The organism is Pseudomonas sp., from assembly GCF_048269965.1.
In the GTDB taxonomy this organism is placed as follows: Bacteria; Pseudomonadota; Gammaproteobacteria; order Pseudomonadales; family Pseudomonadaceae; genus Aquipseudomonas.
The window spans coordinates 281,591-321,976 of the sequence record NZ_JBLWTV010000004.1 but is presented as its reverse complement, the minus strand read 5'-3'; the positions used below and the strand labels follow the sequence as shown (position 1 = coordinate 321,976).

General features: G+C 64.3%; 32 protein-coding genes (1 of these 32 running past the window's edge). 18 read left to right on the top strand and 14 right to left on the bottom strand.

All coding sequences use genetic code 11. The features are described from left to right. From ACN0X6_RS07440 to tssA, 13 genes are all read right to left on the bottom strand, one after another. On the bottom strand, nt 1–3,728 hold a 3,728-nt coding region (locus ACN0X6_RS07440), incomplete at its 3' end, for a DUF6531 domain-containing protein (protein ID WP_417702946.1). 6 nt (nt 3,729–3,734) lie between these two features. Then, nucleotides 3,735–4,163, bottom strand: a complete 429-nt coding sequence (locus ACN0X6_RS07435) for a DcrB-related protein (protein WP_192984134.1) — start codon at nt 4,161–4,163, stop codon at nt 3,735–3,737. Continuing rightward, entirely contained in the window at nt 4,163–6,103 is a 1,941-nt protein-coding gene (locus ACN0X6_RS07430; RefSeq protein WP_417702945.1) for a type VI secretion system Vgr family protein, read from the bottom strand. Before ACN0X6_RS07430 ends, ACN0X6_RS07435 begins: the two co-directional genes overlap by 1 nt. Before the next feature lie 58 nt (nt 6,104–6,161). Then, a complete protein-coding gene (tssH, locus tag ACN0X6_RS07425) occupies nt 6,162–8,834 on the bottom strand; it encodes a type VI secretion system ATPase TssH (RefSeq protein ID WP_417702944.1) in 2,673 nt (890 codons plus the stop codon). Then, nucleotides 8,827–9,879 (bottom strand): type VI secretion system baseplate subunit TssG, encoded by a 1,053-nt coding sequence (gene tssG, locus ACN0X6_RS07420; protein WP_417702943.1) that lies wholly within the window; start codon nt 9,877–9,879, stop codon nt 8,827–8,829. Before tssG ends, tssH begins: the two co-directional genes overlap by 8 nt. Next, a complete protein-coding gene (tssF, locus tag ACN0X6_RS07415) occupies nt 9,843–11,702 on the bottom strand; it encodes a type VI secretion system baseplate subunit TssF (RefSeq protein WP_417702942.1) in 1,860 nt (619 codons plus the stop codon). The genes tssG and tssF overlap by 37 nt, the downstream gene beginning before the upstream one ends. Then, nucleotides 11,699–12,202 (bottom strand): type VI secretion system baseplate subunit TssE, encoded by a 504-nt coding sequence (tssE, locus tag ACN0X6_RS07410; RefSeq protein WP_417702941.1) that lies wholly within the window; start codon nt 12,200–12,202, stop codon nt 11,699–11,701. The genes tssF and tssE overlap by 4 nt, the downstream gene beginning before the upstream one ends. Before the next feature lie 4 nt (nt 12,203–12,206). Continuing rightward, nucleotides 12,207–12,641, bottom strand: coding sequence for a hypothetical protein (locus tag ACN0X6_RS07405; protein WP_298164381.1), 435 nt, complete (start codon nt 12,639–12,641; stop codon nt 12,207–12,209). Beyond that, nucleotides 12,638–13,093: a type VI secretion system amidase effector protein Tae4 gene (locus ACN0X6_RS07400; RefSeq protein ID WP_417702940.1), complete on the bottom strand. Its 456-nt coding sequence runs from the start codon at nt 13,091–13,093 to the stop codon at nt 12,638–12,640. Before ACN0X6_RS07400 ends, ACN0X6_RS07405 begins: the two co-directional genes overlap by 4 nt. A 73-nt stretch (nt 13,094–13,166) precedes the next feature. Further along, the gene (locus ACN0X6_RS07395; protein ID WP_160018671.1) at nt 13,167–13,655 is read right to left on the bottom strand and encodes an Hcp family type VI secretion system effector; all 489 of its coding nucleotides are present in this window, start codon (nt 13,653–13,655) and stop codon (nt 13,167–13,169) included. A 125-nt stretch (nt 13,656–13,780) separates the two neighbouring features. Next, nucleotides 13,781–15,274 (bottom strand): type VI secretion system contractile sheath large subunit, encoded by a 1,494-nt coding sequence (gene tssC, locus ACN0X6_RS07390; RefSeq protein ID WP_196474364.1) that lies wholly within the window; start codon nt 15,272–15,274, stop codon nt 13,781–13,783. 14 nt (nt 15,275–15,288) lie between these two features. Continuing rightward, entirely contained in the window at nt 15,289–15,804 is a 516-nt protein-coding gene (gene tssB, locus ACN0X6_RS07385) for a type VI secretion system contractile sheath small subunit (RefSeq protein ID WP_417702939.1), read from the bottom strand. Between the two features lie 84 nt (nt 15,805–15,888). Next, entirely contained in the window at nt 15,889–16,914 is a 1,026-nt protein-coding gene (gene tssA, locus ACN0X6_RS07380) for a type VI secretion system protein TssA (protein ID WP_417702938.1), read from the bottom strand. 381 nt (nt 16,915–17,295) lie between these two features. On the opposite strand from tssA, the gene tagH reads away from it, so the two are divergent. The 18 genes from tagH to ACN0X6_RS07290 all read left to right on the top strand — a co-directional run bounded on the left by tagH (nt 17,296) and on the right by ACN0X6_RS07290 (nt 39,280). Continuing rightward, entirely contained in the window at nt 17,296–18,702 is a 1,407-nt protein-coding gene (tagH, locus tag ACN0X6_RS07375; protein ID WP_417702937.1) for a type VI secretion system-associated FHA domain protein TagH, read from the top strand. A gap of 23 nt (nt 18,703–18,725) precedes the next feature. Continuing rightward, the gene (gene tssJ / locus ACN0X6_RS07370) at nt 18,726–19,241 is read left to right on the top strand and encodes a type VI secretion system lipoprotein TssJ (RefSeq protein ID WP_417702936.1); all 516 of its coding nucleotides are present in this window, start codon (nt 18,726–18,728) and stop codon (nt 19,239–19,241) included. A gap of 13 nt (nt 19,242–19,254) precedes the next feature. Continuing rightward, nucleotides 19,255–20,589: a type VI secretion system baseplate subunit TssK gene (tssK, locus tag ACN0X6_RS07365; RefSeq protein WP_192984163.1), complete on the top strand. Its 1,335-nt coding sequence runs from the start codon at nt 19,255–19,257 to the stop codon at nt 20,587–20,589. A gap of 3 nt (nt 20,590–20,592) precedes the next feature. Further along, complete coding sequence (locus ACN0X6_RS07360) at nt 20,593–21,924, top strand: DotU family type VI secretion system protein (protein WP_192984166.1); 1,332 nt, start codon at nt 20,593–20,595, stop codon at nt 21,922–21,924. Further along, the gene (tssM, locus tag ACN0X6_RS07355; RefSeq protein ID WP_417702935.1) at nt 21,921–25,421 is read left to right on the top strand and encodes a type VI secretion system membrane subunit TssM; all 3,501 of its coding nucleotides are present in this window, start codon (nt 21,921–21,923) and stop codon (nt 25,419–25,421) included. Before ACN0X6_RS07360 ends, tssM begins: the two co-directional genes overlap by 4 nt. Continuing rightward, nucleotides 25,418–26,071 carry a type VI secretion system-associated protein TagF gene (gene tagF, locus ACN0X6_RS07350; RefSeq protein WP_417702934.1) on the top strand — a complete coding sequence of 218 codons (654 nt, stop codon included), beginning with the start codon at nt 25,418–25,420 and terminating at the stop codon, nt 26,069–26,071. Before tssM ends, tagF begins: the two co-directional genes overlap by 4 nt. Beyond that, nucleotides 26,068–26,805: a PP2C family protein-serine/threonine phosphatase gene (locus tag ACN0X6_RS07345; protein ID WP_417702933.1), complete on the top strand. Its 738-nt coding sequence runs from the start codon at nt 26,068–26,070 to the stop codon at nt 26,803–26,805. The genes tagF and ACN0X6_RS07345 overlap by 4 nt, the downstream gene beginning before the upstream one ends. Then, nucleotides 26,796–29,810, top strand: coding sequence for a serine/threonine-protein kinase (locus ACN0X6_RS07340; protein ID WP_417702932.1), 3,015 nt, complete (start codon nt 26,796–26,798; stop codon nt 29,808–29,810). Before ACN0X6_RS07345 ends, ACN0X6_RS07340 begins: the two co-directional genes overlap by 10 nt. Then, entirely contained in the window at nt 29,810–30,526 is a 717-nt protein-coding gene (locus ACN0X6_RS07335) for an ABC transporter ATP-binding protein (RefSeq protein ID WP_417702958.1), read from the top strand. Before ACN0X6_RS07340 ends, ACN0X6_RS07335 begins: the two co-directional genes overlap by 1 nt. Next, a complete protein-coding gene (locus ACN0X6_RS07330; protein ID WP_417702931.1) occupies nt 30,526–31,725 on the top strand; it encodes an ABC transporter permease in 1,200 nt (399 codons plus the stop codon). Before ACN0X6_RS07335 ends, ACN0X6_RS07330 begins: the two co-directional genes overlap by 1 nt. Further along, nucleotides 31,718–33,520: a formylglycine-generating enzyme family protein gene (locus tag ACN0X6_RS07325; RefSeq protein WP_417702930.1), complete on the top strand. Its 1,803-nt coding sequence runs from the start codon at nt 31,718–31,720 to the stop codon at nt 33,518–33,520. Before ACN0X6_RS07330 ends, ACN0X6_RS07325 begins: the two co-directional genes overlap by 8 nt. 56 nt (nt 33,521–33,576) lie before the next feature. Beyond that, complete coding sequence (tagQ, locus tag ACN0X6_RS07320) at nt 33,577–34,476, top strand: type VI secretion system-associated lipoprotein TagQ (protein ID WP_417702929.1); 900 nt, start codon at nt 33,577–33,579, stop codon at nt 34,474–34,476. A gap of 92 nt (nt 34,477–34,568) precedes the next feature. Continuing rightward, nucleotides 34,569–35,474 carry an NAD synthetase gene (locus ACN0X6_RS07315; protein ID WP_417702928.1) on the top strand — a complete coding sequence of 302 codons (906 nt, stop codon included), beginning with the start codon at nt 34,569–34,571 and terminating at the stop codon, nt 35,472–35,474. Next, nucleotides 35,471–35,917, top strand: a complete 447-nt coding sequence (locus tag ACN0X6_RS07310) for a hypothetical protein (RefSeq protein WP_417702927.1) — start codon at nt 35,471–35,473, stop codon at nt 35,915–35,917. Before ACN0X6_RS07315 ends, ACN0X6_RS07310 begins: the two co-directional genes overlap by 4 nt. Before the next feature lie 182 nt (nt 35,918–36,099). Further along, on the top strand, nt 36,100–36,552 hold the full coding sequence (locus ACN0X6_RS07305) for a hypothetical protein (protein WP_417702926.1): 453 nt from the start codon (nt 36,100–36,102) through the stop codon (nt 36,550–36,552). Nucleotides 36,553–37,493: 941 nt separating this feature from the next. Next, entirely contained in the window at nt 37,494–37,865 is a 372-nt protein-coding gene (locus ACN0X6_RS07300) for a helix-turn-helix domain-containing protein (RefSeq protein ID WP_268130108.1), read from the top strand. Continuing rightward, on the top strand, nt 37,865–38,422 hold the full coding sequence (locus ACN0X6_RS07295; protein ID WP_417702925.1) for an ImmA/IrrE family metallo-endopeptidase: 558 nt from the start codon (nt 37,865–37,867) through the stop codon (nt 38,420–38,422). Before ACN0X6_RS07300 ends, ACN0X6_RS07295 begins: the two co-directional genes overlap by 1 nt. A gap of 423 nt (nt 38,423–38,845) precedes the next feature. Further along, a complete protein-coding gene (locus ACN0X6_RS07290) occupies nt 38,846–39,280 on the top strand; it encodes a hypothetical protein (protein WP_417702924.1) in 435 nt (144 codons plus the stop codon). 1 nt (nt 39,281) lies between these two features. On the opposite strand, the gene ACN0X6_RS07285 is transcribed toward ACN0X6_RS07290, so the two are convergent. After that, nucleotides 39,282–40,386, bottom strand: the 3' portion of a protein-coding gene (locus ACN0X6_RS07285) for a hypothetical protein (RefSeq protein ID WP_417702923.1). Its footprint extends 38 nt past the window's final position; only the last 1,105 of its 1,143 coding nucleotides appear in the window; the start codon falls outside the window, past its right edge; its stop codon occupies nt 39,282–39,284.

The following is a 40,386-nucleotide window of genomic DNA, read 5'->3' as shown; positions in this document are numbered from 1 at the left end:
ACGCGCGCCAGCGGGTCGTAGCTGCCTTCGTCGTAGAGGTAGAGGCTGTGCCGGCCGTTGCGGGTTTCGCTGAGCAGGCGCAGGCCGTCCCAGGTGAAGTCGGTCTGGCCGAGCAGGGCACCACGGGCGTCGTAGTGGCTTTTGCCGATACGCCGGCCCAGTGGGTCGTAGTGCATGACCACGCGGCTGCCGTCGTTGTTGGTGACTTCCCGTACGCGGTGTTCGGCGTCGTAGCTCAGGCGCTGCACCTGGTGACGGCCGCTGCGTTTTTCCACCAGGCGGCCGAAGGCGTCGTAGTGGTAGCGCTTGTCCTGGTAGGTGAGCAGTTTGTTGTGGCGCACCCAGCCGCTGCTGGCGGCATCGCCGCCGACCGGGTGCAGCAGGTTGGCGGCGGCGTCGTAGCTGTAGGTTTCCAGGTTGCCGCGAATCAGGTCCTGGCTGGCGATGATGCGCCCGCTGGCGTCGTAGTGCAGCTGCTGCTTCTGTTCGCGCTGGCTGGCCGGGTCACGGTCGAGGCGGCCGATCAGGTTGTCGCTGGGGTCATAGGCGTAGCGCCGCTCGGCTTCGGCCGGCAGTTGCACGGGCTGTTCCAGGCGCCGACGCAGACGCGCGGTGAGGCGGCCGCTGCGGTCGTACTGGCTACGCGTGACCAGTTGCCCCTGGGTACGCAGCACCTCGCGATGCAGGCGGTCGCGCTCGAAGCGGCTGACCAGTCGATCATCCAGGCTGAGCAGCTGCAGGTGGCCGCTGCCGTAGTACAGGCGGCGGATACGGCGCTGGTCAGGCAGTTGCGTTTCCAGCAGGTTGCCGAGTTCGTCGTAGGCATGCTGCAAGGTGCCCGCGGCGCTCTGCTCGCTGAGCAACTGGCCGAGGGCATCGTAGGCGAAGGCCAGTGACTGCACCTGGCCGTCGACGGCGGTGAGGTCGATGCTGATCAGGCGGTCGAGCGGGTCGTAGGCGTATTCGGTGCGACCGTCATCGGTGTGCTTGGCGATCATCCGGCCAACGGCATCGCGCTCGAAGCGGTGGATGATCGGCGCCGGTGGCGCCTCCGGTACGCTGCCCAGGCCGGTGCCATGCGGCGCCGGGGTGTAGGCCAGGGCGATGAGGTTGCCCTGCGGGTCATAGCGGTAATGCCGGGCGCTGTCGTCGAGGTCATGCTGGGCGGTGAGGCGGTCGAGCACGTCCCAGGTGAAGCGGTAGCGCTCGTCGTTCTCGTTGCTCAGGGCGAGCAGACGGCCATAGGCGTCGTACTCGAAGCCGACGCTGCGGCCCAGGGCATCGATGCGCTGGCGCACCTGGCCACGGCGGTCGTAACGGTAGCGCACCGGCTTGCCGGCAGGATCGAGGTAGGCGCTGAGCTGGCCGATGGCGTCGCGTTGAAACGCCTCGCTGCGGCCATCGGCCAGTTGCGTCTGCAGCAGGCGCCCCTGGCTGTCGTAGTGGTAGCGGGTGATCTCGCCGAGGGCATCGGTGATCTGCACCAGGTTGCCGCGCTCGTCGTAGGCGAAGCGCGTCGGGTAGCCGGAGCAGTCGACCTGTTCGGTGAGCTGGCCGAGGGTGTTCCAGCGCAGGGTCTTGCGCTTGCCGCTGGCGTCGATGATCTCCACCGGCAGGCCGCTGCTGTCGTAGCGGTAGCGGGTGACATGGCCTAGCGGGTCGGTCTCGGCGATGCAGTTGCCGCGCTTGTCGTAGCGGTACTGCCAGGCATTGCCGGCGGCGTCGGTCTCGGCTTCGGGCAGCGACCAGTGGCCGAGCCACTGGGTGAAGTCACGGCGCCCCAGCGGGTCGAGGGTTTCGCAGAGGTTGCCGGATTCGTCATAGGCGAACTGCCAACGCGCGCCATCCGGGGTGACGGCAGCCAGCAGCTGGCGTTCGTCGTTCCAGTCGAACAGCCAGAGCTGGCCGAGGGCGTCACGGTAGCGGGTGATCTGGTACTGGCTGTTCCAGTGGCGTTCGCTGACGCGGCCAAGGCCGTCGGTGACCCGGGTGATCCCGGCGCCGAGGTCGTACTGCAGGTGGTACTCGTCGCCGTCGTCGGTCCAGTGCCGTGTCACCCGCCATTCGCGGCCATCGGTACCCTGGCACTCGCTCCACTCATAGAAGCAGCGCAAGCCTATGGGGCGCTGGTGTTCGATCATGCGGCGGCCGCTGTCGTAGACGAAGCGACGCAGCACCTGGCCCTTGTCGTCGCGAACCTCGCTGAGATCGCCCTGAGCGTCATAGTCGTAGGCGACCAGCACTTCGCGCCGGGCATCGGCGAACAGGCGTTCGACCCGGCCGAGGCGCTGCGGGTGCCGGGCGTCGGCAATCAGTTCGATGCACAGCTGGTTGTGGCCATCGCGCACGGCGCGCAGCCGGCCCGTGCCGTCGTATTCGAGCAGCAGGCGGTTGTCGTTGCGGTCGCCGAGCTTGCTCAGGCGCAGACGATCAGGTGACTCGGGCAACGGCTCGAACAGGCGGTAAAGGCCATCGACGCTTTCCACCAGCAGCGCGCCGCTTTCATCGCGGCGGAAGTTCAGGCCTTCGCCGGGGCTGTAGCAGGCATCGCCCGGTGGCAGGCTGCCAATCTCGATAGGGCGGCCCTGCTCGTCGATATAGGTCAGCGCCTCGCCGCCCTCCGGGTGCGCGCGCACCTGCACGGCGATCTCGAACGGCAGGCTCCAGCCGGCACCCAGCAGGCCGTCGCGGCGCTCGTCGCGGCTGCTGTAGAAGCGCTGCCACTCGATGGGCATCAGCCCCGGCAGGACGAAATCGAGGTCGTCATCCTCGCCGAGCACCTTGGCCCCGGTGCTGGCGTGCACCGGGTTGGGCGCACCGCTGCTGGCCGCGCCGAGGGCGTTGGAGATGGCGTTGGTGGCATAGGCGGTCGCACCGCCCATGGCCATGTTGCCGGCGAAACCAGCGGCCAGGCAGGGCAGCTTGCTGCACAGTTTGCGCGGGTTGCCGCGCAGCGCCATGAGCACGGCCAGGGCCAGGCCGATGCCGGGGGTCTTGCCGCTGCGAATCGGCTGCACCACCACGGCGTCGCCGCCGATGCGCACGTTCGGCGAGATGTTGCCGCTGTCCACCACCGTGGCGTCGCAGGTGCTGCGATCACCACTGCGCACCGCGGGCTGGCCTTCGATGCTGACCTTGCTGGAGCCTTCGGCCAGCAGTTGCACGGGCATCGGCGGGTGCTTCTTGCACTCGATGGCATCCAGCGGGCAGGGGATGACGCCAGGAGCAGGCTGGGCGACGGTCGGGCGCCACATCTCGCTGAAGAAGCTCTTGGCCATGTCGAGGAAGCCGGGCTCCGGTTCCTCGGCGGGCGGTGTCTGCTCCAGCTCGGTGCCGGACGGCGCGGCGGCGCTGCCCAATTTGCCAGCGGCGCGCGCGGCAGGCAGGCCGTTGGTTTTGGTCTTGTTGGCGCCGGTGACGATCTTGGCCTGGACATTGGGCGGGGAGATGGCGTTGCCCAGGCCTTCGCAAAGGGTCGTGAGCCCTTTGTCCCAGCCGGTTTTGTTCATGCCGACCCCCACGGCGATACCGACCACTGCAGCGAGGGCAAAGCCACCGAGACCGCCGGTGAGCACGGTCAGGCCGGTGGCGGCGACTATCGCAGCGCAAGCCACGGCGGTGATGGCGGCATAGGCAGCCACTTCCAGCACGCCGCCGACGATGTCGGCCAGCAATGTGGTGTGCAGCAGATCGTCGCCGAGCCGGGCGGCCCAGAGCGCATCAGACATCGCAGGTCATCCGTTGAGGCTGAGGCTGTGCTTGATCTGCGCCCAGTGCGCGGCGTCGGCATCATCGAGTGGCGTCGGCTTGACGTAGCTGAGGGCGAGCAGGCGCCGACCATCGGCCAGCAGTACGCCGAGCTGGAACTGGTAGACCTGCTCCGGCCCCTTGCTGAACTGGCTGCGCAGCTCGACGCCGACGACGGCCTGGGCCGGGCCGACCTGGACATCCTGCAGGGCGCTGCTGCGCAGATCCTTGACCTGTTTCGCCAGCTTGGCGACCTGGGCCTCGAAGTGGCTGCGCAGGGTTTCGCCATCACCAAGGGCGCCACGGGTGATCACCAGCGAGGTACCAAGATCATTGAGGCGCAGGATGTTGATGGTGCTGTCTTGCAGGTCCTGGCCGGGCAGTTGCAGGCTCAGTTCCTGGGTGGTGTAGCTCATCATGAGGTTCCTTTCTCTTGCCCGAACAGGGATTTGACGGCGGCATCGATGCTGCCCTGATCACCCTGACCATCGGGCGTGGCGCCAGGGCCGCCGCCGATGTTCAGGTTGAGTACGCCGCCTGTGTTGAATTCGGCGTCGCCACTGGCGTAGAGGTTGATCGCCACGCCGCTGAGGTTGATCTGGCCGCTGGCGTTGAGTTCGAGAATGCTCTTGCCGCAGACCAGCCGCAGGTTCTGCCCGACCTCGATGAGGTAGCTCTGGCTGATGCTGTCGGTCTTGGTCGAACCCACCACCAGCACGTCGTCGAGCTTCACCGCGCGCAGGCGGTTGTTGCCGATGGTGACGGTCTCGTTCATGCCGATGCTCTTGACCCGGTTGTGGCCCACCGAGTGGGTTTCATCCACCTCGACGACGATGTCCTGGTTGCGCTCGGCGTGGATGTACAGCTGCTCGGCGCCCTTCTTGTCCTCCATGCGGATTTCGTTGAAGTTGGCCGGCGTGCCGCCCTTGCTGGAGCGGCTCTTGATGCCGCTCTGGGTGGCGTTGGCAGGCAGGTCGTAGGGCACGGTCTGCTCGGCGTTGTAGACGCGCCCGGTGATGATCGGCTGATCGGGGTCGCCTTCGAGGAAGCTGACGATGACTTCCTGACCGATGCGCGGAATCTGGATATGGCCCCAGTTCTTGCCGGCCCAGGACTGCGAGACGCGAATCCAGCAGGAGCTGTTTTCGTTGGACTGGTCGTGGCGATCCCAGTGGAAGTGCACCTTGACCCGGCCGTACTGGTCGGTCCAGATCTCCTCGCCGGCAGGGCCGACCACCACGGCGGTCTGCGGCCCCTGCACCATGGGCTTGGGCGTGCCGCACAGCGGGCGGAAGGTCTGCTGGGCGTCGGTGCAGGTGAGCTGGCACTCGAACTGGCCACCACCGCCACTGCCGCTCTCCAGCGATTCCTGCGCGACGTGATAGCGCGCGCACACCACCAGATACTCACGGTTCTGGTCGGCGCGGCCGAAGCCGGTGAGGCTGAACAGGTTGCCCGAGGCGATGCCGCGCACGCTGCCGCCGACCTCGACGCGTTCATGCAGGCTCTGCAGCGCCTCGATGCGATTGCGCGCGTACTGCTCGCCATCGCTGCTCTGCACGTAGGTACCGGGATAGTCGTACAGCGGATAGTCGCCGGCACTGTGCGGACGGGGCATGACCGAGCGCACGTCGATGCGCGCGCTGGGCCGCTGGAAGTCGTAGTCGTTGAGCTCCATCGAGCCCGGTTGCACGTGCTGGGCCAGCTGCCAGTCGTTGATGTGGTCACGCTCGCGGTGCTGCCCGTCCGGCGGGTAGTAGGGCACGCTGGCGTAACCGGGGGCCGGCACATGGGCGCCGTAGGCATCGGCGAGCACCAGCACATGGCGATCGGCCTCGTGGCGGAAGTAGTAGTAGATGCCCTCCTTTTCCATCAACCGGCTGACGAAGTCGAAGCTGGTTTCGCGGTACTGCACGCAGTACTCCCACTCGCGATAGGGACGACTGAGTGCGTCTTCGAAATCGGAGAAACCCAGGTCGCGGAACACCTGCTTGATGATCTGCGGCACGCTCATGTGCTGGAAGATGCGGCAGTCGGAGGTGCGGCTGAGCAGCCACAGCCAGGGTCGCAGGGTGACCCGATAGGCCGCGAACTGGCCACGGTCGACGGTCTGCCCGCAGGCAGCGACGATGCCATGGAAATGTCGTTCACCGCCGCCATGCTGCTGCACGGAGAGCGACAGCGGTTTGCCGAGCAACTGGTTGAGATCGAGGTTGGCGTCGTGGGACACCAGTTGCAGCTCGTACTCGAACAGACGGCCCAGCTCGTCGCTGCCGTGCATCGAGCGCAGCAGCAGAACGTCCGGCCCGAGCGGGCTGGTGATGCGGGCAAAGCGGGTAGATTGGGCGAAGAACATAGGTCGGGGTTCCGGCCTGCCATGGCGCGGGCCGGCAGAAGCCGACCCGCGCTCGGGCTCAGGCGTTGTCGGCGAAGCTGTAGGTCAGGTCGTTGTCGGCCACGCTGATGCGCACGCCGGCCAGCGGCTTGCCTTCCATCATGCGGGTGAGGAACTCGCGGCTCATGTCCGGCAGCATGCCGTTGGTGAGGATGGCGTCGATCTGCCGACCGCCACTCTCGCTTTCGGTGCAGCGCGAGACCACCAGGTCGACCACCGCCTCGTCGTAGTCGAACGGCACCTTGTGGGTGCTCTCGATGCGCGTCTTGATGCGGCCCAGTTGCAGGCGGGTGATGGCCTTGAGCATGGCGTCGCTGAGCGGGTAGTAGGGGATGGTCACCAGGCGGCCGAGCAGCGCTGGCGGGAAGATCTCCAGCAACGGCTGACGCAGGTCGCGGGCGATGCTTTCCGGCTCGGGCAGGTTGTCCGGGTTCTGGCACAGGCGCGCCACGTGCTCGGTGCCGGCGTTGGTGGTGAGCAGGATCAGGGTGTTCTTGAAGTCGATCAGGCGCCCTTCGCCGTCCTCCATCACGCCCTTGTCGAACACCTGGAAGAAGATCTCGTGCACGTCCGGGTGGGCCTTTTCCACCTCGTCGAGCAGCACCACGCTGTACGGCCGACGACGCACGGCCTCGGTCAGCACACCGCCTTCGCCATAGCCGACATAGCCGGGCGGCGCACCCTTGAGGGTGGAAACGGTGTGCGCCTCCTGGAATTCGCTCATGTTGATGGTGATCAGGTTCTGCTCACCGCCATACAGCGCCTCGGCCAGCGCCAGCGCGGTCTCGGTCTTGCCGACGCCGGAGGTGCCGGCGAGCATGAACACGCCAATCGGCTTGCTGGGGTTGTCGAGGCCGGCGCGCGAGGTCTGGATGCGCTTGGCGATCATCTTCAGCGCGTGGTCCTGGCCGATGATGCGCTTGGCCAGCAGGCTGTCGAGCTTGAGCACGGTCTCCACCTCGTTGCGCGCCATGCGCCCGACCGGAATACCGGTCCAGTCCGCCACCACCGAGGCCACGGCCTGGTAGTCGACGGTCGGCAGAATCAGCGGGGCTTCGCCCTGCAGCTGGCTCAGGCGCTGCTGCAGTTCGACCAGGTGGGCGCGCAGGCTCTGGTGGTCCGTGGCGCTGTCGTTATCGACCACACCCGCGCTTTCGCGCAGGCTGGCGCGGGTGGCCAGCAGTTCGTCGACCAGCTGCTTCTCTTCGGCCCAGCGGCTTTCCAGCTCGGCCAGACGCTCGCGCTCGGCGGCCAGCAGGTTCTCGCTGTTGGCCTGGCGCAGGCTGACGTCGATGCCGATGGCATGCTCGCGGGCGATGATCTGCAGTTCGGTTTCCAGCGCCTCGATGCGCCGGCGGCTGTCATCGACCTCGGCCGGCACGGCGTGCAGGCTGATGGCAACGCGGGCGCAGGCGGTGTCGAGCAGGCTGACCGACTTGTCCGGCAACTGGCGCGCCGGGATGTAGCGGTGCGAGAGCTTGACCGCAGCGTCCAGGGCTTCGTCGAGAATCTGCACCTGATGGTGCTTCTCCATGGTCGAGGCCACGCCGCGCATCATCAGCAGCGCCTTGTCCTCGGAAGGCTCGGGCACCTGCACCACCTGGAAGCGGCGGGTCAGCGCCGGGTCCTTCTCGATGTGCTTCTTGTACTCGGCCCAGGTGGTGGCGGCCACGGTGCGCAGGCTGCCGCGCGCCAGCGCCGGCTTGAGCAGGTTGGCGGCGTCGCCGGTACCGGCCGCGCCACCGGCACCGACCAGGGTGTGGGCTTCGTCGATGAACAGGATGATCGGCCTGGGCGAGGCCTGCACGTCTTCGATGACCTGGCGCAGGCGCTGCTCGAACTCGCCCTTCATGCTGGCGCCGGCCTGCAGCAGGCCGACGTCGAGGCTGCGCAGCTCGACGTCCTTGAGCGAGGGCGGCACGTCACCGGCGGCGATGCGCAGGGCGAAACCCTCGACCACGGCGGTCTTGCCGACGCCGGCTTCACCGGTAAGGATCGGGTTGTTCTGCCGGCGGCGCATGAGGATATCGACCAGTTGGCGGATCTCCTCGTCGCGGCCGACGATGGGGTCGAGCTCACCCTTGCGCGCCTGTTCGGTGAGGTCGATGGTGAAGCGCTTGAGCGCCTCCTGCTTGCCCATCGCCGCCGGCGCCATGGCGCCACTGGCCTCGCCCGGTACGGCAGCGGCGAAACCGTCGCTGGCGGCCAGGTGGTTCTCCGGCGAATCACCGACGTACTCGTCGAAGCGCTCGCTCAGGGTCTGCACCTTGATCTTGTCGAACTCGCTCGACAGGCCCAGCAGCACCTGGCGCAGGCTCGGCGTCTTGAGGATGCCGATGACCAGGTAGCCGGTGCGCACCTGATGCTCGCCGAACATCAGGCTGCCGTAGACCCAGCCGCGCTCGACCGCTTCCTCGACGTGCGAGGACAGGTCGGTGATCGAGGTCGAGCCGCGCGGCAGGCGGTCGAGTGCATCGGTCAGATCCCGCGCCAGGCGCGCCGGCTCCAGGCTGAACTGGCGGATGATGCGGTGCAGATCGGAGTCCTGCAGTTGCAGGAGCTGGTGGAACCAGTGCGCCAGTTCGACATAAGGGTTGCCGCGCAGTTTACAGAACACGGTGGCGGCCTCGATGGCCTTGTAGCCGACGCTGTTGAGCTTGCCGAACAGCGCGCTACGACTGATTTCACCCATGTGGAGTTCTCCTTGATTGATCCGCCGGCGGGGTCGCTGCGGCGTGATGGCGGGCCAGCACCAGATCCCTGGCGTCGTGCTGCGGCTGGCCAAGCCAGGTGGTGTAGCCCAGGCGAGCCTGGCCGTTGAGGCATAGCGCGGGGACTTCCTCGCGCTGCAATACGAGATTCAGTTGCCAGTCGAGTTCGTCGCCCTGGTATTCGGCGACCCAGGCCACCAGCGCGGCGAAGGACTCGCCATCGGGCAGCATGGCGTTGTACTGCTCGAGCGTCAGCGGCCCGAAGCAGATGCGGAAGCTGTGCTGGCGGTCCCAGACCTGGCTGCCCAGGCAGAGGTCCACGCCCAGCTGGCTGGACTCCACGCCCAGGCGCGTGCGCTCGGGCAGGCGCAGCCAACTGCCGGCGTATTCTTCGATCTGCACCGGCACGCCGAAGTAGTCGGCGAGGATCGCCTTGAGGCCATCGGGGTAACGCGTCTGCGCGGCCAGGTGACCGCTGAAGTGCAGCTTCGCCGCATCGTCCAGCAGGCCCTGCTGGCGCAGGCTGGGCATGCCACGGCCACTGAAGGCGGCCAGGCGCGCCGACCAGTAGTCGTCGTCGGGGCGGTCATGGCTGACGGTCGGCCGGGCTTCGGCCCAGGCGCGGTAGAACAGGGTCAGCAGGCGATGATGGAACAGGTCGAGAAAGTGCTTGCTGGTACTGTCGGCGTGGTTGCGCTGGCGCTCGCGCACGTACTCGGTCAGGTGCAGCGGCAGCGGCCCGTTGGGCCCGCCAAGGCCGAAGAAGTACTGTTCCAGACGCGCCGGACGCTCGTCGCTGGCGGGCGTCACGGCAGCCAGGGTGGCCGGGGCGAACGTGCCTTCCTGACGCTGCCCGAGGCGCAGCGGATCATCAGCCAGGCGCCGGGAATGCCCCAGGCGTGGCAAATGCGGGTGCTCGTTCTCGATGCGTCGCAGGGCCTGGAAGAAATCGTACTCCCAGGGCTGTGCCTGCATCTGCTCAAGCGTGTCTACAGGTTCGGACGACGGCCGGGCCGGGCTTTCCATCGCATGATCTCGCCGCGCTCGGTGCTGCGTAGCACCGTCTCGGTAAAGCTGTTGAGGGATACGTAGCGCGCCAGGAAACGCTCGAACACCGCACCGAGGAGAAATACCCCGGTACCGCGAAAGGCGTTCTCGTCGAACTCCAGGGTGATTTCCAGGCCACGGCCGAAGACGATCGGGCCGGGCATCGGCAGACGCCGTGTACAGGGTTTGGCGCTGACTTCGCGCAGGCCTTCGATCTGCAGTTGCAGCGCCGGATTCTGCATGTCGCCATACAGGCGCAGCATTTCGCGCAGGGCAGCGGCGCCCTGGCCCTGCTCGGCCAGTGACAGGTAGTTCAGCGACAGCTGGCTGATCAGCCGCCAGGCCTGGTTGCCATGGGCCGGGCTGGCCCGCGGCCGGCTCGGCCCCGCGACGCAGCGCACGCTCTGCACCGGCGCGCTGTCGGCCAGGGTGAAGTCGCTCTTGCCGATGCCGACGGTCATGAACAGCGGCAGGTCGCGGTTGGTGCACAGGGCACTGAGCCCCAGCTGGCGCAAGTCATGGCGATAGGGCGCCTGGTGGCTGTCGACCAGGCTGATGAAGGTTTCGCTGCCGACATAGCTGGAACGCGTGCCGCTGCGGCGCTGCTCTGCCGACAGCACGCGCGGTTCACGGCGCACGATGTAATAGGCCTGATCGCGGCCATAGCGAGCAGGGTCGCGCACGGCATAGAAGGGCAGGAAGGGCTGCTCCGGACCACTGCCATGGCCACTGACGCCGCGCAGCGAATGGATCTCGAAATCCATCGGCCGCGTGCGGTCGGCGATGGCATGGTGCTCGTGCACCTTGTCACTCAGGTGGATGCGATCCAGGCGCCGCGGGAACAGGTTGATCGCCGGAGTGCAGAACGGCAGGAATTGACTGGCGCCGACCTGGTTCTGCAGGTGGCTGTCCACACGGTCGAACAACACGATCAATTCCAGCTCTTGACCGCTGCACTGGCGCACGGCACGGCGCAAACCACAGAAATCGACGAACAGGAAACGCTGCGGCAGGGCGAAGTATTCCTGCAGCAGGCGATAGCCCTGGAAGGCCTGCGGCACCACTGGCAAGGCCGCCTCGGCGTCATCGAAGCCGCAAGGGCGCAAGGCGTCGGCAGGCAGCCGTTCGACCCAGTCGCGCCCGGGCTGGCGGGCAAACACGGCGATGCGGTTGCCCAGCAGTTGCTCGTAAAGACGAAACGGCAGCTCGTCGAGGCCATTGAGGTACAGCGGCAGGTTGTCCAGTTCCAGGCTGGCGAAGGGTATTTCGGCGCCGCTGCGCAGGGTGATACGCAGCGCGGCCTTGGCTCGTGGCTCGCTGGCGGCGAGGCGACCCAGCGCGGCGGCGGGGTTGCTGATGTACTCGGCCTCCGCCACCTGCAGCGGCCACAGGGTCACCGCGTGAGCCGTGCGGTACTCGCAGGGAGTCTGGCTGTCCTTGCCGAGGGTGGCACGCAGCACGCTGTCGCGCGGCAGATTGAAGCTGCCGTTGAGCGCGCCGTCGTTGGCATCGGTGTGCAACTGCACCACGGTCATCGACGGCGTCGGCGCCAGGTAATGCGGGTAGGCGACTTCCAGCAGGTTATGGGTGAAGGTCGGGTACTCGGCGTCGAGTTTCAATTGCACGCGGGCGGTCAGGTAGGCGAAACCTTCGAGCAGGCGCTCGACGTAGGGGTCGGCGCACTCCATTCCCGACAGCGTCAGGCGACCGGCGATCTTCGGGTATTCGCGGGCAAACTCCTGGGCGCTTTCGCGGATGTGCAGCAGTTCCTGGTTATACAGCTCCAGCAAACGGGGGTTCATGAGCGTCTCCGCTGCTCGGCGGGCAGCACCTGCACATGGCCGGACTCCAGGTCCAGCTCGGTGCGCAGCAGCAAGGGCAGGGCCACCGGCTGGGCCCACAGGTCACCCTGAATCTCGAAACTCAGGGCGTTATGGTTCATCTGTTCGTGACCGACATGCGCCCGCACCCGCACGCTATGAGCCAGGATGCGCGGCTCGAAGGTGATGATGGCGCGCTGGATCAGATTCTCCAGGGCGGCGATATCGACCCCGGACACACTGCTGCCGGCCAGCGGCGGCAGGCCATAGTTGATCACCGAGGTGCCTGCCGGCGTGTGCCGCGTGGTGTCGGCATCGAGCAGGGCGATGGTATTGAACAACCAGGTCAGATCGCGCAGCACCGAAGCCTTGAGCTGATTCATCGACAGCACGCGGCGATCCACGCTTTCCTGCGGATTGCCGGGCTCATCGTCGGTCAGGCGATCGAGCAGCGAGGGCTGCAGGCGCTCGCGTGGGGTCATGGGGCTACCAGTCAAAGAAGGCCACGAAATTTTTCTGGTCGATGGGGCCCTGCATCTGCATGCACAGCGGCGATTGCACGACTCGCGAGGCCTCCAGCTTTCCCTGGAGTAGGCGTACAGCCTGGAACAGACTGGTGCAGCGAGCGTCTGGGGCCGGCTCGGCAACGGCGTGGTAGACGATGACGATTTGCGCATCGTCATTGAATTTCTCTACCCGTGGCAAACCTTCGCGGTTCGTACTGAAGGAACAGGGGCTAGGGACCTGCAGTTGCACAAGCTGGCCGTCGGCGCGCTGCAATGCGCAGTGCTGCGCCTGTTGTTGCAGCGTCAGGGTGTCGCCGTTCAGGGCTACTTGCTCTGACACCGGCGCTTCGGCGCAGGCCAGCAGACTAAAGGAAAGGCTGCAGAGCAAGGCAGCGCAACGCAGAGGGCGATTCATGCCAACTCCCAGAACCAGACTTGCTTGGAATGGTGCGCCGGATCGTCGTAGGTGGCCGTCCGACCGCGATTCCATACATCTATATGGTCGCCCGTTCGGGTTTCATCCGTTTCACCCAGGCGGGCGAAGCAATCCTTGAAAAAGATGATGCCGGTTTTTTGCCCTAGCTTGATCCGGTCTTCGGCGCTGCCCGTGAGAATCGTGGGTCGACCGAGATGATGCTTCCATAGCCAGTTAGCCAGCGACTCGGCACCGCGCGCATGACCATGCGCACACTTGGGTTCGCTGTAGGTGGATTTGTTCACCTGGATCGTGAGTTCGTCGGACAAGGCGATACTCATGCGAATTGCGCACTGGTTGTCCCAGCCGCCATCACAGGGATTTCCTGCAGGATACTCGTCCAGAATCCTCTGGTAGGCATTGTGCAGATTGATGAACGAAGGCTTGGCCATGACAGAATCCTTGCTGTTTCCATCTTCCTGATAGCAACCACCCCCAGAGCACGGCACCAGAGGTGGTTGAGCGTCAGATCTTGACGTTGGAGCGGATGTTCCAGCCGTACTTGATCGGGCCGCCGTCCTTGGTGCCGTCCGCTTTCTGCGGCTGGTAATCGACGGTGACCTTGGCGAAGTTCAGGGTGATGTTCTCGATCAGACGGTCATCGCTGCCCGAGCCGCCGGTGCTCAGCGAGGAGATCAGTACTTCCTCGAGGTTGATGATCAGGTACTCCACCTGAGCGTCGCCGCCCGCCTTGCGCACGGTCAGAGTGACCTTGGGCACGTGCTTGCCGCTGGAGCAATGCATCATCAGGTTGGGGCTGGCCTTGTCGACGAACTTGGTCAGCGACAGGTCCTGGATGCTCACCTTGCCTGCGCCACCGCCGGTACCGGTGTGCATGTTGCCGGACTGGGACATGCCCCAGCTCCAGTTGAGTACTTCGATTTCGTCCTTGTGGGTCTTGTCCTGAGACTCGCCCTTGATGTCACCGATTTTGATGAAGATATCGACAGCCATGTTTTCTCCTGGGTGTGGTCATCGCCACGAGGGTGTGGAAATGCGAAAAGCCCGGGGCTTTCCATGTATCAGGCAGGCGGGCCTCACGCAGCGACGCCGCGCGGGACCCGCATGCCTGCCGGGGCTCAGGCGCCCTTGGCCGACGGCAGTTTGGAAACCAGCCGCAGCGACACCGTCAGCCCTTCGAGCTGATAGTGCGGGCGCAGGAAGAACTTCGAGTTGTAGTAACCGGGGTTGCCCTCGACCTCTTCCACCACGACTTCGGCGGCGGCCAGCGGATGCTGCGCCTTGGTGGTCTCGGTGGAGTGAGCCGGATCACCGTCGACGTACTTGAGGATCCAGTCCTGCAGCCAGAGCTGCATTTCGTCCCGTTCCTTGAACGAGCCGATCTTGTCGCGAACGATGCACTTGAGGTAATGCGCGAACCGGCAGGTGGCGAACAGGTACGGCAGGCGCGCGGCCAGGTTGGCGTTGGCGGTGGCGTCCGGGTCGTCGTATTCGGCCGGTTTCTGCAGCGACTGCGCACCGATGAAGGCGGCGAAGTCGGTGTTCTTCTTGTGCAGCAACGGCATGAAGCCGTTCTTCGCCAGCTCGGCCTCGCGACGGTCGGAGATGGCGATCTCGGTTGGGCACTTCATGTCCACGCCACCGTCGTCGGTGGGGAAGGTGTGCGCCGGCAGGTTCGGCACTTCGCCGCCGGACTCCACGCCACGAATGCGCGAACACCAGCCGTAGTGCTTGAACGAACGGTTGATGTTCACCGCCATGGCGTAGGCGGCGTTAGCCCAGGTGTACTTGCTGCTGTCGGCGCCGTCGGTGTTTTCCTCGAAGGCGAAGGCCTCCACCGGATCGGTCTTGGCGCCGTAGGGCAGGCGCGCGAGAAAGCGCGGCATGGTCAGGCCGATGTAACGCGAATCCTCGGACTCGCGCAGCGAGCGCCAGCCAGCGTATTCCGGGGTGGTGAAGATCTTGGTCAGGTCACGCGGGTTGGACAGCTCCTGCCAGGAGCCCATGCCCATCACAGTCGGCGAGGCGGCGGAAATGAACGGTGCGTGCATCGCCGCGCAGACCTTGGACAGCTCGCCGAGCAACTCGACATCGGGCGGCGACTGGTCGAAGTAGTAGTCGCCGACCAGGCAGCCGTAGGGCTCGCCACCGAACTGGCCGTATTCCTCTTCGTAGAGCTTCTTGAACACCGGGCTCTGGTCCCAGGCGGTGCCCTTGAATTTCTTCAGGGTCTTGTGCAGCTCCGGCTTGGAGATGTTGAGCACGCGGATCTTCAGCTGCTCGTCACTCTCGGTGTTGTTGACCAGATAGTGCAGGCCACGCCAGGCACTTTCCACCTGCTGAAAGTCGCTGTGGTGGATGATCTGGTTGACCTGTGCGGTGAGCTTGGCATCGATGGCGGCGATGATCGACTCGATCGACTTGATCGCATCGTTGGAGATCAGATCAGTCTGCGCCAGCGCCTGCTCGGCCAGGGTACGCACGGCAGTCTCCACCGCTTCCTTGGCACGTTCGGTCTTGGGTTTGAATTCCTGCATCAGCAGCGAAGCGAATTCGCTGGTCTGCTCGGTACTGGCCAGTGCGGCCTGGTCTTGTTGCAACTGTTCGCTCATGGTGGTCTTCCGAATCAGGCCTGGGGCTCGTTGTCCTGGGGTTTCGGCGCGCTAGCCAGGGCCTGCAGCAGTGCCGGGTCCTTGATCGCCTTCATGATGATGTCTTCGGCACCGGTCTTGCCGTCCATGTAGGTCAGCAGGTTGGCCAGCTGGGTACGGGCCTCCAGCAGTTGCTTGAGGGCATCGACCTGGCGCGCCACGGCGGCCGGGCTGAAGTCGTCCATGCTCTGGAAAGTCATGTCGATGCTCAGGTTGCCTTCGCCAGTCAGCTCGTTAGGCACGTTGAAGGCCACGCGCGGCTTCATCGCCTTGAGGCGCGAGTCGAAGTTGTCGACGTCGATTTCCAGGAACTTGCGCTCGGCCACTGGCGCCAAAGGCTCGGCCGGCTTGCCGGTAAGGTCGGATATGACGCCCATGACGAACGGCAACTGCACCTTCTTCTCGGCGCCGTACAACTCGACGTCATACTCGATCTGCACCCGTGGCGCGCGGTTGCGCGCGATGAACTTCTGAGAACTGCTGTTCGCCATGCTTTTCTCCTGGTCGCCTGACGCGACGCGGCGTGTCGGCCTTCGGCCATCTACGGTGAAGCGTGATCCCGCATGCCAGGCCGATCAGGCCTGGTCTGCGTCGGGGCCGCGCAGGTTTTCGAACTGGTTCATGCCATCGGGAATCAGGTTGCGCACGATGGTCGCGAAGTCGGCATTGACCAGGCTGCGAGCCCGGTTGAGCAGCACCGGCAATGGGCTGGATGGCTCGTGGCGGGCGTAGTAGGTGAGGATCCGCTCCAGGCTTCTGAGCACATCATCGCGGTTGCTGATTTCGCCGCTGCCGCGCGCTACGGCAGGCGCCGACGCGTGCTGCGCCAGCGGCTCTTGCGCAGCTTCGCCGCCTGTCGGGTAATCCTCCGAAGCGGCCCCAACCGGGCTGTCGCCGAGCACCTGCAGGGCAAGCTTGAGCGGCTGCTGCAACGCAGAGAAATCCACGCCCTGTGCCGAGCCGACCTGTTCGCTGACCAGTTGCTCGATGGCGTTCAAACTGTGCAGCGCACGCTTCAGGGCTTCGTGTGTGAGCTGCAAGGCTTCGCTGTCGGCATCCTGCAGGGCGCCGCCGAGTTCCTCGATGCTGAGGCTTTCGCTATTGGCCAGATGCAGGCCGGCGGCATTCAGTGCCGCACGTACGGTGATGTTGCCGAACACCCGCGAACGTACCAGCACGGCACTGCGCAGCAGGCCGATATTGGTCTCGCAGGTCAGTGCGGAGAGGGTATTGATGCGGACGGTGGGGTCGTTGTCGTCATCGGCATCGAGCTGCGGATGAATCTCGGGCCAGTAGCGCGAGAGCAGTTCGAAGATCAATTCGAGGCTGTCGGCAAGGCCTTCGACGCCGCGCAAAGCCAGGCGGCTTTGCAGCAGATAGCGCGTGATGCGCAGGTCCTTGCTGCGTTGCAGCAGGAGGTGACAGCTCTGTTCCAACTGACGCCATTCGGGCGGCTCGGCGGCCTGGATGGCATCACCCATGCTGCGCTCCGGGCGCCCCAGCGCATCGCGCTCAAGCTGGAGAAAATCGCTGTCGTATTCCAGATCTTCACCGCATGGCGATGCATCTGAAACAGCGGTGAGCAACAACGAATTCTCCACGTACTCGATCTCCTTATCGATTTGAACCGTGTCACAAAAGTGCAGTAGCTTCATCCTGGCTTGCACTAAGCCAATCAACCTTTAATATTGATTGGCCACTACACGATTTCGATGGCGTCGTGCATTTTTCAACTTAAAAATGTTTAAAGTCAAGGTAGACTGGCGCCCACCCAAGACCTTTGTGACTGAGGACAAAATTTCGGGAAGTTGCGCGCTTCAGCACATACGGGAATCACGAAGCAAAAGGTAAGATCGCGTGTTTTCGCGTTCCAGAGCCCGCTTGATGGACTTTTGAAGAGGGCTGTATGCGGCCTGAAAGCCGCATGAATCAAGGATTTCATGAGTTTTTCGGGATTCACGAAAGCCGGGCAAGGAGGCCACATGGCGCTGCGTTTGATCATCACCAGCTATCACAAGATCACCCCTGGTCAATGCCCCGAGAAAACCCTGGAATATGGTTCGCTAGCAATTGGCCGCGGGCCTGATAATGACTGGGTATTACCGGACCCGTCGCGCCTTGTTTCGACGAAGCATTGCCTCGTGCAAAACAAGGATGGCCGCTACTACATCACCGACAGCAGCACCAATGGTGTGGAGCTGGTCAAGGCTGGTGTACGCATGCAACGCGGCAACAGTGAACTTCTGAATCACGGCGAAGTTATTCGCATCGGTGAATACGAAATTCAGGTAGCACTGGAAAGTTCCATTGCAGAAGGCCCCGAGGCGTTTTCCGCCGTCCCTTCCGGGAGCAGTTTCGAAGCCCTGATGGCGAGCCATCAGGACGCTCCGCCCGCACCTTTCAGCTCCCCGGCAACCCCCTTCGACTGCCCGGCCAGCGCCCACCTGCAGAGCGTCGCTCCACATGAGACATTGCCGGATCTTTTCGACTTTCTCGGCCCAAGCACATCGGCGCCAGTACCTGTCTCCGATCATGTCCCGGCGCAGCAGCATGACTTCCGTCCACCAGAGGTCAGACCCCCTCCGGTCGAGCCGAAACCAAGCGTCGAGCCAGGCCTGATCCCCGATGACTGGGACCTGCTCGACAGCATCACACCTGCCGCGACAACCCCGGCAGCAGCGCCAGCCGTGGACCTTGCCCTGCAGGCAGAGCCGGCACCTTTGCCACCTCTGCCTGCAGCACCCGCGCCTGCTCCTGCCGCCAGTCAGCCGCAGGCCGCTCAGCAGGCCGCTCAGAACGACGACGCGCTGCTGCAGGCCTTCCTCCGCGGTGCCGGGCTGGAGCGCCTGCGTCTGGATACCCAGCAGGCAGCCACGCAGATGGAAAGCATCGGACGCAGTTACCGCCTGATGGTCGATGGTCTGATCGACGTGCTGCGGGCGCGCAGCAGCCTCAAGGGCGAGTTCCGCCTGCAGCAGACCATGGTGCAGCCAGTTGAAAACAACCCGCTGAAGTTCGCGCCCAACGCGGAAGAGGCCCTGCTCCTGCTGCTGCGCGGCGGCAATTCGGCGTTCATGTCGGCCGACCAGGCCGTGCAGGACGGCTTCGATGATCTGCGCGCCCATCAGTTGGCCGTCATGGCAGGCGTGCAGGCGGCCATTCGTCATCTGCTGGCGCGCTTCGAGCCGCAGGAGCTGGAAGCGCGCATGGGCAAGGGCGGCGGGCTGGTCAGCCTGCTGCCGAACGCTCGCCAGGCGCAGTGCTGGCAGCAGTTCGTCGAGCTCTACGCGACCCTTTCGCGCGAAGCCGAAGACGATTTTCAGGACCTGTTCGGCCGCGAGTTCGGCCGGGCCTATGAGCAACATATCGCCCGTCAACGTCGCCCTTGAGGGCGTAGACAAGGATTAGCAACGTGCGCAAACGATCACCCCGGCCCGTTCTGTTGGGCCTTCTGCTGGCAGCACTGAGCAGTGGTTGCAGCAAGGACGCGATGGAGAGTGCCGACACCGCGCAGGAGCCGACCACCGTCGTCCTGCTGCTGCAGGCTGGCGATGAGCTGAACCCCACCACCGACGGCTACAGCGCGCCCGTACGCGTGCGCCTGCTGGAGCTGCGCAGCGCCGCCGCGTTCAGCCGCACGGATTACTTCAGCCTCGCCGAACGTGCGGCGGCAAGCCTGGGCAACGAACGGGTGGCTGAGGATGAATGGCTGGTACACCCCGGCCAGACCCGTGAATTGACCCGTGTGCTGGATCCGGCAACCCGTCATCTCGGCCTGGTGGTCGGCTACCGCGAAATCGACCGGGCGCAGTGGCGCCTGGTGCTGGAGCCGAAGCAGGACACGCTCACTCATTACCGCATCGACCTCGGGATCAACGCCGCCAGCGCTGCTGAGCTCGCCGCGCCGTCTCGCCTTGATTCTCGCTAACAGGAGCCCCCTGATGTCCTGGAACAACCGTGTGATCTGGTCCGAAGGCATGTTCATCGGCACCCAGCATTTCCAGCAGCACGACCGCTACCTGGAGGCGCTGATCGATGCACGTAGCCGCCCACTGTCAGCGGCTGGCTGGGGCTTCGCCGATCTGCAGCTCGATATGGGGCTACTGGCACAAGGCAAACTGGCCATCGTCAGCGCCCGTGGCCTGTTACCCGACGGCACGCCGTTCAATATTCCGCAGGACGACGTGGCGCCAGCGCCGCTGGAAATCCCCGACGACCTGCGCGACGGCGTGGTCTATCTGGCCCTGCCGCTGCGCCGGGCAGGTGTGCGTGACACCGTCGAAGCGGGTGAAGCCCTGGGTGGCGCTCGCTACCGTGGCCAGGTTCGCGAGGTGCGTGACGACAACGCCGCATTCGAAAGCCGCGTACCGGTGATGGTCGGCGAACGCGCACTGCGTCTGCTGACCGCCGCCGACGGCCTGCAGGAATACGCTGTACTGGGTGTGGCGCGAGTCCGCGAAAAACGCGCCGACCGGGCCCTGGTGCTGGACGAACAGTACATTGCGCCACTGCTTGATGTGGCAGCAAGTGCGCCGCTGGCCGCTTTTCGGGGTGAGCTGCTGGGGCTGCTGCATCAGCGCGGCGAAGCCCTGGCCGGCCGAGTGGTCGCCTCCAGCGCCGGCGGCGCCTCGGAGATCGCCGATTTCATGCTGCTGCAACTGGTCAACCGCGCCCAGCCTTTGTTTGCCCACCTGGCCCAGTTGCAGCCGTTGCACCCGGAGCGTCTGTACAGCGAACTGCTGGCGCTGGCCGGTGAATTCGCCACCTTTGCGAGCGCCGGGCGGCGCCCGTCGGAGTTCCCGATCTACCTGCACGACGACTTGCAAAGCTGTTTCACCCCGGTGATGCAGGCGTTGCGTGAAGCGCTGTCGATGCTGATCGACAGCAAGGCCGTGCCGATCCCCATCGTCGAGAAGGCCTATGGCGTGCACGTGGCCATGCTGGCCGACCGCAGCCTGCTGGACAACGCCAGCTTCGTCCTGGTGGTACGCGCCGACATGCCCGCCGAAACCCTGCGCGGACGCTTCGGCCAGCAGAGCAAGATTGGCTCGGTGGAGCACATTCGCGACCTGGTCAACCTGCAGCTGCCGGGCATCAACCTGCTGCCGCTGCCGGTGGCCCCACGGCAGATTCCGTTCCACGCCGGCTCGACCTACTACGAGCTGGACCGTGGCAGCGAACACTGGAAGCAGCTGGCACATTCAGGCGGCTTCGCCTTCCACGTGGCGGGCGAGTACCCCGGCCTGAACCTGGCCTTCTGGGCGATACGGGGTTAATCCATGACGGATCAAGACGACTGGCTGAACAAGCCACCGGCAGCGCAGCCGCAAAACAACGACCGCACCCAGTTCATGCCGCGCCCGGGTGGCCGTGGGCCGCAGCCCGCCGCCGAGGTGCCGGCTGCACCGCTGCAGATGCCGGCCGCACCGCTACCGGCGGGCCAGGCCCGTGGCATGAACCCTCTGGAACAGGCCGCCGGCCCGCTGCTGAGCATGCTCACCCGACTGCGCAGCACCCTCGCCCATCCCGCACCGGCCAGCCTGCGTGCACAGCTGCTGGGCTACCTGCGCCAGTTCGAGCAACGCGCCGAAGCCGCCGGCGTGCCGCGCAACGATGTGCTGCTGGCGCGCTACGCGCTGTGTACCGCGCTCGATGAAGCGGTGCTGAGTACGCCCTGGGGCAGCACCAGCGAATGGGGCAAGCAGAGCCTGCTGATCACCGTGCATAACGAAGCCTGGGGCGGCGAGAAGGTGTTCCAGCTGCTCGAACACTGCCTGCAAAGCCCGCGCGAACGCCTCGACCTGCTGGAGTTGCTGTACCTGTGCACCAGCCTCGGCTTCGAGGGTCGCTATCGGGTCATGCACGACGGCCGCAGCCAGCTGGAGGCGCTGCGCGAGCGCACTGCCGCAACCCTGCGCAGCGTGCGTGGTGAGCGCGAGCATGAGCTGTCGCCGCACTGGCGCGGGGTCAGCGTGGCACCGGATCGCCTGTCGCGGCTGCTGCCGCCCTGGGTCGGTCTGGCCGTGGCACTGGCGCTGCTGCTGGTGTTGCTGCTGGTGCTGCGGATGAAGCTGACGGCCGATGCCGAACCGGTGTTCAGGCAGATTCACGCCCTCGGCGAGGTGCCGGTGCAGAGCATCGAGCCGGCCGTGGTCAAGCCGCGCGTGGTCGAGCGGCCACGCCTGGCCACCTTCCTCGCCGACGACATTCGCGCCAATCGCGTGGCGGTCGAGGATGGCGTCGACCGTTCAGTAGTCACCATCCGTGGCGACGAGCTGTTCAGCTCCGGCAGCGCCAGCATCCGCGATGACTTCCAGCCGTTGCTGCTGCGCATCGCCGAGGCAATCGCCAAGGTCAAGGGCCAGGTGCGCATCACCGGGCACAGCGACAACCAGCCGATCGCCACGTTGCGCTTCCCGTCCAACTGGGCGCTGTCGCGCGCCCGTGCCGAGGAGGTGCTGCAGATGCTCGCGGCGCGTACCGGCCAGGCCCAGCGCTTCAGTGCCGAGGGTCTGAGCGACACCGAACCGCTGGCCTCCAATGCCACGGCCGAAGGACGGGCGAAGAATCGCCGCGTAGAGATCACCGTACTGGCGGAGGGTGTGGAGTGAAGGCGTTGTTCGGATTCATCACCCGCTGGGTCATCCCTGTGCTCGGGCTGATCGCCCTGAGCCTGATCATCTGGTTCATCGGCCCGCTGCTCAACGCGCTGCAGCCGGCCTGGACGCGCTGGACGCTGATCATCGTACTGTTCGCGCTGTGGCTCGGCTGGCGCCTGTTCTGCCTGCTGCGCGAACGCCAGCAGGAGCGCAAGGTGCTCGACAGCCTGGCCGCGCAAACGCCGCCGGACGCCGCCAGCGTGGCGACCGCCGAGGAGCTGGCGACCCTGCGCCAGCGCATGGACGAAGCCCTGGCGCTGTTGAAAAAGGCGCGCCTGGGCGGCGATGAGCGGCGCAATCTGTATCAGCTGCCATGGTACGTGATCATCGGCCCACCGGGTTCCGGCAAGACCACTGCGCTGGTCAACTCCGGGCTGAATTTCCCCCTCGCGGCCCAACTGGGCGCCGGCGCCATTCGTGGTGTGGGCGGCACGCGCAATTGCGACTGGTGGTTCACCGACGAGGCCGTGCTGCTCGACACCGCCGGGCGCTACACCACTCAGGACAGCCACGCCCAGGTGGACAAGGCGGCCTGGCTCGGTTTTCTCGACCTGCTCAAGCACCAGCGCGCGCGTCGCCCGATCGATGGTGCCTTCATCGCCATCAGCCTGTCCGACCTGCTGCAGAGCAGCGACAGCGAGCGCGCCGCGCACGTGGCGGCGATCCGCTCGCGGGTGCAGGAGTTGTATAGCCAGCTCGGCGTGCGCTTCCCGGTCTACGTCATGCTCACCAAGTGCGACCTGGTGCCGGGCTTCATGGAGTTCTTCGATGACCTCAGCCGTGAGGAGCGCGCCCAGGTCTGGGGCTTCACCTTCGCGCTGGACGACGGCAAGAGTGTCGGCGGCCCGCTGGAGAGTTTCGACAGCGAATTCGGCGCCCTCGAGCAACGCCTCAACCAACGCCTGGTCGAACGTCTGCAGCGCGAACGCGACCCGGCCCGACGCGACCTGATCTACGGTTTCCCGCAGCAGTTCGCCGCGATCAAGAGCCTGCTCGGCGAGTTCCTCAATGGCGTGTTCAAGCCCAATGCCTACGAGGAACGCACCCTGCTGCGCGGCCTGTACTTCACCAGCGGCACCCAGGAAGGCAGCCCGATCGACCGCCTGATCGGCGCCATGGCGCAGAGCATGAGCCTCGACCGCCAGCACCTGGCCCGGCAGAGCGGCAGTGGTCGCAGCTACTTCCTCCAGCACCTGTTCAGCCGCGTCGCATTCGCCGAACGCGGCCTGGTCGGCGTCGATCAGAAGGTCGAGCGCCGCCGCAGATGGCTGGCCATCGGTTCGCTGGCAGCCAGTGTGGCGCTGGTACTGGTGGTGAGCACGCTGTGGCTGCTCAGCTTCAACGCCAACCGTGAGCATATCGCCCAGGTCGGCGCCCGCACTGCGCCTCTGGAGCAGCAGGTGCGCAGCCTCAGCCCGGCGCAGCGCGATGTGCTGGCCGTGCTGCCGTTGCTCAGCGCCGTACGCAACCTGGCCGGTGACCCGCCGGACTGGGCCAAGGGCCTGGGTCTGTACCAGGGCGACATGCTCGAAGAGCAGGCCGCCAGCGTCTATCGCCGCTTGCTGGTGGCCACCTTCGCCCCACGTCTGGTCAGCCGAATCGAGGAGCAGCTGCGCACGGGCGGTGGCTCCGACTACCTCTACGAAGGGCTCAAGGCCTACCTGATGTTCGGCGGCGGCGAGCAGTACGACGCCGAGTTCATCAAGGCCTGGATCGGTCTGGACTGGGATCAGAGCCTGCCGCGCGATCTGTCGGGCGAGCAACGCCAGGCGCTCGATGAGCACCTGCAGGCGCTGTTCGAGCGGCGCCCACCGGATGCGCGCCTGGATCAGCGCTTGATCGACGAGCTGCGCATGCAGCTGCAGCGCCTGCCGCTGGCGCAGCGTGTGTATGACCGGGTCAAGCGCCAGAAGCTACCGGCCGGGGTCAGCGACTTCCGCCTCAGCGAGGCCGCCGGGCGCGACGCCGCACTGGTCTTCACACGCAAGAGCGGCAAGGCGCTGAGCGACCCGCTGAGCGGCTTCTACACCCGCCGTGGCTACCGCGAAGCCTTCCTGCGCGCCAGCGTCAGTCAGGCCAGTGTCGTGGCCGAGGAACAATGGGTCCTGGGCCGTCAGCTCGACAGCACACAGGATGCCGTAAACCTGGCCGCCGATGTACGCCAGCTGTACCTGCGCGATTACGTGCAACAGTGGGATGCGCTGCTGGCCGACCTCGACTTCGTGCCGATCACCAGCGTGGCCCAGGCCGCCGACGTGCTGCGAATCCTGTCCGGGCCGTCCTCGCCGCTCAAGCAGCTACTGATCGCGGTGGCAGGGGAAACCGACCTGCAGCAGGCGCCCGAGTCCGAAGGCGTGGCCAAGGCGACCGACGAGGGTGTCGAGCAACTCAAGCAGAAACTCGGCTCGCTGCTCGGCCAGACGCCGGCCGGCAACGCCGTGGCGGCGGTTACGCAGATCGATCCGGTCAGCGCGCATTTCGCCGAACTCAACAGCCTGGTCAGCCAGGACCCAACGGCGCCGATGGCCATCGATGGCCTGCTGGCAGACCTCAATGCGCTCTACGTGCAACTCAGCAGCATGGTTGGCGCCAGCGGCGAGGCATTGCTCGGCGAAGCGAAGAATCAGGCCAGCGCCGCAGCAGCGCGGGCCAACCTGAGCGCCGCACGCCAGCCCGCATTGGTCCAGGGGCTGGTCCGGTCGGTCGTCGCCGCCAGCACCAACAGCATGATGGGCGGGGTGCGCAACCAGCTCAACGCCGCCTGGCAAAGTGATGTGGTCAACGTCTGGCGGCAGTCGCTGAGCGGCCGTTACCCAATGGTGCCGGGCAGCCAGCGCGACGCCACGCTGGATGATTTCGGCCAGTTCTTCGGCGTCGGCGGGGTCATGGACAGCTACTTCCGCAAGTACCTGCAGCCTTACGTCGACACCTCGGCACGCAACTGGCGCTGGCAGCCGGGCGCGGCGCAGAAGTTGGGCATCTCCGCCGGCGTGCTGCAGACCTTCCAGCGGGCGGCGCTGATTCGCGACGAGTATTTCCGCAGTGGCGGCCTGCAACCGAGCGTGCGCTTCGACCTCAAGCCGGTGAGCATGGATGCCACCATCAGCCAGTCGCAGCTCGATCTCGACGGCCAGCTGATCGGCTTCGACCACGGCCCGAGCCGGCCGGTCGCAGTGCAATGGCCGAACCCCGGCAGCATCGGCGTGGTGCGCCTCACGGTGTCGCCACCGGTCGAAGGCGGGCGCTCGGCGCTGACCCTGGAAGGGCCGTGGGCCTGGTTCCGCCTGCTCGATCAGTCCGAGTTGATTGGTGGCGCCTCGCCGGATCGCTTCAACCTGCGCGTACGCCTGGACCGCTCCAGCGTTGCCTACGAACTGCGCGCCAGCAGTGCTTTCAATCCTTTCAAGAGTCGCGCAGTGGCCGGCTTCACCCTGCCGGAGCGGCTATGACGATGATGGGTTTCTACGGCAAGGTCGCCAGCCGCGGCGACTTCATCGAACGCAACCTGACGAAGGACTTCCAGCGCGGCTGGGACGCCTGGCTATCGGCTGGCCTGCAGAGCAGTCAGGGCCAGCTCGGCGAAAGCTGGCTGGACGCCTACCTGACCAGCCCGCTGTGGCGCTTCGCACTCGCCCCAGGCGTCTGCGGTGGCGAGGCCATGGCCGGGGTGCTGATGCCGAGCATCGACCGCGTCGGCCGCTACTTTCCGCTGACGGTCGCCTGCCGTATTCCTGGTGGGCAACCGCTGCAGGCCATGCTGGCGAACGAAGCGTGGTTCGAGCGAATCGAGGATCTGCTGCTGAGCACCCTGGAAGAGGGCGCCCGCTTCGAAGACTTCGAGACAGCGGTGCAGAGCCTGGAGCCCCTGCCGGCTACAGCGCTGCCCGCCTACGACCAGGCGCATGGTCTGCAGCATTGGCCGGTGATCGATGCGCCGGGGCGCCTGGCCGCACTCGCGGCCGAGGCCTGCAGCGGTGCCAGCCTGTGGTGGGGGCGCGGCTCGCAGCGCATCGCGGCCGGATTGCGCCGTTGCCAGGGGCTGCCACCGACCGAGTCCTTCGCGGCTTATCTGCTGGGCCCGGAGGTCGTAGCGCAATGACTGCACTGCATTACCAGTCAGCGGCCTACAGCCATGTCGGCCTGGTTCGTCAGATCAACGAAGACGCCTACCTGGAACGTCCCGAGGCGGGCCTCTGGGTGGTGGCCGACGGCATGGGCGGGCACGCGGCCGGCGATTACGTCAGCAGCCTGATCGTCGACAGCCTGCGCCACATCAAGGCGAGCGACACCCTGAGTGACTACGAGCATGTGCTGCGGCTCAGCCTGAGCCAGGTCAACGCTGCCGTGCGCGAGCAAACCCACCTGCGTGGCGTGACCATGATGGGTAGCACCGTGGTGCTGATGGTTGCCCGCGGCGACCAGGGCTTGTGCCTGTGGGCCGGCGACAGTCGCCTGTACCGGCTGCGGGCAGGCGAGCTGCAAGCAGTTTCCCGTGACCACAGCTATGTGCAGGACCTGCAGGACAGCGGCCTGCTCAGCGAAGCCGAGGCGCGCCTGCACCCGCGCGCCAACGTCGTCACCCGCGCGGTGGGCGTGCAGGACCAACTGGAGCTCGCCTGCAGCGTCTTCGACATCCAGCCCGGCGACACCTGGCTGCTGTGCAGCGACGGCCTTACCCGCACGGCCGAAGACCACGAGATCCGCGATGTGCTGACGCACAGCGACCCCTATCAGGTGGTGCGCAGCCTGGTCCATCTGGGCCTGACACGCGGCGCACCCGACAACATCACCGCCATCGTCATCAAGGCGAGCGAGCCCGTCTCATGGACCTGAACATTCCCGGTTTCGACATCGACAGAATGATTGGCGAAGGCGCCATGGCCACCGTCTACCTGGCGCTGCAACGCTCCCTCGAGCGCAAGGTGGCCTTGAAGATCATGGCCCCGGCGCTGGCGGCCGACGCCTCGTTCTGCGAGCGCTTCCTGCGTGAGGGCAAGACCCTGGCGCGCCTGGCGCATCCGCATATCGTCACCGTGCACGACATCGGCAATGCCGGCGAGCACTACTACATGGCCATGGAGTACCTGCCCAACGGTACCCTGAGTGAGCGTATCGCCGCTGGCCTGAGCCCCGAGCAGGGCTTGCAGTACATCCGCCAGATCGCCTCGGCGCTGGGTTATGCCCACAGCCAGGGGCTGATCCACCGCGACGTGAAACCGGCCAACATCCTCTTTCGCGCCGACGGCACGGCGGTGCTGTCGGACTTCGGCATCGCCAAGTCACTCGACGACCGTACCCAGTTCACCCAGGTTGGTTTTGCCGTCGGCACACCCAACTACATGAGCCCCGAGCAGGCGCGCGGACTGGATATCGACGGCCGTGCCGACCTCTATGCCCTCGGCGTCGTGCTCTACGAAATACTGGTCGGTGAGCTGCCGTACATGGGCACCGACGCACTGTCCACGGCACTGGCGCATCTGACTCAGCCGTTACCGGAGCTGCCGCTGCAGCACAGCCGTTATCAGACCCTGCTGCAGCGCCTGCTGGCGAAGAACCCGGATGAGCGTTTCAGCGATGCCGGGGAACTGCTGGCCGCGCTCGATGCCCAGCCAGCACCCGACTCGGATGCCACCCTGATCCGTCCGGCGTTCACCCAGCAAGCCACACTGGGCGCGCCTTCGACCAGTGAGCTGGGGGAGCTGCAACCGGTATCCATCGAGATTCCACGCAGTACGCCGGCCCCGGCGCCAACCGTGGCACCCGCACCGACTGCCGCTGCCAGCAGCGCAGCGGCACGACCGTCCACTGCCAGCAAGGGGCCACGCATGGCGCTGCTGGCGGTTGCCGTGGCTGCTGCGCTGGGCCTCGGTGGCGGCGCCTACTGGTGGCTCGGCCAGCCATCCGCCGTGGTGGCTTCGGATAGCTCGCCGCAAGACAACGGGCAGGTCGCAGCTGTCGCGCCACTGGCTGACGATACGGGTGAGGCCGGCGAGCGGCCGCTGCTGATGCCGGGCAAGACAACGCTCTACCAACGCATCCTGGCCAAGCCCGGGGCGCAGCTGTTGAGTGCTCCGGGCGCCGCCACCGGCGAAGCATTACCGGCCTTCTCGGTGCTCTATGTATATGCCCGGCGCAACCAGGACGGCCAGTCCTGGATGCAGGTCGGCGCAGCCAGCGATGGCCGCGTGCAAGGCTGGATCGCCGCCGAACAGGCTACCGACTGGAAACAGAGCCTGGTGCTGAAGTTCACCGAGCGTTCCGGGCGGGCGCCGGTGCTGTTCATGCAACAGGCCTCCGACGTCGAGCGCCTGATCGACCGCACCAGCCAGGCGCGCGAGCTACTGATGCAGGCACAGAACGACCCCGAACAGGTGCCACAGGTGGTGGCACTGGAGCCGACGAGCAGTGCGGTTCCGCAGGAGCAGTTCTACCTGATGCCGATCTTCGACTTCCGCGAAACCTTCGATGCCGACGGTCAACCGGTGCAGTTGCTCAACATCGCCTCGATCGACCCCGGCAGCGCCGCCCAGAGCCCTGCCGACAAGCCGATCGCTGCCAACGACTCGGGTTTCCGTACCGGCATCGTGCTGGTGGTCGACACCTCGGTGTCGATGCAGCCTTACATCGACCGCGTGCGCCAGGTGGTCAGCGAGCTGCAGAGTCAGCTGCAGGCGCGCGGTGAGCTGGACAACGTCAGCTTCGGCCTGGTCGGTTATCGCAACAGCACGTCGCGCACACCGGGCCTGCAGTATCTGAGCAAGACCCTGGTCAGCCTGCAGGAGGGCAGTGATCCGCAGCGTTTCCTGCGCGCTGCCGAACAGGTTCAGGCGACCACCGTATCCAGCCACTCCTTCAACGAAGATGCCTTCGCCGGTGTCATGCAGGCCGTAGAAGGCATGGACTGGTCGAGCTATGGCGGCCGCCTGATCCTGCTGGTCAGCGATGCCGGCGCGCTGCGCAAGAACGACCCTTACAGCAGCACCTCGATGAACGAGGCCGAGGTGCGCCAGGCGGCGCTGAGCAAGCAGATCAAGATCTTTGCCCTGCACCTGCGCACCCCAGCCGGCAAGGCCAACCACGCCTCGGCCGAGCTGCAGTATCGGGTGCTGACGGCCGACAGCAACCCGCAGATCGGCGACCTCTACGTCTCGGTGCCGGGCGGTGATGTCCAGGCCTTCGGCGAGCGCGTGCGCGAGATCGGCTCGACCTTCGCCGAACTGGCGCAGCAGGTTCGCGCGCAGCAGGCGCCCGTCACCCCGCAACTGGCCGCAGGTGCCAATCTGGCAGCCAAATCGCAGGCCATCGGCTACGCCATGCACATGGATTTTCTCGGTCGCCGCAGCGCCAGCCAGGCGCCGCAGCTGGTCAGCGCCTGGACCGCCGACCGCGACCTGAGCAACCCGAGCCTGCCGACACTGCAGGTGTGCGTGATGCTGACCAAGCTGCAGCTCAACGACCTGCAGCAGTCGCTCAAGCTGATCGTCGACGCCGCGCGCAAGACCAAGACCTCGCCGGCCGACTTCTTCAGCGAGATCGCCAGCGCCAGCGCCTACATGAGTCGCGACCCCTCGGCGCTGCGCCAGGGCGCCAATCTGGCGCAGAGCGGTGTGCTCGGCGAGTACCTCGACGGCCTGCCGTATCGCAGCAAGGCACTGAGCATGAGCCAGGACCTCTGGTTGTCGCTGTCGGTGGCCGAGCAGGAGGACTTCATCGACGAGCTGGAGTCGAAGATTCACCTCTATGAAACCTTCCACAACGACATGGCCAACTGGGTGCGCTTCGGCAACGCCGAACCCGGCGACGCCCTGTACCGTGTCCCGCTGTCGACGCTGCCATGATGATTCGCCTGCAGCAGGTCCTCAAGCAACGTGGCCAGGGCGCACAGCGCTACAGCCTGGCCATCGAGCAGTTGCAGTTGGAGGCCGGCGCGCAGGTGGCCCTGGTTGGCCCCAGCGGCTGCGGCAAGAGCACCTTGCTCGATCTGCTGGCCCTGGTGCTGGCACCGGATGCTGCCGAAACCTTCAACCTCGAGTTGCCCGGCTCGGTCAGCGATATCGCCGGATTGTGGCGACAGGGCCGGCACAGCCAGCTGGCACAGCTGCGCAGCCACTATCTGGGTTACGTGCTGCAGGCTGGCGGGCTGCTCGGCTTTCTCGATGTGCGCCGCAATATCGCTCTGCCCCGGCAATTGCTCGGCATGGCAGACAGCGGGCAAGTCCTGCGTCTGGCACAGGCGCTGGATGTGCAGGAGCAGCTGGATAAATATCCCGCGCAGTTGTCGATCGGCCAGCGCCAACGGGTCAGCTGTGCACGGGCGTTGGCTCACGGGCCGCAATTGCTGCTGGCCGACGAACCCACTGCGGCGCTGGACCCACTCAATGCCGAACGGGTCATGCAGTTGCTGCTCGCTCAGGCCACGAAAACCGGCGCTACCTGCGTGGTGGCGACTCACGATGAGGCGCTGGCGCAGCGCGCCGGCCTGACCGTCCTGCGCATGAACTGCCGGCGCGACGCCGACGGCGGTGTCAGCGCCCATCTGGAGCAGGCCGCCTGATGCGCCCGCTGCTGATCGCCGGGCTGGCATGGCAGGACTATCGTCGCGAGGCGCGCCTGTCGGCGTGCAGCGTGCTGGCCCTGGTGGCGGTGATCGCGCCACTGCTGGTGCTGTTCGGCCTCAAGCACGGCCTGGTCGGCAGCCTTACCGAGCGCCTGCAACGCGACCCTGCCGTGCGCGAAATCATTCCGCTGGGCGGCACGCGCCTGCAGGCAGACTTCATCGCAGCACTGGGGCAACGCGCGGACGTCGCCTTCGCCATCCCACGCACCCGGCAGATCGCCGCCACCAGCGAATTGCAGGTCGCGCCAGGAGAAGCGAGGGTAAACGTGGAAATGCTGCCGACGGCAGCAGGCGATCCGTTGTTGCAGGACCTGCCGGTGCCGCAGACGCTGCAACAGGTGGTGCTCAGTCATAGCGCTGCCGAGAAGCTCGGCGTCACGCCAGGCAGCCAGCTGCAGGCACGCTTCGGCCGCCAGCGTGGCGGCGACCTGCAGTGGCAACAGACCACCCTGCAGGTCCTGGCTGTGTTGCCGCTGACGGCCTTCGAGCGCGACGCGCTGTTCGCGCAGGCGGCGCTGCTGGAAGCCGTCGAGGATTACCGCGACGGTCTGTCAGTGGCTGCGCTGGGCTGGCCGGGCGCGCCGGCGACACAGGCGCCGCGCATCTATCCCGGTTTTCGTCTGTACGCGCACGCGCTGGATGACGTCGAAGCGCTGCGCCAGTACCTGGCCGCACAGCAGGTGCAGGTCGTCACCCAGGCAGCGCAGATCGCCCAGGTGCAGGCACTGAGCCGCAACCTCGACTTGCTGTTCTGGCTGATCACCACCCTGGCGCTGGGCGGCGCGGTGGCAGCCATCAGTGCCGGCGCCCTGGCCGCCGTCGAGCGCAAGCAACGTGAACTGGCCGTGTTGCGCCTGCTGGGCTTCGGCAGCGGCGCGCTGCTGCTGTTCGTGGTTCTCCAGGCGCTGTACAGCGGCCTGTTCGCCAGCGTCCTGTCGGCCCTGCTGTACCGATTGGCGGAGGGCGGTCTCAACCATCTTTTCGTGCAGGTGCCGGGCGATTACGCCAGTCGTCTGCTGCCCGAGCATTACCTGGTGGCCCTCGCTGCCGTTCTGCTGGCCAGCGCGCTTGCCGCTGCGCTGGGAGGCATGCGCGTGGCCCGGATCGACGCCTCTCAAGGAATTCGTGATGTCTGACAGTCGTTTCGCTGCCTCCGCCCTGATACTCGCCACGCTCGCGCTGACGGCCTGCTCGCCGGGCGATGAGCCACCAGCGGCGAACACACCCGCCACATCTGCGCAGTCCGAAGCTGAGGCTCCCCGCGAGCTCGATGCGGAGCAATTGGCCAGACTGGACAACCCCAAACCGTTACCCGGCGACGTCAGCCTGCCGCTGCCCTGTGGCGGTGAAATGTTGTTCCGCCATGTCTATGTACTCACCCAGGGCAGCCTGGACGACCGCGAAGTCAGCCTGGGCTATCCGTTCAGCGAAGGTGAGGCTGGCTACAAGCAATCCTTCATCTCCGGCTATCGCCGCGACTTCATCAACGGCCAGTTCAGCCTGCAGGACCTGGCGCCGCAGTGGCAGAAGCAGATCGCCGAGCGCCTGCCCAGGATCGACGCCGGCAGCCCGCTGAAACCGATGATGTATTTCATCGGCAAGTACGAGGTCACTGCTCGTCAGTATGCTCAGGTCATGGCCCAGGCTCAGGCGCTGGCCAGTGGCGAGCCTGCACCCGCTTGCGCGCCGGTCACCGATATGAGCGGGCGACTGCCGCAGGTGAAGCTGTCGCGTTTCGAGGCAGAGCGTTTTGCAGCGGTCTACAGCGCCTGGCTGCTGGCCAATCACCGTGATCTGCTACCCGTGAGCGGCAGAGGCAGCAAGGCAGAAGAGGGCGGCGCAGCGTTCGTCCGTCTGCCCACCGAAGTGGAATGGGAGTTCGCTGCCCGGGGCGGCTCGCAGGTCAGCCGCCAGGAGCTGGAAGGGCGGCTTTTCCCGCGTCCGGTCGAGGGCAGTGACGATGATGGCCCGCTGGCTAACTGGGCCGTGTTCAACCAGGTGGCCGGCGGGACCGGACAGGCGCCCCGACTGATGCCGATCGGCACCAGGCAGGCCAACCCGCTGGGGTTGTTCGACGTGATCGGCAACGCCGCCGAGATGGTGCAGGAGTCCTTCCAGCTGGTCAGTGCCGGGCGCCGCCAGGGCACCTATGGCGGCTTCGTGGTCAAGGGTGGCAACTACCTGGAAGGCGAGGGCACGCTGTTCACCGGCATGCGCCGCGAGTACCCGCTGTTCGGTGCAGATGGCAGCGAGCAGCGTAACGAGACCACCGGGTTTCGGGTAGCCATCGGCGCCTTGTCCGCCCCGCGCTCGCGCTACGACGAGCTGTTCGCTCAATGGCAGAAACAGGGACGCCTGGCCGGGCTGACCGATGATATCGGCGATGCGGAGGACCCGACGCAACGCCTGGACAGCATCATCGCCGGCGCTACCGACCCACGCCTGCAGGCCGAGCTCGGGCTGGTCAATGAAGAGCTCAAGCGTAACGTCTCGCTGATCGCCCGCCAGCGCGAGGAGGCCGCTGGCAACCTGATCCAGTCTGCCGCCCTGGTGGCGGAGACCATCAACAACTACAACATCCGCCTGACCAACCTGCGCAAGAGTCAACGCCAGGCGCAGCAGAACAATGACGCCGCCTCGGCGCAGATATTGAGCGGCGCCATTGATAACGGCACCAAGGCGCTCAACGGCGCCGTGGCGATCTACATCGACAACATGGCCAGCGGCACCCGTTACACCAACAGGGTGATCCAGGTGCAGTTCCAGCGCATCAAGGAAGAACTCGCGCGCAAGCCTGTGATCGGCAACAGCCTGGTCAACCGCGCCACCCTGTTCGTCAATCACGTCGCGCTGTACCGCGCCCAACAGCGTGCCAATCCGGCCGAGATCCTCAAACAGTTGCTGGAAACGCAAGCGGTACCGCAACCGTGAGTACGCCAGCCATTGCCGCCAAACATCAATCAACCACAAGCAGAGAGAGCCTAGCTATGCGTCCATCCACAACGAACCTCACCTCGCAATCTCGTAGCCGCGTCATGACACTCGCCGCTATCGGTTTTGCCTCGATGACCGTACTGGTCAGCGGCTGCTCCACCTCCGCCGTCAACCGTGTCGGTAAAACCACCGAGGTCACCTATTACCCAAGCTGCTACCAACCCGTTCAGCACCTGCGCGATACCGACTCCAACATGACTCGCTCGATCGCTACCGGCGCCGTGCTGGGTGCAGTCGGCGGCGCCTTGACTGGCGCGTTGACCGCCGACAAGGAAGATCGCTCGCGCAACGCTGCCATCGGCGCCGCCGGCGGTGCCCTGATCGGTGGCGCAGCGGCCTATTACACCTCCAAGCAACAGCAGATCAGCGACGACCGCCAGCGCATCGGCTCCTACTCCACCGACATCAATGCCAGTGCCAGCACCTTCGACCGCAGCATCGCCTACGCCGAAGCCTCGCAGAGCTGCTATCAGAAAGAGTTCACCAGCCTGCTGGAGCAGCGTAAGTCCGGCGCGATCAACGATGTAGAAGGGCGCAAGCGTCTGGCCGAAATCATTGCCGGCCTGAACGAGTCCAACGACCTGATCACCGCCGTCAACGGCAAGGCGGGTGAGAACCTGAGCAACTACACCCAGGCTTACGAGGCTGACCTGAAGAACGTCGGCGTCGAGCGCGCCGAAGTGACCACGGTCGCCAAGGCCCCTGCCAACAAGCCGGTCAAGCAGACCAAGGTGCCTACCGAAGCAGTCAATACCGAGCGCGTTCTGCAGCAGGCCGAAGCCAAGCAGAGCAAGAGCCAGCAGGTGGCTGTAGCCGGTAGCAACCAGGTCAACAGCATGTGCAGCAACCCGGATATGGGCGACTGGGCACCGATTCCCTGCCCGAACGTCTGAGTCCTTGCGGATGATTGACTGAGCAGACGCGCCGCTGGTCCGCCCTTTCCGGGCGGAGCAGCGGCTATCGGAGTTTCTACCAAGGAGGGCAAATGTCCGACTACCTGATCGGGTTGAGAAACACCCCTTCACAGGTCATGGCGCGACAGCGCATCGAAGCCATGATCGACCTGCGCAAACTCTACACAGCCATCGATGCCGACCCCGCCATCTCCGGAGCTGGGGTGGTGTACATCGATGCCAATTTCAACGTGGTGACCCTGCGCGAGTTCACCCCGATCTGCAGCATCAGGCCCAAGCGCATCATCATTCGTGAAGCCCAGCGCAATGTCTCGCCGCAGCAGTTCGTCCAACAGGTGCAATCCAATCCACGCGAGTCGCGGCTGGTTGCAGAGAGCGTCAACACCAGCCTGGCCTGTGCCGGCGCGGTGCTGGGCTGGATCGCGATCATCGGCGGCACGGCCATCGTGCCGTTTACGGGTGGGGCGAGTCTGGTGATCACGGCTATCGGCGTAAGCGCAGCGGCGGCAGGAACCGCGCAGTGCGGTATCGGTGCCATGCGCGTCATCAACGAAGTTAACGACCCGTCACGCAACGACGAACTGGACAGCGAAGAGTGGTACCAGAACATGTCCACGGCCTTGGATGTCGTTTCCCTGGCCGGCGTTGGCGCAACGGGGGCAACCATCGTGCGCGTGATGAACATGCGCAGAGCCATGACCGGGCGTAGCTGGCATCAGAGCCTCAGAGGGCTGAGCCGTCAGGAGCGTAGGCGCTTGACCAGCGAAATCCTGGAAAACCGCAATCCGGCGCTGACACCAGCATTGCGTAAGGCCCTGCAACGCAGTGGTGAGCTTCCCAAACGTTTCACTACCAGTGAAATCTCTTCATCGCTGGCGATCAACATCAGAGATGCACTGAGCGTCGGTACCGGCCTGCTCGGCAGCAACATGGTACAGACCTACGCCATTGGACTTTACGAGGAGCTGAGTGAGTGAAACCGGGCCTGGACTTCCTGTCGATATTGCGGCGGCATTTTCCGATATTCATCGGCGCCTTTTATCTTGCCCTTTTTGCCTTGGCTATAAGCCTTTACCTGCTACTCGAACTGTATCCACCTGCTCGGGCAGACTACGGCGCCTACATGGTCCTGGCTAACCTCGGCATGTCGGTTTACCTATGCGCCGCCAACTTTCTGGTCATTCGCGGTCGCCCATGGGCGGTGTGGCTGATCATCGCAGCCATGGTGGCCTGCATGCTGGTTGTCGTCGGTCACTGGGGTAAACGCGCACCTGACCTGCTGTATTCCATCGGTCTGCTGCTGTCATTGGGTACCTTGCTGACACTCAACAGCAAGCGTTACCGCACCATGCTGACGGCCATGGTGGAAGTACGCGGTCAGCGCGCGGCGTGGCGTCAGCACAATAGAAAACGACGGTAGCGGGAACCTGGAAAAGGACCAAGTATCGCTTGGTAGAGCTCCTAAAGCGGCCGACATCTGATTGAGCTCGTTGATCACGGCCGCGATGTCATCGGTATTCGAATCAGCAAAGGCTCCATTTCTCATGGCGAAGCACTCTGCTATCTATCAACCTTTATCGGTCTTAACAAGGAGCTAGCAGAGTGAATCAGGGACTCGATTTCCTCACGATACTGCGTCGACACTTCCCGATATTCATCTGTGCTTTCTTCCTGGCACTGTTCTCTCTGGCTATCAGCCAGATCCTTCTGCTCGAGGTCTATCCGCCCAGCCAGGATGACTATGGCATCTACATGATGCTTGGCAGCTGCGGGGTATCCTTGTACCTGTGCGCGGCCAATCTTCTGGTGATTCGCGGCCGCCCCTGGGCGGTATGGCTGATCGTGGCAGCCATGGTCGCCTGCATACTGGTGATAGTCGGACACTGGGGCAGGCGAGCACCCGATCTGCTGTATTCCATCGGTCTGCTGCTGTCACTGAGTAGCCTGCTGACGCTCAACAGCAAGCGCTACCGCGCCATGCTCAAAGCCATGGTGGAAATACGCGGTCAGCGTGCGGCGTCGCGTGAGCACTACAAGAAAGAACGCCAGCGCTAGCCCACCAGGGCTCGGCAAAGCGGGTAGTCAGCCAAGTAGCTTCGTGACCTGTACAAGCGTAAGGCCTGGTCATCCGTTCAAATAAAAAGCCCCTGCCGATGCGAATCGGCAGGGGCTTTTTAATTCATGCCTACCAACGGTGGTTCAGTTGGCAGATGAACAAAGAGGGTGGAGGGAGACAAAGATAGTCGACCTCAGAGGGGCGAAAACACTGGGCTGGAGGCGACTTCGGACAGACTTAATGAACCCTGTCGGCCAAAGTAAATGGGTCAAAACCTACCGTCGGACAATGTTACTTTCCAAAGCCAGTAACGACGGGGCTTCTAGCCAGCCACAACCTGTCGGGAGGCGGCACGATATCAGGGTATCTTGTCGGCATCTCCGCTCAATTGACAAGTTGTCAATGCTCTTACCTTACACCACACGCAACCCGGATTGAAGCTAAGAAATTACAGGTCTCACCTGCCGAAACCTCCTAAGCGGGACAGCACTGATCCGCCACAATTCGGCCCTCCCGTTGCCTCTAGCCACGGGAGGGTGACGCGCTCACAGGCATGCACCTGGCGGAACATAGGAGCAGGCAGTAGTCCAAGGAAGGGCCACATCACTCGGGAATTTCTTAACCCTTTTGATAAGAAAATCTTGAACGGCTCAGGCTTTCATCAGCCGCCCCACCTGCTCATCACTGTCCGTCTAGGACTGCACACCAATTCATCTTCCTACTCTTTGCCGGCATTCACGCGAACCATGAAACGTGCGCTGCGTGTTCACTCGCAGGCCTGTGCTCTGCTGCGCAGGAGGACGAAACCAAAAACGAAATTAAATCTTCCTTCTTGGTTGATTTGCTTCCTCAAGGAGAGTAACTTTCTATCCAGTATCGAAAAACCCTGTCTCAGGGCCCTACCAAGGACTCTGAGACGGGAATCAAAGGAGGAGAAACCATGAACTTGACACCATTCGGTCAAAAAGTGCGTGAACTACGCATTCAGGCCAGGGTGCGGCTGAATGTGATGGCGGAAGCAATAGGCTACTCAGAAGCCTACCTGTCAGCTGTTGAAACCGGCAGAAAGCCCCTAAACGACGAGCTGTTAGAAAAGACCATCGATTACTTCGTCGGCCTAAACACTCCCTTCAATCCCCGCGAACTGGAGCGCGCAGCTGATGAGAGCAAGAAGTCGATAAACGTAGAAAGTCTCGAAGACCTCGAAAGGGGAGTTCTAGGAGCCTTCGCACGAAAGCTGCCTGGTGCATCCGAAGAAGCGCGGGCGGAAATCCTTAACCGTTTGAACAAAGTGCTGGAGGACATCCATTGATGGTGAAACCAAAGCCAAGGGGGGTTCGGGTAGCTCCTCTGAACTGCCAACTCATCCGCCAAGCAGCAGATGAGATTCGGAAAATATTCTCTATCCCACCTGGTCACGTCGACATCGTCGACCTTTATGAGTTTGGCCTCCAGGAGAAAGGTTGGGACTACGACATCTGCGAAGACAGCGCGCTTCCGGATGATGTCCTGGCAATGAGTTACCCAGATCGCCATTTAGTACGTGTGAAGCACTCGACTTGGTCAAAGGCTTTGCGTGGCGACCGTATGTGCCGATTCACTCTTGCTCATGAGCTAGGCCATCTTTTCCTGCACACATCGGAGCGCCTTGGCTTTGCTAGGCACCACCCATCTTCGCAGGGAAATCACAGCTTTTTTGAGGACTCGGAATGGCAGGCAGATCGGTTCGCGGCAGAGCTGCTCACTCCAGCCCATGAGCTGCGCAAGACTGGCCTCAGCGCATCCCAGATCGTGGCTGCTTATGGTGTTTCTAGAAAGTCAGCAGACATCCGCATCCGCTCACTCAAAGACGAGGGCTACCTGAAATAAAAAAGGCCACTGAAGTTGGCGCTTCAAGTGGCCTTTGTGCAAAAACAAAAGCAACGAGTGGCTCCCGTTGCTCTGCTCTGCGGATTTCATGTTAGCGCGCGAAATCTAGCAGCTGGCTCAGCACCTCGCAAGGTAACTTGTGTCCGCTGGTCGGTCAGAGCAGTTCTCCAGCCATAACTGAAAATTGGAGACCTGCCACCATGGCATCCACCCGTCGTCGTCGCTCGCCGGCAGCACCCTCACGTGCCAAAACTGTTTATGTCCGTCGCTACCCCCGCTTCCGCTTCGGTCGATGGGAAGACGTAACTGATCACTTCCGCAGCCCTCCGGGGCAGTTGTCCTTTAACTTCTAATAGGAGATGGGGCAGCTTGGCGGCTGCCCCCATATTGGACATCTTTCCGCTACGCATTAAGGGAAATTTCATGCGCAAAATGTGGATTCCAAGCCTCTCGATACCTACTGCAAGGGTGACCTACTACACCTTGGCACTGGAGGCAGAACACTGCCCTGGATTCGACCTGTTCTACGCCCATGAGCACTATGAGGTATGCCTCAGCCCCAACCTACGGCCATGCAATTTTCAGAACGGCACTCAAATCATGCTGCTCGATCACGCCCAAGCAGCAGAGCTCGCCAGCTTCGCAGAACCGATCATACAGCGACGCTATGGCCAACAGACTGTTGTTAACGTGAATGAATGCTCCGGCCCTGAAAGCTGGGCACGTAAAGCACCGTTTGCAAAACATGCAGAGAAAGCACGCGCTTTGATTGAAAAGTTCAGAGCGAAAGGAGCTCAGCGCTCGCTGGAAGAAAAAGGGCTACCCAAGGCAGAAGTCGTTCAACTCATCCCCAGCTAGCTCAATATGGAATACGAATGTCCCGATCCAAAATTGGATCCGACACATCGAGCAGGGGATCAAGCCAATCCGCTTTCGCCCGCGCCCACGTGAGATATTCCTGCTGATCGACTCTCAGGCCATGCCCACTCGACTGCACATCCTGCTCAAGAGCCATGAGAAAGGCTCGAATCGTTTGTGCCTGATGCCAGCGAAGCGCAGCTGACTTCAGGGCCTCCAGCTTTTCTTTCTCTGCATCCTGTATAGCCTTTTGTGCCAAGGCTTCTCGTCGCTGAATCTGCTTTAGCTCCTCCGCGCGGGCGCACTCTTCGCGGAACTGCAAGATACTCAGGGCCCGCTTGGCCATCCAGATGATGAGCTTGTTCAGCTGTTCTTCCACCACTTGGTGCGTGCCATCTTTGACCGAGCCGCCGTAACCTCCACCGCTGCGGATCTCCAATCGCCCAGACGGGGTATAGCGATAGCGCGGCCAGTAAGCCCACTCGCCCCGCGCTTTGGCCGCACGCTCTGCGTCGCTTGGCATATAGTCCGAGCGCTTCGTCGCTTCAAAAATGCTCAATGACAGGCATACACCAAACATCTGCACGTCCAGGTGATGCTCTCCTGGCACCAAGGAATACCCGCGCTTCTCCAAGGCCCGTACCAGCGCATTAGCGATGCGCAGTGCACGCGGACGTTGCTCGGGTGAGACGGCAATATTGAGCCCCTTGCCACCAGGCAACGGCAGACCTCGGCTGTCTTTATATCTGGCCTGAAAGCCATCACGTGTGGCAGCGACAAGCGGATGCCAACGCGTACCGCGTGTCGGCACTTTGATGAGATGTGCCGGATCCTGCTCGTAGGCAATTACGATGGCCAATCGTTCATCAATCAGTTCCGTCGCCTCCGAACGAGGGCGATGGACTTTCAATGGCTTCAGCAAATACCGAGGATCGCCGTTGTAGGCTTTAAGCCGTGGCTTAGGGGGAATTCCTCGCCCAGACTTTACCTTGGCCCAGTGTCCACGCGCCGGGGTTGGCACCTGCAAACGCCGACAGAGCTTTTTAAGTCCGACATCAGATAATCCATAGCGTGGGGCAACCAGCGTCACCGGTTCGGCCCAGACC

What these genes read in the sequence shown, in the direction of transcription:
- ACN0X6_RS07435 (WP_192984134.1), bottom strand. Translation starts at nt 4,163, where the DNA reads ATGAGCTACACCACCCAGGAACTGAGCCTGCAACTGCCCGGCCAGGAC.
- ACN0X6_RS07430 (WP_417702945.1), bottom strand. Translation starts at nt 6,103, where the DNA reads ATGTTCTTCGCCCAATCTACCCGCTTTGCCCGCATCACCAGCCCGCTC.
- tssH (WP_417702944.1), bottom strand. Translation starts at nt 8,834, where the DNA reads ATGGGTGAAATCAGTCGTAGCGCGCTGTTCGGCAAGCTCAACAGCGTC.
- tssG (WP_417702943.1), bottom strand. Translation starts at nt 9,879, where the DNA reads ATGGAAAGCCCGGCCCGGCCGTCGTCCGAACCTGTAGACACGCTTGAG.
- tssF (WP_417702942.1), bottom strand. Translation starts at nt 11,702, where the DNA reads ATGAACCCCCGTTTGCTGGAGCTGTATAACCAGGAACTGCTGCACATC.
- tssE (WP_417702941.1), bottom strand. Translation starts at nt 12,202, where the DNA reads ATGACCCCACGCGAGCGCCTGCAGCCCTCGCTGCTCGATCGCCTGACC.
- ACN0X6_RS07405 (WP_298164381.1), bottom strand. Translation starts at nt 12,641, where the DNA reads ATGAATCGCCCTCTGCGTTGCGCTGCCTTGCTCTGCAGCCTTTCCTTT.
- ACN0X6_RS07400 (WP_417702940.1), bottom strand. Translation starts at nt 13,093, where the DNA reads ATGGCCAAGCCTTCGTTCATCAATCTGCACAATGCCTACCAGAGGATT.
- ACN0X6_RS07395 (WP_160018671.1), bottom strand. Translation starts at nt 13,655, where the DNA reads ATGGCTGTCGATATCTTCATCAAAATCGGTGACATCAAGGGCGAGTCT.
- tssC (WP_196474364.1), bottom strand. Translation starts at nt 15,274, where the DNA reads ATGAGCGAACAGTTGCAACAAGACCAGGCCGCACTGGCCAGTACCGAG.
- tssB (WP_417702939.1), bottom strand. Translation starts at nt 15,804, where the DNA reads ATGGCGAACAGCAGTTCTCAGAAGTTCATCGCGCGCAACCGCGCGCCA.
- tagH (WP_417702937.1), top strand. Translation starts at nt 17,296, where the DNA reads ATGGCGCTGCGTTTGATCATCACCAGCTATCACAAGATCACCCCTGGT.
- tssK (WP_192984163.1), top strand. Translation starts at nt 19,255, where the DNA reads ATGTCCTGGAACAACCGTGTGATCTGGTCCGAAGGCATGTTCATCGGC.
- ACN0X6_RS07360 (WP_192984166.1), top strand. Translation starts at nt 20,593, where the DNA reads ATGACGGATCAAGACGACTGGCTGAACAAGCCACCGGCAGCGCAGCCG.
- tagF (WP_417702934.1), top strand. Translation starts at nt 25,418, where the DNA reads ATGACGATGATGGGTTTCTACGGCAAGGTCGCCAGCCGCGGCGACTTC.
- ACN0X6_RS07345 (WP_417702933.1), top strand. Translation starts at nt 26,068, where the DNA reads ATGACTGCACTGCATTACCAGTCAGCGGCCTACAGCCATGTCGGCCTG.
- ACN0X6_RS07340 (WP_417702932.1), top strand. Translation starts at nt 26,796, where the DNA reads ATGGACCTGAACATTCCCGGTTTCGACATCGACAGAATGATTGGCGAA.
- ACN0X6_RS07335 (WP_417702958.1), top strand. Translation starts at nt 29,810, where the DNA reads ATGATTCGCCTGCAGCAGGTCCTCAAGCAACGTGGCCAGGGCGCACAG.
- ACN0X6_RS07330 (WP_417702931.1), top strand. Translation starts at nt 30,526, where the DNA reads ATGCGCCCGCTGCTGATCGCCGGGCTGGCATGGCAGGACTATCGTCGC.
- ACN0X6_RS07325 (WP_417702930.1), top strand. Translation starts at nt 31,718, where the DNA reads ATGTCTGACAGTCGTTTCGCTGCCTCCGCCCTGATACTCGCCACGCTC.
- tagQ (WP_417702929.1), top strand. Translation starts at nt 33,577, where the DNA reads ATGCGTCCATCCACAACGAACCTCACCTCGCAATCTCGTAGCCGCGTC.
- ACN0X6_RS07315 (WP_417702928.1), top strand. Translation starts at nt 34,569, where the DNA reads ATGTCCGACTACCTGATCGGGTTGAGAAACACCCCTTCACAGGTCATG.
- ACN0X6_RS07300 (WP_268130108.1), top strand. Translation starts at nt 37,494, where the DNA reads ATGAACTTGACACCATTCGGTCAAAAAGTGCGTGAACTACGCATTCAG.
- ACN0X6_RS07295 (WP_417702925.1), top strand. Translation starts at nt 37,865, where the DNA reads ATGGTGAAACCAAAGCCAAGGGGGGTTCGGGTAGCTCCTCTGAACTGC.
- ACN0X6_RS07290 (WP_417702924.1), top strand. Translation starts at nt 38,846, where the DNA reads ATGCGCAAAATGTGGATTCCAAGCCTCTCGATACCTACTGCAAGGGTG.